50 protein-coding genes are annotated in these 57,671 nt (G+C 73.9%); 21 read left to right on the top strand and 29 right to left on the bottom strand.

Features of this window, described 5'->3' with window-relative positions:
- Positions 1-145 precede the first annotated feature (145 nt).
- Positions 146-1,585: an NADP-dependent phosphogluconate dehydrogenase gene (gene gnd / locus VGI02_RS17825; protein ID WP_331629241.1), complete on the top strand. Its 1,440-nt coding sequence runs from the start codon at positions 146-148 to the stop codon at positions 1,583-1,585.
- A gap of 70 nt (positions 1,586-1,655) precedes the next feature.
- Here the strand turns inward: gnd and VGI02_RS17820 are convergent, their stop codons facing one another.
- The gene (locus VGI02_RS17820; RefSeq protein ID WP_331629239.1) at positions 1,656-2,363 is read right to left on the bottom strand and encodes a hypothetical protein; all 708 of its coding nucleotides are present in this window, start codon (positions 2,361-2,363) and stop codon (positions 1,656-1,658) included.
- A 124-nt stretch (positions 2,364-2,487) separates the two neighbouring features.
- Between VGI02_RS17820 and VGI02_RS17815 the strand changes: the two genes are divergently transcribed.
- From VGI02_RS17815 to VGI02_RS17790, 6 genes are all read left to right on the top strand, one after another.
- The gene (locus VGI02_RS17815) at positions 2,488-3,399 is read left to right on the top strand and encodes a cation diffusion facilitator family transporter (protein ID WP_331629237.1); all 912 of its coding nucleotides are present in this window, start codon (positions 2,488-2,490) and stop codon (positions 3,397-3,399) included.
- Positions 3,396-3,971 carry a hypothetical protein gene (locus VGI02_RS17810; protein WP_331629235.1) on the top strand — a complete coding sequence of 192 codons (576 nt, stop codon included), beginning with the start codon at positions 3,396-3,398 and terminating at the stop codon, positions 3,969-3,971. The genes VGI02_RS17815 and VGI02_RS17810 overlap by 4 nt, the downstream gene beginning before the upstream one ends.
- 239 nt (positions 3,972-4,210) lie before the next feature.
- Positions 4,211-4,420 carry a hypothetical protein gene (locus tag VGI02_RS17805; protein ID WP_331629233.1) on the top strand — a complete coding sequence of 70 codons (210 nt, stop codon included), beginning with the start codon at positions 4,211-4,213 and terminating at the stop codon, positions 4,418-4,420.
- 65 nt (positions 4,421-4,485) lie between these two features.
- A complete protein-coding gene (locus VGI02_RS17800; RefSeq protein WP_331629231.1) occupies positions 4,486-5,688 on the top strand; it encodes an epoxide hydrolase family protein in 1,203 nt (400 codons plus the stop codon).
- Positions 5,685-6,671 carry a thioredoxin family protein gene (locus tag VGI02_RS17795; RefSeq protein WP_331629229.1) on the top strand — a complete coding sequence of 329 codons (987 nt, stop codon included), beginning with the start codon at positions 5,685-5,687 and terminating at the stop codon, positions 6,669-6,671. Before VGI02_RS17800 ends, VGI02_RS17795 begins: the two co-directional genes overlap by 4 nt.
- Before the next feature lie 260 nt (positions 6,672-6,931).
- Positions 6,932-8,032 carry a BamB-related PQQ repeat family beta-propellar protein gene (locus VGI02_RS17790; protein WP_331629227.1) on the top strand — a complete coding sequence of 367 codons (1,101 nt, stop codon included), beginning with the start codon at positions 6,932-6,934 and terminating at the stop codon, positions 8,030-8,032.
- Between the two features lie 69 nt (positions 8,033-8,101).
- Here the strand turns inward: VGI02_RS17790 and typA are convergent, their stop codons facing one another.
- Positions 8,102-10,021 carry a translational GTPase TypA gene (gene typA, locus VGI02_RS17785; RefSeq protein WP_331629225.1) on the bottom strand — a complete coding sequence of 640 codons (1,920 nt, stop codon included), beginning with the start codon at positions 10,019-10,021 and terminating at the stop codon, positions 8,102-8,104.
- 43 nt (positions 10,022-10,064) lie between these two features.
- A complete protein-coding gene (locus tag VGI02_RS17780; RefSeq protein ID WP_331629223.1) occupies positions 10,065-11,102 on the bottom strand; it encodes an NAD(P)/FAD-dependent oxidoreductase in 1,038 nt (345 codons plus the stop codon).
- A 72-nt stretch (positions 11,103-11,174) separates the two neighbouring features.
- Here VGI02_RS17780 and VGI02_RS17775 point away from each other — a divergent pair, with 72 nt between their 5' ends.
- Positions 11,175-11,378, top strand: a complete 204-nt coding sequence (locus VGI02_RS17775; protein ID WP_331629221.1) for a hypothetical protein — start codon at positions 11,175-11,177, stop codon at positions 11,376-11,378.
- A gap of 84 nt (positions 11,379-11,462) precedes the next feature.
- On the opposite strand, the gene VGI02_RS17770 is transcribed toward VGI02_RS17775, so the two are convergent.
- Positions 11,463-12,350, bottom strand: a complete 888-nt coding sequence (locus VGI02_RS17770; protein ID WP_414638310.1) for an SCO6745 family protein — start codon at positions 12,348-12,350, stop codon at positions 11,463-11,465.
- Positions 12,351-12,400: 50 nt separating this feature from the next.
- On the opposite strand from VGI02_RS17770, the gene VGI02_RS17765 reads away from it, so the two are divergent.
- A complete protein-coding gene (locus VGI02_RS17765; RefSeq protein ID WP_331629219.1) occupies positions 12,401-13,264 on the top strand; it encodes an esterase/lipase family protein in 864 nt (287 codons plus the stop codon).
- A 47-nt stretch (positions 13,265-13,311) separates the two neighbouring features.
- On the opposite strand, the gene VGI02_RS17760 is transcribed toward VGI02_RS17765, so the two are convergent.
- Positions 13,312-13,872 carry a hypothetical protein gene (locus VGI02_RS17760; protein ID WP_331629217.1) on the bottom strand — a complete coding sequence of 187 codons (561 nt, stop codon included), beginning with the start codon at positions 13,870-13,872 and terminating at the stop codon, positions 13,312-13,314.
- Positions 13,873-13,954: 82 nt separating this feature from the next.
- On the opposite strand from VGI02_RS17760, the gene VGI02_RS17755 reads away from it, so the two are divergent.
- Both VGI02_RS17755 and VGI02_RS17750 read left to right on the top strand, forming a co-directional pair.
- Positions 13,955-14,419, top strand: a complete 465-nt coding sequence (locus tag VGI02_RS17755) for a MarR family winged helix-turn-helix transcriptional regulator (protein WP_331629215.1) — start codon at positions 13,955-13,957, stop codon at positions 14,417-14,419.
- Positions 14,416-16,221, top strand: coding sequence for a chloride channel protein (locus VGI02_RS17750; RefSeq protein ID WP_331629213.1), 1,806 nt, complete (start codon positions 14,416-14,418; stop codon positions 16,219-16,221). Before VGI02_RS17755 ends, VGI02_RS17750 begins: the two co-directional genes overlap by 4 nt.
- Here the strand turns inward: VGI02_RS17750 and VGI02_RS17745 are convergent.
- The 5 genes from VGI02_RS17745 to VGI02_RS17725 form a co-directional block, all read right to left on the bottom strand.
- Complete coding sequence (locus VGI02_RS17745; protein ID WP_331629211.1) at positions 16,167-17,060, bottom strand: Dyp-type peroxidase; 894 nt, start codon at positions 17,058-17,060, stop codon at positions 16,167-16,169. The genes VGI02_RS17750 and VGI02_RS17745 overlap by 55 nt on opposite strands.
- A gap of 49 nt (positions 17,061-17,109) precedes the next feature.
- Positions 17,110-18,135: a DUF2705 family protein gene (locus tag VGI02_RS17740; protein WP_331629209.1), complete on the bottom strand. Its 1,026-nt coding sequence runs from the start codon at positions 18,133-18,135 to the stop codon at positions 17,110-17,112.
- Positions 18,132-19,199, bottom strand: a complete 1,068-nt coding sequence (locus tag VGI02_RS17735) for an ABC transporter ATP-binding protein (RefSeq protein ID WP_331629207.1) — start codon at positions 19,197-19,199, stop codon at positions 18,132-18,134. Before VGI02_RS17735 ends, VGI02_RS17740 begins: the two co-directional genes overlap by 4 nt.
- Positions 19,196-20,425 (bottom strand): hypothetical protein, encoded by a 1,230-nt coding sequence (locus VGI02_RS17730; RefSeq protein ID WP_331629205.1) that lies wholly within the window; start codon positions 20,423-20,425, stop codon positions 19,196-19,198. Before VGI02_RS17730 ends, VGI02_RS17735 begins: the two co-directional genes overlap by 4 nt.
- A gap of 99 nt (positions 20,426-20,524) precedes the next feature.
- Positions 20,525-21,643, bottom strand: coding sequence for a TerC family protein (locus tag VGI02_RS17725; protein WP_331629203.1), 1,119 nt, complete (start codon positions 21,641-21,643; stop codon positions 20,525-20,527).
- Between the two features lie 307 nt (positions 21,644-21,950).
- On the opposite strand from VGI02_RS17725, the gene VGI02_RS17720 reads away from it, so the two are divergent.
- Positions 21,951-24,905: an alpha/beta fold hydrolase gene (locus VGI02_RS17720; RefSeq protein WP_331629251.1), complete on the top strand. Its 2,955-nt coding sequence runs from the start codon at positions 21,951-21,953 to the stop codon at positions 24,903-24,905.
- Positions 24,902-25,765: an ABC transporter permease gene (locus VGI02_RS17715; RefSeq protein WP_331629201.1), complete on the top strand. Its 864-nt coding sequence runs from the start codon at positions 24,902-24,904 to the stop codon at positions 25,763-25,765. The genes VGI02_RS17720 and VGI02_RS17715 overlap by 4 nt, the downstream gene beginning before the upstream one ends.
- Here VGI02_RS17715 and VGI02_RS17710 read toward each other — a convergent pair.
- The gene (locus tag VGI02_RS17710) at positions 25,755-26,903 is read right to left on the bottom strand and encodes a citrate/2-methylcitrate synthase (protein WP_331629199.1); all 1,149 of its coding nucleotides are present in this window, start codon (positions 26,901-26,903) and stop codon (positions 25,755-25,757) included. The genes VGI02_RS17715 and VGI02_RS17710 overlap by 11 nt on opposite strands.
- Positions 26,904-26,959: 56 nt before the next feature.
- Here VGI02_RS17710 and VGI02_RS17705 point away from each other — a divergent pair, with 56 nt between their 5' ends.
- The 3 genes from VGI02_RS17705 (at position 26,960) to glmS (ending at position 30,308) form a co-directional block, all read left to right on the top strand.
- Entirely contained in the window at positions 26,960-28,129 is a 1,170-nt protein-coding gene (locus VGI02_RS17705; RefSeq protein WP_331629197.1) for a citrate/2-methylcitrate synthase, read from the top strand.
- A 79-nt stretch (positions 28,130-28,208) separates the two neighbouring features.
- Complete coding sequence (locus tag VGI02_RS17700) at positions 28,209-28,466, top strand: hypothetical protein (RefSeq protein ID WP_331629195.1); 258 nt, start codon at positions 28,209-28,211, stop codon at positions 28,464-28,466.
- Between the two features lie 27 nt (positions 28,467-28,493).
- Complete coding sequence (gene glmS / locus VGI02_RS17695; protein ID WP_331629193.1) at positions 28,494-30,308, top strand: glutamine--fructose-6-phosphate transaminase (isomerizing); 1,815 nt, start codon at positions 28,494-28,496, stop codon at positions 30,306-30,308.
- 51 nt (positions 30,309-30,359) lie between these two features.
- Here the strand turns inward: glmS and VGI02_RS17690 are convergent, their stop codons facing one another.
- From VGI02_RS17690 to uvrB, 8 genes are all read right to left on the bottom strand, one after another.
- Entirely contained in the window at positions 30,360-32,336 is a 1,977-nt protein-coding gene (locus VGI02_RS17690; protein WP_331629191.1) for an AAA family ATPase, read from the bottom strand.
- Between the two features lie 76 nt (positions 32,337-32,412).
- Positions 32,413-34,155 (bottom strand): ABC transporter ATP-binding protein, encoded by a 1,743-nt coding sequence (locus tag VGI02_RS17685; protein WP_331629189.1) that lies wholly within the window; start codon positions 34,153-34,155, stop codon positions 32,413-32,415.
- Complete coding sequence (locus VGI02_RS17680; protein ID WP_331629187.1) at positions 34,152-35,759, bottom strand: ABC transporter transmembrane domain-containing protein; 1,608 nt, start codon at positions 35,757-35,759, stop codon at positions 34,152-34,154. The genes VGI02_RS17685 and VGI02_RS17680 overlap by 4 nt, the downstream gene beginning before the upstream one ends.
- 119 nt (positions 35,760-35,878) lie before the next feature.
- Positions 35,879-36,190 carry a hypothetical protein gene (locus tag VGI02_RS17675; RefSeq protein WP_331629185.1) on the bottom strand — a complete coding sequence of 104 codons (312 nt, stop codon included), beginning with the start codon at positions 36,188-36,190 and terminating at the stop codon, positions 35,879-35,881.
- A gap of 272 nt (positions 36,191-36,462) precedes the next feature.
- Positions 36,463-37,245 (bottom strand): acetoin reductase, encoded by a 783-nt coding sequence (locus VGI02_RS17670; protein WP_331629183.1) that lies wholly within the window; start codon positions 37,243-37,245, stop codon positions 36,463-36,465.
- On the bottom strand, positions 37,242-38,297 hold the full coding sequence (locus VGI02_RS17665; RefSeq protein ID WP_331629181.1) for a 2,3-butanediol dehydrogenase: 1,056 nt from the start codon (positions 38,295-38,297) through the stop codon (positions 37,242-37,244). Before VGI02_RS17665 ends, VGI02_RS17670 begins: the two co-directional genes overlap by 4 nt.
- Positions 38,298-38,345: 48 nt before the next feature.
- On the bottom strand, positions 38,346-39,587 hold the full coding sequence (locus VGI02_RS17660; protein ID WP_331629179.1) for a GAF domain-containing protein: 1,242 nt from the start codon (positions 39,585-39,587) through the stop codon (positions 38,346-38,348).
- A 129-nt stretch (positions 39,588-39,716) separates the two neighbouring features.
- The gene (gene uvrB, locus VGI02_RS17655) at positions 39,717-41,963 is read right to left on the bottom strand and encodes an excinuclease ABC subunit UvrB (protein WP_331629177.1); all 2,247 of its coding nucleotides are present in this window, start codon (positions 41,961-41,963) and stop codon (positions 39,717-39,719) included.
- A gap of 126 nt (positions 41,964-42,089) precedes the next feature.
- Here uvrB and VGI02_RS17650 point away from each other — a divergent pair, with 126 nt between their 5' ends.
- Both VGI02_RS17650 and VGI02_RS17645 read left to right on the top strand, forming a co-directional pair.
- Positions 42,090-42,251: a VOC family protein gene (locus tag VGI02_RS17650; RefSeq protein ID WP_331629175.1), complete on the top strand. Its 162-nt coding sequence runs from the start codon at positions 42,090-42,092 to the stop codon at positions 42,249-42,251.
- A 67-nt stretch (positions 42,252-42,318) separates the two neighbouring features.
- A complete protein-coding gene (locus VGI02_RS17645) occupies positions 42,319-42,831 on the top strand; it encodes a ribonuclease FAU-1 family protein (protein ID WP_331629173.1) in 513 nt (170 codons plus the stop codon).
- A 3-nt stretch (positions 42,832-42,834) separates the two neighbouring features.
- On the opposite strand, the gene coaE is transcribed toward VGI02_RS17645, so the two are convergent.
- The 3 genes from coaE to rpsA all read right to left on the bottom strand — a co-directional run bounded on the left by coaE (position 42,835) and on the right by rpsA (position 45,841).
- Positions 42,835-43,872 (bottom strand): dephospho-CoA kinase, encoded by a 1,038-nt coding sequence (coaE, locus tag VGI02_RS17640; protein ID WP_331629171.1) that lies wholly within the window; start codon positions 43,870-43,872, stop codon positions 42,835-42,837.
- Between the two features lie 53 nt (positions 43,873-43,925).
- Positions 43,926-44,120 (bottom strand): hypothetical protein, encoded by a 195-nt coding sequence (locus VGI02_RS17635; RefSeq protein ID WP_331629169.1) that lies wholly within the window; start codon positions 44,118-44,120, stop codon positions 43,926-43,928.
- A gap of 167 nt (positions 44,121-44,287) precedes the next feature.
- Positions 44,288-45,841, bottom strand: coding sequence for a 30S ribosomal protein S1 (gene rpsA / locus VGI02_RS17630; RefSeq protein WP_331629167.1), 1,554 nt, complete (start codon positions 45,839-45,841; stop codon positions 44,288-44,290).
- Between the two features lie 280 nt (positions 45,842-46,121).
- On the opposite strand from rpsA, the gene VGI02_RS17625 reads away from it, so the two are divergent.
- Together VGI02_RS17625 and VGI02_RS17620 are read left to right on the top strand one after the other, a co-directional pair.
- Positions 46,122-47,009 carry a class I SAM-dependent methyltransferase gene (locus VGI02_RS17625; RefSeq protein ID WP_414638309.1) on the top strand — a complete coding sequence of 296 codons (888 nt, stop codon included), beginning with the start codon at positions 46,122-46,124 and terminating at the stop codon, positions 47,007-47,009.
- A complete protein-coding gene (locus VGI02_RS17620; protein ID WP_331629163.1) occupies positions 47,006-47,983 on the top strand; it encodes a GNAT family N-acetyltransferase in 978 nt (325 codons plus the stop codon). Before VGI02_RS17625 ends, VGI02_RS17620 begins: the two co-directional genes overlap by 4 nt.
- A 41-nt stretch (positions 47,984-48,024) precedes the next feature.
- On the opposite strand, the gene VGI02_RS17615 is transcribed toward VGI02_RS17620, so the two are convergent.
- From VGI02_RS17615 to polA, 7 genes are all read right to left on the bottom strand, one after another.
- Positions 48,025-48,618, bottom strand: coding sequence for a GTP-binding protein (locus VGI02_RS17615; RefSeq protein WP_331629161.1), 594 nt, complete (start codon positions 48,616-48,618; stop codon positions 48,025-48,027).
- Entirely contained in the window at positions 48,599-48,979 is a 381-nt protein-coding gene (locus VGI02_RS17610; protein ID WP_331629159.1) for a DUF742 domain-containing protein, read from the bottom strand. Before VGI02_RS17610 ends, VGI02_RS17615 begins: the two co-directional genes overlap by 20 nt.
- Positions 48,976-49,377, bottom strand: coding sequence for a roadblock/LC7 domain-containing protein (locus VGI02_RS17605; protein WP_331629157.1), 402 nt, complete (start codon positions 49,375-49,377; stop codon positions 48,976-48,978). The genes VGI02_RS17610 and VGI02_RS17605 overlap by 4 nt, the downstream gene beginning before the upstream one ends.
- Complete coding sequence (locus VGI02_RS17600; RefSeq protein ID WP_331629155.1) at positions 49,374-51,419, bottom strand: ATP-binding protein; 2,046 nt, start codon at positions 51,417-51,419, stop codon at positions 49,374-49,376. Before VGI02_RS17600 ends, VGI02_RS17605 begins: the two co-directional genes overlap by 4 nt.
- 358 nt (positions 51,420-51,777) lie before the next feature.
- A complete protein-coding gene (locus tag VGI02_RS17595) occupies positions 51,778-52,701 on the bottom strand; it encodes an NAD(P)-dependent oxidoreductase (RefSeq protein ID WP_331629153.1) in 924 nt (307 codons plus the stop codon).
- A 25-nt stretch (positions 52,702-52,726) separates the two neighbouring features.
- Positions 52,727-54,253, bottom strand: a complete 1,527-nt coding sequence (locus tag VGI02_RS17590; protein WP_331629151.1) for a flavin-containing monooxygenase — start codon at positions 54,251-54,253, stop codon at positions 52,727-52,729.
- A 52-nt stretch (positions 54,254-54,305) separates the two neighbouring features.
- Entirely contained in the window at positions 54,306-57,089 is a 2,784-nt protein-coding gene (gene polA, locus VGI02_RS17585) for a DNA polymerase I (RefSeq protein ID WP_414638308.1), read from the bottom strand.
- Positions 57,090-57,162: 73 nt separating this feature from the next.
- Between polA and VGI02_RS17580 the strand changes: the two genes are divergently transcribed.
- Positions 57,163-57,639 carry a hotdog fold thioesterase gene (locus VGI02_RS17580; protein WP_331629149.1) on the top strand — a complete coding sequence of 159 codons (477 nt, stop codon included), beginning with the start codon at positions 57,163-57,165 and terminating at the stop codon, positions 57,637-57,639.
- Positions 57,640-57,671 lie beyond the last annotated feature (32 nt).

Genomic DNA, 57,671 nt, shown 5'->3' with positions numbered 1-57,671 from the left:
TCGTTCCCCCCGTGACCTGCGCTGGGCCGGACGGCCGTGGCGCTTCGGTCCGTTACTCGCACAGCGTGGTCGTACTGTTAGCCGATCTCGGGAATGTCACTCGCCCGAGCGCATCAACGCCGTTCGGTCGGGCATCCTGGTCGGCGTGAGCCAGACAGCGGAGATCGGCGTCAGTGGCCTCGCCACGATGGGCCGCAACATCGCACGCAACCTCGCCCGGCACGGGCACACCGTCGCCGTGCACAACCGGACCGACCAGCGCACGAAGGAGCTCGTCGAGCACTTCTCCGACGAGGGGACCTTCGTCGCCGCCTATTCCGCCGAGGACTTCGTCCGGTCCCTGGAGCGCCCCCGCCGGATCGTGCTCATGGTCCCCGCCGGGAAGGCCACCGACGCGGTGATCGACGAGTTCACGCCCCTGCTCGACCAGGGCGACGTCATCATCGACGCGGGCAACGCGCACTTCGCCGACACCCGGCGTCGGGAGAAGGCCCTCTCGGATCAGGGCCTGAACTTCGTGGGGATGGGCGTCTCCGGCGGGGAGGAGGGCGCGCTCAACGGACCCTCGATCATGCCGGGCGGGCCGAAGGAGGCCTACGACTCGCTCGGGCCGCTGCTCGAGGACATCTCCGCGAAGGTCGACGGCACGCCCTGCTGCACCCACATCGGCGCCGACGGCGCGGGCCACTTCGTCAAGATGGTCCACAACGGCATCGAGTACGCCGACATGCAGCTCATCGCCGAGGCCTACGACCTGCTGCGCTCCGGGCTCGGGATGGAGCCGAAGGCGATCGCCGACGTCTTCACGACGTGGAACCGGGGCCGTCTGGACTCCTACCTCATCGAGATCACCTCCCAGGTGCTCGCGCACACCGACGCGGCGACGGGGAAGCCCTTCGTCGACGTCGTCGCCGACGAGGCCGAGCAGAAGGGCACCGGGCGCTGGACGGTGCAGGCCGCGCTCGATCTCGGCGTCCCGGTCACCGGCATCGCCGAGGCCACCTTCGCCCGGTCGCTCTCGGGCAACCGCACGCTGCGCGACGCCGCGCGGGGCCTGCCCGGGGTGTCGGGCGCGAAGCTGGAGGGCGCGGCCGCGGAGGGGTTCGCCGAGGACATCGAGCAGGCGCTCTACGCCTCGAAGATCGTCGCCTACGCGCAGGGCTTCAACGAGATCCAGGCCGGCGCGACCGAGTACGGCTGGTCGATCGACCTCGGTCAGGTCGCGAAGATCTGGCGCGGCGGCTGCATCATCCGGGCGAAGTTCCTCAACGAGATCACCGCGGCCTACGAGCGCGAGCCGAACCTGACGACGCTGCTCACCGACACCTCGTTCGCCGAGGCCCTCGGCGGCGCGCAGGACTCGTGGCGCCGGGTGGTGGCCGCCTCGGCGCAGCTGGGCATCCCGACGCCGGGGTTCTCCTCGGCGCTGGCCTACTACGACGGGATCCGGGCCGACCGCCTGCCCGCGGCCCTCGTCCAGGGCCAGCGCGACTTCTTCGGCGCCCACACCTACCGGCGCACGGACAAGCAGGGCACCTTCCACACCGCGTGGGCCACCGACGACCGGAGCGAGTCCGAGGCGTAGGTGGGCGGAGCCCTCGTGAGCACTTTCGGGTGCTATGGCACCCGAAAGTGCTCACGAGGCCGGAGGCCACCTATCGCGGTACCCCACCCACGGCGTCGACGACCGCGTCCCACCGGGTCCGCTTGCCCTCGGGGAACCGGGCCCGCGAGCGGACGTCCTTGCTCGACCCCTCCCGGTAGCGCCGCTTCGCCCAGGCCGACCCGGGCTTGGCGATCCGGATCGCCCCCACGATCGCGAACGGCAGCAGGATCACCCCGAGCACCGCGAAGATCGGCTTGCCCTTGAACACGGCCACCGCGGCGAACGCCAGCGTGATCACCGCCGCGCCGATCACCGTCGGGGCGTTGTCCTCGTTCGCCGCCCCGAACGGATTGACGCCCAGCACCAGCAGAGCACCCACCGCGGCCACCACGAGCACCGCGTCGACCGAGAGCCGGCCCTTGTCGCTCCAGTACACGTCCTCGAGGTGGAGCCACAGCGCGAACTCGTCGAGGGTCAGCGCCGCGCCCGCGCCGAAGGCGACGGCCAGGACGACCTGCCACGCGCCCTCGGGCCGGTAGAGGAACTCACCGGCCCCGGCGACCAGCATCAGCACGATGCCGTGCACCAGGTGGTGGATGTGCACGCCGCCGATGGAGGTATCCCGGAACGGCCCCCGCCCGGACCGGATGAGCCGGGTGATCCCGCGGGTCAGCAGGAAGACGACGAGGAACGACCCGAGCATCCACGCCGCGGTGATCCGCGTGTCGTCCAGGCCGAAGTCGAGCTGTACGTCCATCCGAGGTCCTTTCCCCACCGCCGACGACCAAGAGTGACCGACGCGGCGTCCGGACGCGAGATCGATGCTGGTCACGGATTGATCGCTCTCGACCTTCGCGGGTCGAACCGTCACGATCAGCCTTGTGCCGAAGGTCGAGGACACCGCGCGTGATCACCGTCTGCTGCTCGTCTCGGTGTGGGCGTCCGCCGGGTTCGCCGTCGTCTCCTGCGTGTGGGGCGTGCTGTCCGGCTCGTCCATGATCGTGTTCGACGGGCTGTACTCCTTCGCCTCGATCGGCCTCTCGCTGCTGGCCGTGGCCGCGCTGCGGGTGTCCCGACGCGGGCCGGACGCCACCCACCCGTGGGGTCGGGAGGAGTGGGAGCCCGTCGTCGTCGTGGTCAAGGCGCTCGCCCTCGGCGCGCTGTCGGTCTACGCCGTCGTCGGCGGGATCTCCGACCTGCTCGCCGGCGGGCGCGAGGTCGCCACCGGCTGGGCGCTGGCCTACGCCGTGCTCGCGACGGCGGGCGGCGTCGTCGTCACGCTCGTGCTGCGGCGGGGCGGGAGCGGCGGGCTCGTCCGGGCGGAGGCGGCCGAGTGGCAGGGCGACACGCTGCTCTCGGTCGGCGTCCTCGTGGGCTTCGGGATCGCCGCCGGGCTCGACCTCGCCGGTCGGCAGGACATCGCCGCCTACGTCGACCCGGGCATGGTCGTGCTGGTGTCCCTGCTGTTCCTGAAGGTGCCGGCCGGGCTCGTCGTGCGGGCGATGCGCGAGGTTCTCGCCATGTCACCGCCGGAGCCGACGATGCGCGAGCTGCAGACCGCGGTCGACGAGGTCCGGGACCGCTACCGGATGCGCCGCTCGTCCCTGCGGGCCTCGCAGGTGGGCGGGCGCGTCGACGTCGAGATCGACTACCTCGTCGACGACGGGTCCGCGGTGCGGACCGTCGCCGACTGCGACGAGGTCCGCGGCGACCTCCACGAGCGGCTCGCCGCTCTCGGTCACGAGCGCTCCGTCGTCGTGGCCTTCACGACCGAGGAGAGGTGGGCCGGATGAGCACGACCAGCTCGACGCGGGCACTGGAGGAGATCGTCGTGCATCTCGGCTCGCCCGAGGAGCTGCTCGCCGTCGACCCGCTCGCGCCGCTCTCGGCCCCCGAGGGCGCGCAGGTGCGCGCGACCCCCGGGGTCGAGGAGCTGCTCGCGGAGATCCTGGGGCGGCCCCGCATCGCCCGGTCGCGCCGGGCGGTGCTGACCCTCCCCGCCCCGGAGGCCGCGGACTCCGACCTCGCCGGGCGCCTCGAGGCCGCGGTGCGGCGCTGGTGCGCGGCCCGCACCTTCCGGATCGAGCGGGAGAGCCGGGCGCTGTGGCGGCAGGGCCTGTGGTCGCTGCGCAGCGGTCTGCTGCTCTTCGTCGTCGGCCTCTTCCTCTCCACAGGGTTCCTCGACCCCGACGTGCCCGAGATTTTCCAGGACCTCCTCGGCAACGGCGTCTTCTCCGTGATCGCCTGGATCGGGCTCTGGTACCCGCTCGACCTGCTGTTCTTCGCCCGCTCCCCCGCCAAGCGCGAGATGCGGGCCCTCGACGTGCTGGCGACGATGCCCGTCGAGGTCCGGCCCCGGGCGTGAGGCCCCCGGGCGACGGCTGACCGGACGGCCCATCCGGTCGTCGGCTGTTCAGCGGTAGGCCCTCGTGGTCGGCGGGGACTACCGTCCGTCACCAGGACACGGGGTGCAACCGTCACGGGCAGGGGGCGGCTCCCTTGTGTGGCGCCCGAGACCCCGGTGCACGGTTCCGGTCTCCCTGCGCGTCCCGCCCGGAGCGAACCATGACCTCAGACGCCGGCCCGACCGTTGCCGTGGCGTCCGTGACCAGCCGCGCGGAAGCCGACCTGATCGTCGGCTTCCTGAGCAGCCGCGGGCTGTGGGCGGTCGTGGCGGCCGACGACGCGGGCGGACAGGAACCCCAGCTGCAACTGCAGGGGGTCGACGTCCTGGTCGCCTCGGCCGACGAGGCGTCGGCACGGCGAATGCTGGCCGCGCCCGACGGCTCCATGGACCCGATCTCCGGCGGCTAGTCGCCGTCGACCCGTCGCGTGACCGGAGCACGAGCCTCCCGTCCCACACCCGCCAGGAGCGATCCATGGAAACGCAGACCCCGACCAGAGCGGCCGCCGAGCAGCGGGTTCGCCCGTTCACGATCGACGTCCCCGAAGCGCAGCTCACCGATCTGCGTCGTCGCATCAGCGCGACGCGCTGGCCCGACCGGGAGACGGACCCGTCGCAGGGTGTGCAGCTCGAGACGATCCAGGCGTTGGCCGACTACTGGGCGACCGACTACGACTGGCGTGCGTTCGAGCGGCGCTTCGCCGCGCTGCCGCACTTCGTCACCGAGATCGACGGCGTCGACATCCACTTCATCCACGTGCGCTCCGCGCATGAGGACGCGTTGCCGCTCCTCGTCACCCACGGATGGCCGGGCTCGACGATCGAGCAGCTGAAGATCATCGACCCGCTCACGCGGCCGACGGAGCACGGCGCGAGCGCCTCCGACGCCTTCGACCTCGTGATCCCCTCGCTCCCGGGCTACGGGTTCTCCGGGAAGCCGACCGAGACGGGCTGGGATCCCGTCCGCGTCGCGCGGGCGTGGGTGGAGCTGATGGACCGGCTCGGCTACACGAGATTCGTCGCGCAGGGCGGCGACTGGGGCAACGCCGTCACGGAGCAGATGGCGCTGCTGCAGCCCCCCGGACTGCTCGGCATCCACACGAACATGCCGGCGACGGTCCCCCCGGAGATCGCCAAGGCGCTCCAGGTCGGTGACCCGACGCCGGCCGGTCTCTCCGTCGAGGAGGCGACCGCGTACGAGGTCCTGGCCCACTTCTTCGCGACCGGTGTCGGCTACGCCGGCGAGATGGCCAACCGGCCGCAGACGCTCTACGGCGTCGCGGACTCCCCGGTCGGCCTGGCCGCGTGGATGCTCGACCACGACGTCCGCAGCTACGAGCTCATCGCGCGGGCCTTCGCCGGCCGGCCCGGCGGCCTCTCGCGCGACGACGTCCTCGACAACGTCACGCACTACTGGCTGACGAACACCGCGATCTCGTCCGGGCGCCTGTACTGGGAGAGCAAGCTGGCGTTCTTCGACGTCAAGGGCGTGGAGATCCCGGTCGGCGTCACCGTGTTCGCGGACGAGCTGTACCCCGCTCCGAGGAGCTGGGCGGAGCGGGCGTATCCGCGGCTCATCCACTTCGAGGAGATCGCCGAGGGCGGGCACTTCGCCGCCTGGGAGCAGCCGCAGGTCTTCTCGGAGCAGATGCGGACGACCTTCCGGTCCCTGCGGTGACCACGACGGCCGGGTTGCCCGTCGAGGGCGCTCTCCCGCCTCTCGACGGCGCGACCGCCTGGCTCAACACCGCGCCGCTGACGCCCGCGGGCCTGCGCGGGAAGGTCGTCGCGGTCCAGTTCTGCACCTTCTCCTGCATCAACTGGCTGCGCACGGTGCCCTTCGTGAAGGCCTGGGCCGAGAGGTACCGGGACGCCGGCCTGGTCGTCGTCGGTGCCCACTCGCCGGAGTTCGGGTTCGAGCACGACCTGGAGAACATCCGGGCCGCCCTCGACCCGATGGGGGTCGTCCATCCGATCGCCGTCGACAGCGACTTCAGGGTGTGGCGCGCCTTCGACAACCACTACTGGCCCGCCCTGTACCTCGTCGACGCGCAGGGACGGATCCGGTATCACCACTTCGGCGAGGAGGGCTATGCCGCCTCGGAGCGGGTCATCCGGGCCCTGCTCGCCGAGGCGGGCGCGGACGACGTCGGAGAGGACCCGGTGTCGGTCCGGGCGGACGGCGTCCACCTCCCCGCCGGCTGGGACGAACTGGGGTCGCCGGAGACGTACGTCGGCTTCGGGCGTGCCACCGGCTTCGCGTCACCGGGCGGTCTCGACCCCGGCCGGAGCCGGTCCTACGTCGAGCCGCGGCGCCTCGCCCTGAACCACTGGGCGTTCGCCGGGGACTGGACGGTGGGCGAGCAGGCCACGGTCCTCGACGAGCCCGGCGGCCGGATCGTGCACCGTTTCCGCGGACGGGACGTCAACCTCGTGGTCGGTGCCCGGCCGGGCGGAGGGGCGGTGCGCTTCCGGGTCCTCCTCGACGGCGAGCCACCGCGCGGGGCGCGGGGGCTCGACGTCGACGAGTCCGGCGACGGCACCGTCGCCGAGGAGCGGCTCTACCAGCTGATCCGCCAGCAGGGCCCGATCCACGACCGCACCGTCACGATCAGCTTCCGCGACCGCGGTGTCCGGGCCTACGTGTTCACCTTCGGCTAGGTAGGACACCACATGCACACCGAGCAGATCGACGCCGGACCTTGACGTCGTCGACCCGAGCTGGCCCGCCTGAGGGGCCATACCGGGCGCGAGCGATCGGGTCGGTCCTGGCCGGCATGATCCTGGTCGGCGGCCTGCTCTCGGGGTGCGGTGTCCCGCCGCCCACCGACGGCTCGCCCGTCTCCCTCCCGCCGAGCGCGTCTCCGACCGTCCCTCCCTCCGGAGCAGCCCCATCCCTTCTCGGGCGGGGGCTCGATCCGGTGCCCACGACGGCGGCGGGCGCACCGACGTGGTCGCCGTGGCCGTCCGCGCTGCACGACGCCCGGCACAGTGGCGCGACCGTGCACGAGGGCCCGACCGTCGGCGCGCTCCGATGGCGTCGCGGGCTGGAGGGCGCCGTCAGCTCGGGCCCGGTCGTGGCACGCGACGGAACCGTCTACGTCGGGTCGAACGGTGGGGTGCTGCATGCTCTGGACCCGGCCACGGGCGCGGATCGCTGGACGTTCGCCGCGGGCGGAGGTGGCGGGGACGACCTGTCCACGTCGGCGCTGGTCCTCCCCGACGGCACGGTTCTGTGGGGGCCACCGGGTCAGCGTCTCCTGGTCGCCCTGTCCCCGGCCGGAGTAGTCCTCTGGACCCAGCCCGTCCCTGGTGAGCCGACCTCGCCCGTCAGCGCGGACGGCCGTCGCATCTACGTCGGGGACACCACAGGCGGTGTCACCGCGCTCGACGTCGGCGCCGGAGACGCGCACCGGGTCGCCTGGAGCGTCGATCTCGGGGAGATCTCCTACGCCTCGGTGGTCACCACCGGGACGGGCCGGCTCTACAGCACCGTCGACTCGTCCCTGGTCGCCCTCGACGACCGTGGGCCCTCCGGGCAGGTCGCGTGGCGGGCCGATCCCGGTGACGACATCACCGAGGTCTCCCCGGGCCTCGCCCCGGACGGCACCGTCCTGCTGGGGACCAATGGGGGCCGCGAATGGGCGTACCGGCCCGACGGGTCGTTGCGGTGGACCTCACCGCGGGTGATCACCTATTCGTCGCCGTCCGTCTCGGCCGACGGGCTCGCCTACGTGGCCGACCACGCCGGGCAGGTCAGCGTGCTGCGCATCGCGGACGGCTCGCGGGCCGCGGTCCATCAGCTCGCGCCACCGCGCCAGATCTGGAGTTCCGTGGCGGTCGACGGAACGCACCGGTTCTACTTCGGCACCCAGGACGGGCATGTGCTCGGCGTCGCACCGACCGGCGCGGTCCTCTTCGACCTCGCCGTCGGTGGTCCCGTCGACTCCTACCCCGCGCTGACGGCTGACCGTGCCCTCGTCGTCGGTGATCGCCGGGGCGACGTCATCGCGATCGGCTAGCCGACGCGACACCCGGCCGCGCCGACACGCCCTCCTCCGGCAGTCCCGGGGCCGGCAGTCCCCGGGGTCTCAGGCGCGGCCCTGCTTGGCGCGGGAGCGCTGCCGGTTCCGCAGGTGCGAGTCGAGCTCGACCTTGCGGATGCGCACCGCGGCCGGGGTGACCTCGACGCACTCGTCCTCGGAGCAGAACTCCAGGGCCTGCTCCAACGAGAGGAGCCGCGGCGGGGTGAGCCGCTCGAGGACGTCCTGGCTGGACTGGCGCATGTTGGTCAGTTTCTTCTCGCGGACGATGTTGACCTCCATGTCCTCGGAGCGGGTGTTCTCTCCGATGACCATGCCCGTGTAGACGGTGGTGGTCGGTCCGACGAACAGGTCGCCGCGGTCGGCCAGCAGCCCGACGGCGTGGCCGGTCACCGCACCCCCGCGATCGGCGATCAGCGAACCGGACAGGCGTGCGCGCAGCTCGCCCACCCACGGCCCGTACCCGTCGAAGAGCTGGTTCGCGATGCCGGTGCCGCGGGTCTCGGTGAGGAACTCGGTCCGGAAACCGATGAGCCCTCGGGACGGGACCCGGTACTCCATGCGGACGTGGGTCGACGACCCGGAGTGGGTCATCTCGAGCATCTCGCCCTTGCGGGAGGCGAGGAGCTGCGTGACCGCACCCAGGTAGTCGTCGGGAACGTCCACCGAGAGCCGCTCGAACGGCTCGTGGAGCTTGCCGTCGACCGTGCGCGTGACGACCTCGGGCTTGCCGACGGTCAGCTCGAAGCCCTCGCGTCGCATCGTCTCGACCAGGATCGCGAGCGCGAGCTCGCCACGACCCTGGACCTCCCAGGTGTCGGGGCGCTCGGTGGGCAGCACCCGCATCGACACGTTGCCGACCAGCTCGGAGTCCAGCCGGTTCTTGAGCAGGCGCGCGGTGAGCTTGGTGCCCGGCTTGGGGTCCCGGCCGGCGAGCGGCGAGGTGTTGATACCGATCGTCATCGAGATCGCCGGCTCGTCGACCGTGATCCGCGGCAGCGGTCGCGGGTCGTCCGGGTCGGCGAGGGTGTCGCCGATGGTGACCTCGGAGATGCCTGCGACGGCGACGATGTCGCCGGCGTCGGCGTACTCGGCCGACACGCGCTCCAGACCCTCGGTGCGCAGGAGCTCGGTGACCTTCACGCGGGTGACGGCGCCGTTCTCGCGGCACCAGCCGACCTGCTGGCCGCGCCGGATCCGCCCGGACCGCACGCGGCACAGCGCGATGCGGCCGAGGTAGGCCGACGCGTCGAGGTTCGTGACGTGCGCCTGCAGCGGCCCGTTCACGTCGTCCGTGGGGGCCGGGACCTCGGAGAGGAGCAGCTCGAACAGCGGGTCGAGGTTCTCCGTGTCCGGCACGGTGCCGTCCGCCGGGCGCTCGAGGGACGCCTTGCCCGCCCGCGCCGAGGCGTAGACGACGGGCAGCTCCAGGAGCTGGGTGACGACGTCGTCGTCCATCTCGAGGTCGGTGGCGAGCTCCAGCAGCAGATCGAGCGACTCGTCGACGACCTCGGCGCAGCGTGCGTCGGCGCGGTCGGTCTTGTTGACGGCGAGGATGACCGGCAGCCGCGCGGCGAGGGCCTTGCGCAGCACGAACCGGGTCTGCGGCAGCGGCCCCTCGGAGGCGTCGACCAGCAGCACGACCCCGTCCACCATCGAGAGCCCGCGCTCGACCTCGCCGCCGAAGTCGGCGTGACCGGGAGTGTCGATGATGTTGAAGGTGACACCGTCGCGCTGCACGGCGGTGTTCTTCGCGAGGATCGTGATGCCCTTCTCGCGCTCCAGGTCGCCCGAGTCCATCACCCGGTCGACGAGCTCGGCGCGCGCGGAGAAGGCTCCGGACTGACGGAGCATGGCGTCGACGAGAGTGGTCTTGCCATGGTCGACGTGGGCGACGATCGCGATGTTGCGCAGGTCGGTGCGCAGGGCGCGACCGGAGTCGGGTCGCGACAGTGCGGTCGTGGTCACGAGGGGGTACTTCCTGCCGGAGGGGCGTGCTGTCCCCTACAGGTTACCGACCGTGATCCGCCAGGTCCGGAGGTATCCCGATGGCGTGCGCCACGCCGTCCGTGTGGACCGCCTCGGCGAGCTGTTCCCCGAGCAGCGGTGCGAGCTTCGCGAGGTTCTCGCCCCACAGCACGTGCACGTTCCCGACGCGGGCCGTGTGGACACTGCCAGGATCGCCGTCCGGGACGGCCTCGCCCGCCGTCGGGAGGCAGGCCAGCTCACCGACCGGCTCGGGCTCGAGCTCCGGGATCCGGGCGGTGACGTGGGCGGTGACGGCCTCGTAGGACCGGCGGCGGACCTTGTCGATCCCCTGGTCGGTGCTCGTGACCTGGTCCGGGAGGTGACCGCCGATCGCCCAGTGCCCCTCGGGGGTGCGGTGCTGGTAGGTGGACGCGAGCTCCGGGCCGGGGGTGCCGTCGAGGTGGGTGGGCGGCACGGCGGGCAGCGGCCCGGCCGGCCGGAACGAGAAGCGCACGTGGTGGCAGAGCCGGTGCGGCACCTCGATCCCGAGCGGCGCGACCAGCTCCGCGGTGCCCGCCCCGGCCGTCACGACGATCGCGTCGCCGACCAGCTCGTCGAGGTCGACGACCCGGCCGGGCCGCATCATCGGCTTGCACGCGTCGACGAGCAGGTGGCCGGCTCCGGCGAGGTCGAGCGCCCCGCCCGCCGGGTCGGTCAGCACCGGCCCCTCGGCCCGTCCGAGCAGGGTCGACGGCGGGTCGCCGAGCGTGTGCTCCGCGCCCGCGGCGTCCATCGCCCGCGCCCACTGCGCCACGCGCGGCCCGGAGACGACGGTGCCCTCGGTGCCGATCAGGGGACGTCCGGCGCGCTGCGAGTACTGCTCCCAGAGGCCGCGGGCCCGCTGGGCGGCCTCGACGAGGGCGGGCTCCCCGTGGGCCACCCGGAAGATCCGGGAGGCACCGGCGCTGCGCGCGCCCATCGGGCGGTCGGCCTCCAGCACGGTGACGACGTGGCCGCGGCGGACGAGCGCGTCCGCCGTCGCCAGCCCGACGATCCCGGCCCCGACGACGGTGATCTTCATGGGCACCCCCTGACTGGGAGTTCAGGGTCCACCCCGAGGCGGTGGGGCGCACGGCGGCGGAGCATCGGTGTCATGAAGATCGTGGTGTGGGTCCTGGTCGGAATCGGCGCGCTCGTCCTGCTCGGTGGGGTGGTCCTCCCCCTCGTGCACTGGCTGCTCGGCGCCCTCGGCTGGCTGATCGCGGGTGCGCTCGTGATCGGCGGCGGCATCTGGCTCGCCAAGCGGGCCGGAGGGAGCAAGGAGGTGGACGCCTCCGAGGCGCAGCGGCTGCCGTGACCGGGGCCCGGCCCCGCCGAGTGGACCCTCACGGCTGTTCCGGAAGCCGTCACGGTCCACTCGGCGCGCTGAGGCCACGCCCCCTCAGCGCGCCGCCGTGGCCCGCTCCGAACCGGTGGCGAACACGCCGTCCGGGAACGCGCCCGCGGCCAGGATCGTGCGGGTCAGGCCGCCGGCCAGCTCCCCCAGCTCGGCCGCGTCGGCACCCAGGGACGCCGACGGCGCCGACGAGAGCCGGGAGGTCTCGGCCTCGATCGACTCCCGCAGCGCGGTGCCCTCGTCGGTGATCGACCCGGACGCGTCGACCAGCCCGCGGGAGCGCAGACCCGCGGACGCCTCGCCCCACTGCTCGGCCGACCACCCGCGGCTCGCCTGGGCGAACTCGGGGAGGAACCCGCGCCCGGTGGAGACGTGCAGGATCAGCGCCTCGAGGCCCGGAAGACCGGCGCCGAGCAGGGCGTGCAGGTGGCCGTCGCCGCGGTACTCGCGCAGCAGCGTGGCCGCGTGCCAGAGCACGAGGTGCGGCTCGTCGGGCCAGGGCAGGTCGGCGTGGGCGGCGTAGAGCACCCGGTCCTCGGGCCGGCACGCCTCGGTCGCCCGCCGCGCCAGCACCGACGCCCGCTCGCACTCGCGGGACGACACCGCGTCGCCGAGGAGCCGGCGCAGTGCCCCGTCGACGGCCCGCATCCGGGCGTTCAGCACGTCGGCGGGTGACGCCGCGCTCCAGATGCCCGGCACGAAGCGGGCGATCAGCGCGGGGTTGAAGTTGAAGTAGGTCGCGGCCACGACCCCCGGCCCGACGGCGCCCATCGCCGCCGAGCGCTGCGCGAAGTACTGGGCGCGCGGGTGGGTGATCCCGAGCTCGGCGAGCTCGGACCCGACCTCGGGCGCGAAGTAGATCATCGAGTGCAGCGGTTCGAGGCGGCGGGCGAGGCGGGTCACGGCCTGGGGGTCGGTCACAGCGGGCTCCACGCCGCGCACGCTAACGCCTCCCCGAGGCCCCCGCGGGCACACTGGAGCGCGTGACCCGCCGGCCCGCTTGGCCCGACCGCGCCCCGCTCGGCGGCCTCGCTCCTCGCCGCCGGCTGTTCGTGCTGGTCGTGGCCTCGGTGGTCCTCGCCGTGTCGGTGCTCGTCGCGGTGTCCGTGGCCCGCGAGTACGCCGTGCCGCCGCAGGCCGACCCCGCCGTCATGGGCCCCGTCGTCCTCGTCCCCGGCTTCGGGGGGAACGAGGACGCCCTGCAGGCCCTCGCGCTGCGCCTGCGGGTGGTCGGCCGCCCCGCCGTCGTCGTCGACCTCCCCGACGGCGGCACCGGGGACTTCTCGGGCCAGGCCGCCGCCATCGACGACGCGGTCCGTGACCTCATCCGCCACGACGGGGCCCGTAGCGTCGACCTCATCGGCTACTCGGCGGGTGGGGTGGCCTCGTGGCTCTACCTGCAGACCGGGACGACCGCGCCCGCGATCCGCCGCCTGGTGACCATGGGCTCGCCGCTGCAAGGAGCGGACATCGCGGCGGCGGGCGGGGCGCTCGTCCCCGGAGCCTGTCCCCGGGCCTGTCAGGAGCTGGCCCCGGGCAGTTCGCTGCTGACCAGGCTCGACGCCGGCCCGCGCCCGGACATCCCGTGGCTGTCGCTGTGGACCGACCAGGACGACGTCGTCACCCCGCCGCAGTCGGCCGCCCTGCCCGGCGTGCGCTCGCTGCGGCTCCAGTCGGTCTGCGACGGCATCCTCATCGACCACGGCCAGCTCCCGACGGCGGGCCTGACCGACGGGCTGGTGCTCCGGGCGCTGGGTACGAAGCCGCTCCCGGTCCCGGTGCCGGGCGACTGCTCGAAGCTGCAGGCCGAGGGGGTCGGGCGCCCGGTGCTCGTCGGGACGTCGTAGGAGGTGGCCTGCGGCCTCGTGAGCACTCAGTGTCGCTTTAGCCGCATTCAGTGCTCACGAGCGCGGAGCGCACCCAGCACCGTCCACGCCCCCGCGCCGAGCAGCACGACGGCGCTGACCAGCCCGGTGACCACCAGGACGGCGTCGTCCCCGCCCCCGACGACGCCGAAGAGCACCCCGAGCGCCGCCCCGGCGATCATGAGCGCGCCGATCGCGGCGAAGACGCGGTCGAAGGCCCGGCCGAAGGCGAGGAAGTGCACGCCGACGACGAACGCCGTCCACGCGATCACGTAGGCGCCGAGCCCGGCGCGGCCCAGCAGCACGTTCCCGACGACGATCGCGACGACCTCCGCCGCGACGACGACCCGGTAGGAGCGGCTCGCGAACATCGAGCCGTCCCCGCCCGCCCCGTCGGTACGGGCGCGCAGCGCGAGCACGACGGCGACCCCCGCCACCGCCACCCCGAGCACGACGCCGAGGGCCACGAGCACCCAGTGCCCGGCCCCGCGGACCCCGCTCGCGCCCCACACCGCCCACAGCCCGCCGAAGGCGCCGGAGATCGCCGCGCCGATCAGTGCCCCTCGGTGCGGAGATCCCTCCGTGTCCACCCGCGCAGTATGACGCGGGCCACCGTGGCCCGTGCCACGCCGCTGATGACCTCGGCCCTTGCGCGATGCAAGGCTTGCGTATGTGAACGATGACGATGACGCCGTCGAGGCGTTGATGACAGCGACACGGGTGCTCGTCGGCGTCGCGACCGGCGCGATGGAGGAGCTCGGGGGTGCGGTCACCCTTCCCGGGTTCCGGCTGCTCCTCGTGCTCGGCGAGCTCGGCCCCTCCCCCGGCGGCGTGGCCGCCGGACGGCTCGGGATCGCGGCCTCGTCGGTCACCCGTCTCGGCGACCAGCTCGAGGCTTCCGGTCACCTCAGCCGACGTCGGGATCCGGCCAACCGCAGCGTCGTCGTGCTGGAGCCGACGGACGCCGGGGCCGAGGTGGTCCGCGGCGTGCTGCGACGGCGCCGGGAGGCCCTGCGCGCCGTCGTCGCGCGGGTCCCCGCCGACGAGCGCGCCACCCTGGCCTCCGCCCTGCACGCCCTCCGTGACGCCGCTGGGTCCGACTTCGGAGCGGGCCCCGTGGAGCTGACCGCCCTGTGAGCACCGAGATCGACGCCGACAACGGCTCCGGCCCCAGCCCCGACTCCGACAACGACGTCAAGACCGACACCGACGGCCCCCGCCGCCGCACCGGACCGCTGGGCGACTTCACGGTCACCCCGCGGGTGCTGGTGATCGTCGCGTGGGCCGTCCCGGTGGGCGTGCTCGGCGCGGTCGCGGCGTGGCTGCTGCTGCGGCTCATCGGGCTGATCACGAACATGGTCTTCGCCGACCGGATCTCGACGACGGTGGTCAACCCCGGCACCGTCGGCGCGCCCTGGTGGGTGATCCTCGGCGCACCGGTCGTGGGCGGCCTCGTGGTCGGGCTGATGGCCCGGTACGGCTCGGAGAAGATCCGCGGGCACGGGATGCCGGAGGCCATCGAGGGGGTGCTGTTCCGCCGCGCCGTCGTCGAGCCGAAGGTCGCGCTGCTCAAGCCGACCTCCGCCGCGGTCAGCATCGGCACCGGGGGCCCGTTCGGCGCCGAGGGCCCGATCATCATGACCGGCGGCGCGATCGGCTCGGTGCTCGCCCAGCGCCTCGACGTCACCGACGACGAGCGTCGGGCCCTCATGGTCGCCGGCGCGGCAGCGGGCATGGCGGCGACGTTCAACGCCCCGCTCGCCTCGGTCCTGCTCGCCGTGGAGCTGCTGCTGTTCGAGTGGCGCCCGCGCAGCTTCCTGCCGGTGACCGCGGCGGTCGTCGTCGCGACCCTGCTGCGCGGTCCCCTGCTGGGCTACGAGCCGATCTTCGGGCTGGACACCTCGACGTGGCACATCACTGCGACCTCGGACGCGCTCTGCCTCCTCGCCGGAGCGCTCGGCGGACTGCTCGCGGTGGCCGTCACCGCGCTGGTCTACGCCTCCGAGGACGGCTTCCTGCGCTTCGGCCGCAGGCTCCACTGGATGTGGTGGCCCGCGATCGGTGGATTGATCATCGGGCTGGGCGGGCTGGTGGTGCCGCGCGCTCTCGGCGTGGGCTACGACGTCATCGGCGACCTGCTCTCCGGTCGGGCGGCGCTCTCGCTCGTCGTCGGGATCCTCGTCGTCAAGAGCCTGATCTGGGGCCTCTCGCTGGGCTCCGGGACCTCCGGGGGCGTGCTCGCGCCGACCTTCATGATCGGCGCCGCCCTCGGGGCCCTCGAGGGGTTCGTGCTGCCGAGCGCGGGCCCCGGCTTCTGGGCGCTCGTCGGGCTGGCCGCCACGGTCGGCGGGGTGATGCGTTCCCCGCTGACCGGGGTGGTGTTCTCCCTGGAGCTCACGCACGCCTGGCCGGCGCTGCTGCCGCTGCTCATCGCCTCTGCTGCCGCGTACGGGGTGTCGGTGCTGGTGCTCGGCCGCTCGGTGCTCACCGAGAAGATCGCGCGGCGCGGCAGGCACCTCTCGCGGGAGTACGCCGTCGACCCGCTCGAGTACGGGTTCGCCGACGAGGTGATGGACCCCGCGCCCGTCGTCGTGCGGGTGGGGGATCCGGTTCCGGAGCTGCGCGACGGGGGGCTCGGGAGGCAGCGGCTGTTCCCGGTCCTCGACGGCGGGGACCTGGTCGGTGTGGTGGGCCGCGGCGTGCTGCGCCGGGACCCGGCCGACTGGGTGGCGCACGTCGTCACCGACCCGGTCGCCGTGGGCCCGGACGACACCCTCGCGGTGGTGCGCGACCGCCTGGCCGCCGCCGGGGTCACCGTCGCGCCCGTGGTCGACGGCGACCGCCTGCTCGGGCTCGTGAGCGTCGAGGACCTCCTCGAGCGCCGTCAGTCGGTCGCGGGGGCCAACCGCGCGAGGGCGTCCGCGGGCGGCACGACGTAGTAGGCCCCCGTCAGCGCGCGGGTGTAGCGGGTGAGGGCGTCGCGGGGGCCGTCCTTGCCCGCCATCGCGTCGAGCATCGCGGCGAGGGGCCGCTGCTCGGCGCAGAACCCGACGAACATCGTCCCGTGGGTGCCCGTGGTGCCGTAGGCGGTGTTGCGGCGGAAGACGTGGCCGTAGGTGTCCTGGTCGGTGCGGGCGGCGTGCGCGTCCGCGGCCTTCGGGTCGAGCTCGACGCTGTCGGGGCGGGTGCGCCCGATGACCGCCTCCTGGGCCGTGCGCTCCAGCGCGAACCACGCGGACGCGTCGTGCTCCCACTTCTGCAGCAGCCACACCGAGCCGCCCGCCCCCGGTGAGCCGCCGGGCACGGTGACCACCTCCGGCGCCGCGATCGTCGCCGGGTTCTCGGTGCCGTCTTCGAAGCCGGTGAGGTCGCGGTCGTGGTGATGGGACCAGCCGACGGTCTCGTCGGCCAGCACGGCGACCTCACCCAGCGTGGACAGCGCGTGGGTCGCGGCGTCGAACACCACCGAGCGGTCGCCCGCGGCGATCCACAGCGCCGCGTCGTGCTGGGTGGCGGGCATCGTGAACCCGTCCGGGCCGACCACCGGCTCGTCGTAGCCGTGCACGCCCTCGGGAGCCTCGCCGGGCGCGACCCCGGCCCACAGCTCGGGGCGGACCCCGACGACGAGGCTCGCCGCTCCGGTCGTCTTCACCGTCGCCGCGAGGCCCGCGACGGCGGCGACGAGAGCGGCGTCGCCGGTGCCGGGCACGCGGTCGAACTCCAGGTACGCGTGCGACGAGGTCCCGAGAGCGAGGATGCCGGATTGGGCGACGGCCACGAGGTGCTCCTTCGGCGACGGCCGGTGGTGGTGGATCCGGCACGCTAGCTCAGGCGGCCACGTCCTTCGTCGTGAAGTTCGCCCACGCGGCGACCATCAGCACCAGGACGTAGGCGAGCTGGACGAGAACGCCCGCCCGGATGTCGCGCAGGAAGATCGGGTCGCGGAAGAAGTCGATCCACGCGAGCCAGTAGCGGGTCGGCAGGTACGGGGTCACCGAGGCGGCGGCGTCGAGGGTCACCAGCACCTGTGAGGTGATCAGCGCGGCGAGCGCCCCGAGGGTGGCGCCCAGGGCGGACGCCGTCACCGTGGAGAGGAAGAACGCGATCGCGCCCACGCCGAGCATGGAGATCGTGATGTACCCCATCGCGCCGAGCAGCCGCAGCGCGAGATCGCCCGGCGAGAGCGGGTCCCCGGAGAGCGAGGACACCGAGTCGGCGGCGCGGTCGCGGGCCTCGGTGGGGTCGAGGGCCGTCGTCGAGCCGGTACCCGGCGTTCCCGACGCGGGCGGGGACGCACCGGGGGCCGCAGGCGCCGCGGCCGCCGGACCGTTCGCGGAGCCCGAGGAGCCCGAGGAGCCGGTCGCCCCCGAGGACGACCCGCCCCCGCCGGGCCCGCCGATCTGCGGGATGGCGTTGACGACGGCGACCGGGTCGCCCGCGCCGAAGAGCGTCACCCCGACGACATAGGACGTCCCGGCGACGGCGGCGACGGTGACCACCACGAACACGATCACCGAGACGAGCTTCGCGCCCAGCAGGGCGGTGCGCCGGACCGGCCGGACCAGCAGGTAGCGCAGCGTCCCGGTCGTCGACTCCCCCGCCACCGCGTCACCGGCCACGACGGCGACCGCGACCGGAAGGAAGATCGGCAGCACCAGCGCGAGCGCCGCCGCGGGGTAGAGCGACCCGGACTCCAGCACCGCCGAGAGGAACGCCGCACCCTGCCCGGGCGGCGGCGTGATCCGGGTCGAGGCCAGGAAGCCGGCGACGATCGCGGGGAGCAGGCACAGCAGCCCGATCGTCACCCAGGTCCGCGGGCGCCGGAAGAGCTTGCGGAGCTCGACGACGATCACCAGGCGTTCCCCTTCGCCCGGTCGTCCCCGGGAGCCCGGTCGTCACCCGGCCCGGTGAGGTCCACGACGACGTCCTCCAGGCTCACCCGCTCGGGGGCCAGCGCGTCGAGGCGCACGTCGTGGGCGACGAGGTGGCGGGCCAGCCCGTGGGAGCCGTCGCCGTCGGCGGGGGCGACGACGAGCCCGCCGTCCTCGGTGCGGTCGACCACGGCCCGCCCGAGCACGGCGAGCGCGCGGTCGACGTCGGGCGTGGTGACGACGATGCGGCCGGTGGCGCGCCGGACCGCGTCCATCGGCTCCTCGAGCACCAGGCGGCCGTGGTCCACGACGCCGACCCGCGTGCACAGCGCCTCGATCTCGGCCAGCAGGTGGCTGGAGAGGAACACCGTCGTGCCCTCCCCGTTCAGCTCGATCAGCAGCTCGCGGATCTCCCGGATGCCGTGCGGGTCGAGTCCGTTGGTGGGCTCGTCGAGGATCAGCAGGTCGGGGCGCGTGAGCAGCGCGCCCGCGAGCCCGAGGCGCTGGCGCATGCCGAGGGAGTAGGTGCGCACCGGGCGGCGGTCGATCCGGGCCAGGCCGACGCGCTCGAGGGCCTCCTCCACGCGGCGCTTGCGCCCCGAGCGGCCGCCGGGCCCGGACGCGTCGAGCAGGTCGAGGTTCGCCCGCCCGGAGAGGTGGCCGTAGGCGGCGGGGCCCTCGACCATCGCCCCGATCGCGGGCAGCACCTCGTGCACCTGGTGCGGGATCTCCCGGCCGAGCACCCGGATCTCCCCGCGGGTGGCGTAGACGAGCCCGAGCAGCATCCGCACGAGGGTCGTCTTGCCCGAACCGTTGGGGCCGAGGAAGCCGTAGCGGTCACCGCGCGCGACGTGGAGGTCGACGTCGTCGACCGCGGTCCGCGAGCCGTACCGCTTGGTCAGCCCGCGGGTCTCGATCACCAGCGGCGCGTCGATCGCCGTGGGGCCGGGCAGTGCGGTGGCCTGCCGGGCGCGGCGCCGCTGGGCGGGCAGCGGGTCGGGCTCCGTCGCGGTCGGGCTGCCCCGGACCTCACGGTCGGCGCTCACGAGGCACTCCCGGCGACGTCGGAGACGGCGCGGTCGAGGACGGTGTCGGGGACGAGGCCGCCGATCGCCCAGGCGCGGTCGCCCACGCGGACGACGGCCAGCTGCAGCAGCGGCGAGGCGAGCGCACCCGCCTGGGTGCTGCTCGACTGGCCCCGGGCGCCCGGCTGCGGCTCGACCGCCACGGTGCGGCCCGCCGTCCCGCCACGGCTGATGTTGGACAGCAACGAGGTCGCCAGGGCCGTGGGGAGCGGCACCACGACCAGCTGCGACAGCGAGGTGCCGTACTGCCCGATCGCGGCGAACCCGCGCTGCGGTCGCTCGCGGGCGACGCCGTCCACGCGGGCGGGCACCGCGGCCGGGCTGCCGCGGCCGAGGACGCCGAAGAGGTCCGAGGTGGGGCTGCGGGTGGTACCGGCGCCGGGGCCGGCGTGCGGTTCGAGGACCGCCGGGTCGGGCGGCGACTGGTCGAGGTCGAGCATCGTGCTCACGACGACGGGTCCGGCGGCGAGCCGCCCGGCGGCGTCCTTCGTGCGGACCTCGACGGCGACGGGCAGGCCGCTGTCCGGGTCGGCCCACACGTCGACGGCGCCCACGGTGGTGCGGGGATCGGCGACGGCGACCCGGAACCCGGCGGCGTCCACCCCGGCGAGGCGGCGGGCGGGCAGCGGGGACACCGCGTCGTCGCGGGCGGTCCCGGAGAGCAGCCGGCGGGCGAGCTGCGGTGGGGGCAGGTCGTCGGGGCGGGGCAGGCGCACCACCGGGTCGCGGCGCACGAGGGTGAGCAGTTGGGCGCCGTAGTCCCAGACGGCCTGGCCGGTGGGTGTGGTGTAGCGGCTGCGCTCGCCGGTCGGGTAGAGCTGGTCGACCCGGGAGTCGTCGGGCGCGGCGTACCAGACCCGCAGGCGGGAGGTGCCCGAGAGCAGCGTCGTGACGTCGGAGAACTGGGCGACGTCGGGGAGGTTCAGCCCGCCGGAGCTCTCGGCGTAGCCGCTCCAGGGCACGTCGGACGAGGCGGTGACACGGTCACGCAGCTGGGTGGGGGTCAGCGTCGTCGCCGGGTCCACCGGCCACGAGGCGACGACGGCCGGGATCGCGACGACCAGCGCCAGCACGCCCACGACGATCGCCCAGCGCCTGCGCCGGACGGCCGCGATCGGCGGGGACCCGCCGGGGGACGTCGATCCGGCCGGCCCGCCGTCGCGGCGCCGGTCGAGAAGTGCTGCCACCCGCGCTCCGTCCGGTGCCGTCGGGCCCGCCTGCTCGCGAGCTCCCCCGTCGAGAGTGCCAGCGCAGAGGCGGGGGCGCCGTGAGGACGCGTCCCGGGCTCAGACGGTCGCGCGCTCGCGCAGGCGTGTGCGCAGCAGGCTCGCGACGGTGGTGACGGCGAGCACACCGACGATGACGCCGAGGGAGACCTCGATGCCGATGAGGACGACCGGTACCGGGCGGCCGCCGTTGATGAACGGCAGGGTGTTCGTGTGCAGGGCCTCGAGCACCAGCTTGACGCCGATGAAGCCGAGGATGAGGCCCAGGCCGTACTTGAGGTAGACCAGCCGCGAGAGCAGCCCGTCGAGCAGGAAGTAGAGCTGCCGCAGCCCCAGTAGGGCGAAGGCGTTCGCGGTGAAGACGATGTAGGCGTCCTTGGTGAGCCCGAAGATCGCCGGGATCGAGTCGAGCGCGAACAGCAGGTCGGTGAGCCCGATCGCGATCATCACCATGAGCATCGGGGTCACCCAGCGCTTGCCGTGCTCGACGACGGTCAACCGGCCCTCCCGGTAGGAGTCGGTGACCGGAAGGACCCGGCGGACCGTCCGGACGAGGACGTTCTCCCGGTACTCCTCGTCCTCGTCGTCCCCCCGCATCACCTTGATCGCGGTCAGCAGGAGGAAGGCCCCGAAGAGGTAGAAGACCCACGAGAAGGCGGAGAGCACCGCGGCCCCGGCGACGATGAACCCGCCGCGCATCACCAGCGCGATGAGGATGCCGACCAGCAGCACCCGGTGCTGGAACGCCCTCGGCACCGCGAACGCCGTCATGATCAGCAGGAACACGAAGAGGTTGTCCACCGAGAGCGAGTACTCGGTGACGTAGCCCGCGATGAACGCGGTCGCGGTGTGCCGCCCCCCGAACAGCACCAGTCCCGCCGCGAAGAGCACCGCGAGCCCGACGTAGATCGCCACACCGCGCCCGGCGTCGCGCATCGTCACCGCGTGCGCGCGCCTACCCGCCCACAGGTCGATCGCGAAGATCGCGAGCAGGCCCGCGATGGTCGCGGCCCAGACCCAGAACGGCTCACCGCCGGGAGGCGGGAGCGAGGGGGTGAACGCGGGGAGGGGGTCGGCGGGCGGGGGCAGCACAGCGCCGGCGGGCAGGGGCAGCATGGGGCCGGCGGGCGGGGGCAGCACCGCGTCGGTGTCGGGCAGGGGTGGCGCTGTGGGGAGCACGAGGCGCACTTCTCCTCCGGTGGGTGTCGCTGATCCACACCGGAGGTCTCTCCCGTCGCCGCCTGCCCGGGTCCGGGCCGCGGCGCTGAACGCACCGGACATCTTTCCGCTGCCGTGCTGACGAGGCGTTCGCAGGCCGTCTGGGGATACTCCCCTCCTGCGCACAGCATTGCACGGAGTCCTCAGGGGTTCACTCCGGGTGTCTCACGCCACGCACAGGGTGGTCGGGGCGGTGCTCCGCACGCCGAGCACACCGCCCGCACCTAGGGTTTCGCGGGTGAAGCGCCCTCCCAGGTTTCCGCGGGTGATGGGCTCCCGCGCCCTCGCGGGCGCCGTCGTGCTGCCCCTCGTGGCGCTGCTGGTGGCGCTCGGGGCTCCCGTGGCGCTCGCCCAGGACGCCGGCACACCGGGCTCGGCGGGCACGCGGGAGCAGGCGTTGCGCATCGACGTGCGCGACGGGCCAGGGCGCACCCAGCCGCAGTCGCTCGACGCCACCCTCTACCTGCCCGCGACGACCCCCGCGCCCGCCGTCCTGCTCGCCCACGGCTTCGGGCAGACCAAGGACTCGGTGGCGGGCGAGGCACGGTCCCTGGCGGCCCGCGGCTACGTGGTGCTCGCGTGGTCGGCCCGCGGGTTCGGGGCGAGCACCGGCCAGATCGCGCTGAACAACCCCGACTACGAGGTGGCCGACGCCTCGCAGCTCGTGGACTGGCTCGCCGCACGCCCCGAGGTCCGTCTCGACGGCCCGGGCGACCCCCGGGTCGGGGTCACCGGGGGCTCCTACGGCGGCGCGCTGGCGCTGCTGCTGGCCGCCTACGACCGCCGCGTCGACGTCACCGTCCCGCTGATCACCTGGAACGACCTCGGGCAGGCGCTCTTCCCGAACAAGGGCTCCGCGGCACCGGTGACGGCGGGGACGCCCGCTCCCGGGGCGGACGGCGCCGACGGGGTCTTCAAGCGGTCCTGGGCGTCGCTCTTCTTCGGGATCGGCCAGCGCTCGCCCGGTCAGGCCGCTCCCGACGTCTGCGGTCGGTTCGCGCCCGAGGTGTGCGCCGGCTACGTCGACGCCGTGCGGACCGGGCGGGAGCCGCCGGCGCTCGCCGCGTACCTCGCGCGCTCCTCCCCCGCCTCGGTGGCCTCCCGGATCGCGGCGCCGACGCTGTTGGTCCAGGGCGAGAACGACACGCTGTTCGGCCTCGACCAGGCCGACGCCACGGCCCGCGGGATCGCCGCCGGGGGCGGCACCGTCGCCGTCGCCTGGTTCAACGGCGGGCACGACGGCGGGTCCCCGGACGACCGCACCGACGCGCGGATCGCCGGGTGGCTCGACCACTACCTGCTCGGCGTCGGGTCCGCCCCGCCGACGAGCTTCACCTACGTGCTGCCCTCCGGGGTGCGGAGCCGGTCGATCCCGACCCAACGGGTGGTCACGGCGCCCGCCTACCCCGGTCTGGCGGGCGCGGCACCCGTCGGGAGGCAGGACCTGCCGTTGTCCGGGGCGGCGCAGACGGTCGTCTCGCCCGCCGGCGGCGTGCCGGGCTCGATCTCCAGCGTGCCGGGGCTGGCCGCCCTGGCCGGGGGCGCGGCGGGCGGGTCGTCGAGCGGTTCGGGGTCGGGCGGCTCGGGGTCCGGTGGCGGTGGCGGTTCGGGCTCCGGTGGGGCGGGCGCCCTGCTCGGTCGGCTCGCGTCCGACCTCCCCGGCCAGGCCGCCTCGTTCAGCACCGCACCGCTGCCCGCACGCGCCGTGATCTCCGGGTCGTCCCAGGTGCGGGTGACCGTGGCCGCACCGCCCGCCGCCGCGAGGCCCGGGGTGACGAGCCCCGCGACCGGCCCGGTGCTCTTCGGCAAGGTCTACGACGTGGCGCCCGGCACGAACGGCGGCCCACCGACCCGGACCCTGCTGGGCTCCGCCGTCGCCCCGGTGCGCCTGCCCGCACTGCCCGCCGACGGGAGCGCGGTTCCGGTGACGGTGACCCTGCCCGGCATCGTCGCGACCGTGGCGGCCGGGCACCGCCTGGAGGTCGCGCTCGCGACCACCGACCAGGGCTTCGCCTCCCCTCCCGACCCGGCCGTCTACCGCATCGACCTCGACCGCTCCGCTCCCGCGGCGCTCTCCGTCCCGAGCGTGCCCGGCACCGAGGCGAGCGGGACGAGCGTGCCGCTCGGGCCCGTCGTCGCCATCGGGGTGCTGCTCGCGGGGGTGCTGCTCGCGGTCGTCGTCGGGCGCGTGGTGGCCGCGCGCCGCCGTCGTCGGGACCTCGAGCCCGGCGGGGACCTCGCCGTCGACCCGGACCTCGTCGGCGTCCCGCTCGTGGTGCGCGGGCTCGCGAAGACCTTCCGGAACGGGTTCGTGGCGGTCCGGAACGTCGGCTTCCGTGTGGAGCGCGGGCAGGTGCTCGGGCTGCTCGGCCCCAACGGCGCGGGAAAGACGACGACGCTCCGCATGCTCATGGGCCTCATCCGGCCCACCGCCGGCGAGCTGCGCGTGTTCGGGGTGCGCGTGGTGCCCGGCGCGCCGGTGCTCGGGCGGCTCGGCTCGTTCGTCGAGGGCCCGGGGTTCCTGCCGCACCTGTCCGGGCGGTCCAACCTCGAGCTCTACTGGGCGGCGACCGGCCGTCCGCTGCCCGAGGCCCGCATGGCGGAGGCGCTGGCGATCGCCGGGCTCGGCACCGCGCTCGACCGCACCGTGAAGACCTACTCGCAGGGCATGCGCCAGCGCCTGGCGATCGCGCAGGCGATGCTCGGGCTGCCCGACCTGCTCGTGCTCGACGAGCCCACCAACGGCCTCGACCCGCCCCAGATCCACGCCATGCGCGAGGTGCTGCGGGGCTATGCCGCGGGACGAGCCGCGGACGGCACGCCGCTCGGCGACGGCAGCCCCCGCACGGTGCTCGTCTCGAGCCACCTGCTGGCCGAGGTCGAGCAGACGTGCAGCCACGTCGTCGTCATGCACCGCGGCGAGGTGGTGGCCTCGGGTGAGGTCGCGGAGCTGGTCGCGGGCGGGCAGCTGGCGATCACGGTCCCGGCGGACGAGCGGGACCGCGCCGTCGCGCTGGTCGCCGCGGGCGAGAACGCGGCCGAGGCGGACCGGGACCGGGACGACGTCGTCGTGGTCGACGTGGGCCGCGACGCCGGGCCGTCGCAGCGGGCGGCGGTGGTGCGGCTGCTCGTGGACGCCGGGATCGACGTGGTCGGGGTCGGGCCACGGCGCCGGCTCGAGGACGCGTTCCTGGCCCTGATCGGGGAGGAGGGGCCGTCATGACCGGGCTCGAGGACCATCGGCTGGGGCCACGGCAGGCCTCGACCGGCACGACGCTGCCGGTGCGGATCGAACTGCTGCGCCAGCTCCGGCGCAGGCGGACCCAGATCACCCTCGCGCTGGCCGTGGTGCTGCCGGTGGTGCTCTGGATCGCGTTCTCGGTCGGCAACTCCTCACCGCCCGGTGCGGCCGGGGTGTCACTGACTGACCTCGCGCAGACCTCCGGGCCGAACTTCACGGTGTTCGCGCTGTTCTCCTCGGCGAGCTTCCTGTTCGTGGTGGTCGTGGCGCTGTTCTTCGGCGACACCGTCGCGAGCGAGGCGTCGTGGTCGTCGCTGCGCTACCTGCTCGCGATCCCGGTGCCCCGCGTGCGGCTGCTGCGCCAGAAGGTGATCGTCGCGGGGATCCTCTCGGCGTCCGTGCTCGTGCTGCTCCCCGTGGTCGCGCTGGCGCTGGGCACGCTGGTCTACGGCGACGGCGCCTACTCCTCGCCGACCGGGGAGTCGCTGCCCTACGGCACCGCGGTGCTGCGCCTGGCGCTCGTCGTCGTCTACCTCGCGCTGTACCTGGGCTGGGTCGGAGGCGTCGCGACGCTGCTCTCGGTGGCCACCGACGCGCCGCTCGGGGCGGTCGGCGGCGCGGTGATGGTCTCGATCCTGTCCCAGATCCTCGACACCATTGACGCGCTCGGCTCGATCCGCGACGCCCTCCCCACCCACTACGACTTCGCGTGGTCGGACCTGCTGACCCTCGACGTCGACGCCGGTGAGGTCGTGCGCGGGGCGCTCTCGGGCCTGGTGTGGGCGACGGCGTTCGGGGCGACGGCGGTCTGGTGGTTCCGGCGCAAGGACATCACGTCGTAGGTGGCCTCCGGCCCACATACGCCCCCTCCACCCGGAACCGCAGGCCCGGGTCGGCGTACTGCTCGAGCGCGTGGGCGATCCACCCGACGGTTCGCGCCACCGCGAAGATCGCCTCCCCGGCCTCGGGCCGCATCCCGTGGACGTGCTGCACGGCCGCGAGCGCCAGGTCGACGTTCGGGAACACCCCCGGCCGGCCCGCCACCGCCGCCGTCAGCCGCTCGACGAGCACCGCCGCCTCGGTCCCGGGGATGAGGTCCAGCAGCACCGCCGCCCGCGGATCACGCTCGCGGTAGATCGAGTGCCCGAACCCGGGGAGCCGCTCCCCCGCGCGCAGCCGCTCGGCCACGGCGGCCTCCGGGTCGGCGAGCGCCTCGGCCAGGAAGCGGAACGCCGCCGTGCTCGCCGTGCCGTGCACCGGGCCGTCCAGCGCCCCCAGGCCCGCCGAGACCACCGCGTACGGATGCGCCCGCGCGCTCGCCGCCACCCGCGCGGCCATCGTGGAGGCGGCGAGACCGTGGTCGGCGAGCAGGACGAGCGCGGTGCGCAGCACCTCGGGCGGCTCCGGCGCGGGCTCGGAGACGAGAGCCGGCCACAGCCCGCCCTCGCCCAGGGCGGCGATCATCCCGCGACGGCACCGCATCGCCGTCGCGACGACGGCCGCGGGCGCCAGGTCGAACCGCCACGGGTCGAGCGCGGCCAGGGTCGCGACGGCGACCCGGAGCCGGTCGGTCGGCCGGGGCCGCCCGGGCATCGCGGCCACCAGGTCCCGCACCGGCCCGACGACGTCGTCGACCTCCGGCTCCGGCAGTTCGGCGTCGAGGTCGCCGAGCCAGAGCAGCGCCGCGACGCGCTCCGGGGTCTCGGTGCGGGCGAGGTCGGTGGCGGACAGGCCGCAGAAGTAGACCTCGTCGTCGGCGAGGAGCGTCAGCCGCGTCGTGATCGTCTCCGCGACCCCGGTGGGGCGGCGGGCGGCGCCCCGGCGGGCGGCGAGCGCATCGACCTCGGCGGCGTCGAACGTGCTGGCCCGCCCGCCCGTGCCCCGGGTGGACGTGAGCAGGCCACGGCTCACGTACGCGTAGAGCGTGTCGGGCTTCACGCCGAGCCGGACCGCCGCCTCCGCCGTCGTCAGGGTCGTCACGAGGGTTGACCGTATCAAGATTGACTGCCTTGATCGGGCGAGCGCATCGTCGCGCCATGACCACGATCGAGACCGTCCCCGCCGGGCTGCGCGGGGTGGCGGTCAGTGACACCGCGATCGGCGACGTCCGCGGCGCCGAGGGCTATTACCACTACCGGGGCCGCTCGGCGGTCGAGCTCGCGCGCACGCGGACCTTCGACGACGTCGCGGCGCTGGTCCTCGACGGGGAGCTCCCCGACGGGGATCCGGGACGGCACGCCGAGGCGGACGGGCGCGCGCGGTTCCGCGCCGAGCTCGCCGAGCGCCGGGAGCTGCCCGACGCCGTCCGCGCGGTGCTCCCGACCCTCGCCGCGGCGGGACGGGGGTTCCAGCCACTGGCCGGGCTGCGCGCCGCCCTCGCGACCCTCGGCGCGGCCGACGACCTGGCCCCCGTCTGGGGTGCCACCCCGCGGGCGCGCCGGGCCGACGCGCTGCGCGTCGTCGCCGCCACCCCGACGATCCTCGCCGCCCTGTACCGCCTGCGCCGCGGTCTCGAGCCCGTCGTCCCGCGCGACGACCTGCACGATGGCGCCGCCTGGCTGTACCTGCTGCACGGCACCGAGCCCGACCCGCGGGCCGCGGCCGCCGTCGAGCGCTACCTCGTCGCGACCATCGATCACGGCTTCAACGCGTCGACGTTCACCGCGCGGGTGGCGGCCTCGGCGGGCACCGACGTGGCCTCCGCGGTCGTCGCCGCCCTCGGGACCTTCGCGGGCCCGCTGCACGGCGGCGCCCCGGACCGCGCGCTCGAGGCGGTGGACGAGATCGGTTCCCCCGATCGCATCGATGCCTACGTGCGGGCCAAGCTCGCGACCGGCGACCGGATCATGGGGTTCGGCCACGCCGTGTACCGCACCGCCGACCCGCGCGCGGTCATGCTGCGCGAGGTGGCCCGCGACCTCGCCGATCTCCCGGGCGGCGAGATCGTCGCGCTGGCCGAGACCGTCCAGGACCGCACCGAGGCCCTGCTCGCCGAGCACCGGCCGGGACGGGACCTGCGGGCGAACGTGGAGTTCTGGGCCGGCGTGGTCATGGCGCTCGCCGGCGTGCCCCGGGAGATGTTCACGCCGACGTTCGCGGTCAGCCGGGTCGTGGGATGGTGCGCCCACGTCCTCGAGCAGGCGGAGTCGTCGACGATCATCCGGCCTTCGGCCCGCTACGTGGGGCCGACCCCGGCCGCCTCTTAGCGTCACGATCGCGGCTTTCCTGCCCGCCACCGGGCAGGAAAGTGGCGCTGCGGTGGCCGTTGCGGGCAAGCTCGGCGTCATGGACCCCGAGCTCGTCCGCCACGTCGCGGAGTCGACGGGTCTTCCCGGGCCGGTCGCCGCGCGCGTGGTGGCCGACGTCGTCGCCTACTACTCGGAGACCGCCGAGGAGTACGTGCGCCGACGTCACCGGGAGCTGCAGGCCCGCGAGAAGCGCAACGCGGAGATCTGGACCGTGATCGCCGACGAGCTCACCCGTCGGCCGGTCGCGCCCGGATCCCTGTCCGAGCGGCGCCTGCGACGCATCGTCTACGGCTGAGACGCCGAAGAAAGAGGAGCACTGCGTATGTGCGGCATCGTGGGGTACGTCGGCACCCGACCCGCGGCGAGGATCCTCGTCGAGGGACTCGCCCGCCTGGAGTACCGCGGGTACGACTCGGCCGGGCTCGCCGTCGCCTACCGGAAGTCCCTGCGGACGACGAAGGCCGTCGGACGCGTCGACGACCTCCGCGCCGCCATCGGCGACGAGCCCAGCCCCGGCAAGGTCGGCATCGCCCACACCCGCTGGGCGACCCACGGCGAGCCGAGCGAGCGCAACGCCCACCCGCACACCGACGCCGCCGGCCGGATCGCCGTCGTCCACAACGGCATCGTCGAGAACGCCGACGAGCTGCGCGCCAAGCTTGCCGCGGATGGCGTGAGCTTCGCGAGCGACACCGACACCGAGGTCCTCCCCCACCTCATCGCGAAGGAGGTGGCCGCCGACGAGTCGCGCACCCTCGAGGAGGCGGTTCGCGAGGCGCTGCGCGTGGTGGAGGGGACCTACGGTCTCGTCGTCCTCGACGCGAAGCGTCCCGACGAGCTCGTCGTCGCCCGCAACGGCAGCCCCATCGTGCTGGGGCTCGGCGACGGCGAGATGTTCGTCGCCTCCGACGTCGCGGCCCTCGTCCGGCACACCCGCCAGGTCGTGTTCCTCGCCGACGGCGAGCTCGCCACCGTCACCGCCGGCGGCTACGAGGGCTCCCGGCTCGGGCCGCCCACCACGGTCGACGTGAACGACGACGACTACGACCTCGACGGCCACGTCGACTTCCTCTCCAAGGAGATCCACGAGCAGCCGGCCGCGCTGCGCCGGGTCCTGGCCGGCCGGCTCGACACCCGGTTCGCGACGGCGAGGCTGGACGGGCTCCGGCTCGACCCCCGCGAGCTGCGCGGGATCCGCCGGGTGACCTTCCTCGGCTGCGGGTCCGCGCTCTACGCCGGGCAGATGGGCGCCGCCCTCGTCGAGGAGCTGGCCCGCGTGCCCGCCGACGCCGAGCAGGCCAGCGAGTTCCGCTACCGGAACCCGATGGTCGACCCCGACACGCTCTACGTCGCGGTGAGCCAGTCGGGCGAGACCATCGACACCCTGGCCGCCGTCGAGGAGCTGCAGCGCAAGGGCGGGCGAGTCGTCGGGTGCGTCAACGTGATCGGCTCGGCGATCGCCCGGCAGTGCGGGGCGGGCATGTTCATCCACGCCGGTCCCGAGGTCTCGGTGGCCTCGACCAAGGCGTTCAGCTCGATGACGACGTCGTTCGCGCTGCTCGCGCTGCTGCTGGGGCGGGTGCGCGACCTCTCGGCGGCCCACGGCGGGCGCCTGGTCGAGGGCCTGCGGCGGCTCCCGGACGCCGTCGAGACCGCGCTGCTCGCGGAGCAGGAGGTGGCGGCCGTCGCGCGGAAGTACGCCCACGCGCGGTCGATGTTCTACCTGGGCCGCGTGCGGGGGTCGGCGGTCGCGCGGGAGGGCGCCCAGAAGCTCAAGGAGATCTCCTACGTGCACGCCGAGGCCTATGCCGCCTCGGAGCTCAAGCACGGCCCGCTGGCGCTGGTGGACGCGTCGATGCCGTGCGTGGTGGTGGTCCCCGACGACGAGGTGGTCGCCAAGAACATCTCGACGATCGAGCAGGTCAAGGCCCGCGGCGGCCCGGTGATCGCGGTGACGAACGCCGACCTGCCCGACGGGCTCGCGGACGCCGTGCTGCGGGTCCCGCGCCTGGAGCCGGAGCTCGACCCGATCCTGCTCGGCGTGCCGCTGCAGCTGCTCGCGTACCACTGCGCCGCCGAGCTCGGACGCGACATCGACAAGCCGCGCAACCTCGCGAAGTCGGTGACGGTGGAGTAGGTGGCCTTCGGCCTCGTGAGCACTTTCGGGTGCTATGACACCAGAAAGTGCTCACATGCCGGAGGCACCTACCTCCAACGTCACCGCCGTCCCCGCGGCGTCCGTGTCCACCACGACCTCCGCCCCGGGCGGCGCCGCCCCCGCCATGATCCGCCGCGCGATCGGGCGCTCCACCTCGCGGGCCACCACCTGGCGCAGTCCGCGCGCCCCGGCGCGCCGGTCGGCCCGGCCGGCCAGCAGGGTGAGCGCGGCCGGGGTGACGGTCAGCGTCACGTCCTGCGCCGCGAGCCGCTCCCGGGTCGCGGTCAGCGCCAGCTCGACCACCTGAGCGAGGAGCTCGTCGGAGAGCGGCCGGAACAGCACGACGTCGTCGATCCGCCCCAGCAGCTCCGGGCGCAGCGACCGCCGCAGCACCGTCATCACCGGGTCCCGCGCCGCCTCGACGGCCGCGCCCGCGACCGCCAGCTCCGCCGCGGCCAGGTTCGACGTCATGATCACGACGGTGTCGGTGAACGACGCCGTCCGCCCGTGGGTGTCGGTGAGGCGGCCCGCGTCGAGGATCCCGAGCAGCACGGCGACGACGTCGGGGTGCGCCTTCTCGATCTCGTCGAACAGCACCACCGACGACGGCCGGCGGCGCACCGCCTCGGTGAGCTCGCCCGGCCGGTCGTGCCCGACGTAGCCGGGCGGGGCACCGGTGAGCCGGGAGACGGTGTGCTTCTCGGCGAACTCGGCCATGTCGAACCGGACCAGCGCGTCACCCGTGCCGTGCAGCGTCGCCGCCAGTGCCCGCGCGAGCTCGGTCTTCCCGACGCCGGTCGGGCCGACGAACAGCAGCGACGCGACGGGCCGGGACGGGTCGGCGAGCCCCGCGCGCCCGGCGAGGACCGCGTCGACCACGGTGTCCACCGCGGGGTCCTGCCCGACGACCCTCGAGGACAGCCTCGCGTCGAGGTCGAGCAGACGGGTGCGCTCGTCGTCGGTGAGGTCGGCGACCGGCAGGCCGGTGGTGTCCGCGACGACCTGCGCGACGTCGGCCGGGGTCACCGTCGGGGTGCCGGGCGTGCCGTCCTCCGACGCGCGGGTGCGGACCCGGGCGGCGGCGCGGTCGAGCGCGTCGAGCGCCTTGTCGGGCAGCCGGCGCTCGTGGACGTGCTTCGTCGTCAGGTCGACGGCCGTCCGGCGGGTCGCGGGCGGCAGGATGACGCGGTGGTGCGCCTCGTAGCGCGCGACGGTCCCGTCCAGGACGGCCAGCGCCTGCTCCGGGGTCGGTTCCTCGACGGTGATCGTCGCGAGCCTGCGGGCGAGCGCGGCGTCGGGCTCGACGTGGCGGCGGTACTCGGCGGTCGTCGTCGCCCCGATCAGCCGCAGCGCGCCCCGGGCGAGGGCGGGCTTGAGCATCGACGCGGCGTCCATGGTGCCCTCGTGGCCGGCGCCCGCCCCGACGAGCAGGTGCATCTCGTCCACGAAGAGCACGACGTCCGGGTGGGAGGCCTCCGCCAGCACCGCGGTCAGCCGCTCCTCGAACTCGCCGCGGTACTTCGTCCCGGCGACCATCCCGCCCAGGTCCACCGTGACGACCCGGACCCCGCGCAGCGCCTCCGGTACGCGTCCCTCGACGATCCGCGACGCGATCCCCTCGACGATCGCCGTCTTCCCGACGCCGGGCTCCCCCAGCAGCACCGGGTTGTTCTTGCTGCGTCGGGCGAGCACCTCCACGACCTGCGCGACCTCGGTGTCCCGCCCGATGACGGGGTCGAGCCGTCCCGCCCGCGCGTCGGCGGTGAGGTCGTGACCGTGCCGGTCCAGGGCGGGCGTCCGCCGCGGGGGCCGACCGGATCCGGGTCCCGACGACGGGTCGGTGCGGGTCCGGTCGTCGGGTGCCGACGACGGATCCTGCCGGTCCCGCTCGGCGTCGGGGTCGCCGAACAGCACGCCGAGGTCGAGGTCGACGAGCCGACCGAACAGATCGTCGAACAGGGAGCCACCCCCGGGCTGGGAGCGGCCCCCGTCGGGGGTGTCGGGCACGGAGGTCCTCCTCGCCGGCGGTGACGACTCCAGAGTGCCCCCGCGCCGCGACTCGCGCCGCACGGCCCCACGTCGGTCAGTCCGACGCCGCCGCCACCAGCCGCGCGTACGGCCCGTCCGCGTCGCGCAGCACCCCGGGCGGACCGAGCTCGACGATCATGCCGTCCTCCATCACCGCGACCCGGTCCGCGGCGGCCGCGGTGTGCAGCCGGTGCGCGATCGCGATGACCGTGCGCCCGGCGAGCACCCGGTCGAGCGCGCCCTCGGCCCGGCGCGCGGCGGCGGTGTCGAGCAGGGAGGTGGCCTCGTCGAGCACGACGGTGCCGGGGTCGGCGAGGACCACCCGTGCGAGCGCGAGCTGCTGGGCGACCGGCGCGGGCACGGACACGGCCCCGGACCCGACGGCGGTGGCGAGCCCGTCGGGCAGCGTCGCGAACCAGTCGCCGAGCCCGACGAGCTCCAGGGCGGCGCGCAGGTCGTCGTCGGCGTGGTCCCCGGCGGGCAGCGCGAGGTTGTCGCGCACCGAGCCGGTGAAGACGTGGTGCTCCTGGGTCAGCAGCAGCACCTCGCCGCGCAGCGTGTCGTCGTCGAGGGTGGTGACCTCGCGGCCGTCGAGTCGGACCGCGCCCGACGTCGGGGCCGAGATGCCCGCGACCAGGCGTGCCAGCGTCGACTTGCCCGCCCCCGAGCCGCCGACCACCGCGAGCCGCTCGCCGGGCGGGACGTGCAGGTCGATCCCGCGCAGCACCGGGCGGTGCTCCCGGTAGGCGAACCGGACGGCCTCGAGGTGCAGCCCGCGCTCGCCGTCGTGCCGGGCGACGCCCACGACGGCGCTCGGCTCGGGCACCCGCACGCCGAGCACCCGGCGCAGCGCCACCACCGCGACCATGAGGTCCTCCACCCACCACAGCGACTCGTCGAGGGGGAGGGCGAGAGCCTGGACGTAGAGGACCATCGTGGTCACCTCGCCCAGCGAGGCCAGCCCGGCGCCGTACGCCCACGCCCCCAGGACCAGCGTCGCGGCCACCGGGAGCACGTGGGAGAGCTCCAGCCACGGTGTCCAGCGCACGTGCAGCGCGCGCACGTCCCGCTCCCGGTCGATGCTCGCGACGAGCGCGTCGTCGTCGCCCGCCACCCGGCGCTCGACGAGTCCGTGCGCGTCGAGGGTGCGCGCGCCGGCCGTCGACTCGTGCGCCCGCGAGGCGAGCCCGGCCCACGCGTCGAGCATCCGCAGCATCGCTGCGGGCAGGCGGCGCCACAGCCACCGCGTCGGGAGCACCACCGTCGGGACGGCCACGAGCAGCGCGAGGGCGAGCAGCGGCGACGTCACGACCATCGCGGCGACGGTCAGCACGACCGTGACGACCGCGGTCAGGACCTCCGGGACCCCCTGGCGCAGCGCGGAGTCCACGCGGTCGAGGTCGGTGGTCGCCCGCGAGAGCAGCGCCCCGGTGCCGACCGACTCGACCGTCGCCAACGGGAGGGCCAGCGCCCGGTCGACGAGCTGGGTGCGGTTGGCCGCGAGCAGCTCCTCACCCAGGACCCCGGCCCGCCACCGCGCCGAGCGCCGCAGCACCGCCGCCACCACCAGCGCCGCGAGGAACGCCGCCGCGAGCAGGTCGATGCGCGCGGTGGAGCGCCCTCCGGTGGCCACCTCGTCGACGAGCGCGCCGAGCAGCTGCGGCCCGACCAGCCCGGCCGCGGCCGCGGCGAGGAAGCACCCGGCCGTCGCGGCGGCCCGGCTGCGGTGGGCGCGCAGCACCCCGCGCGCCCAGGCCCACGCCTCGCGGGGGGTCGCGTAGCCCAGGACGGCGGTCATCGGATGCTCCTCTCCAGGGTGCGGGTGAGGTCGACGACGTGGTCGGCGACGTGGCGCCACGGCGAGCCCTGGGTGAGCACGACCGTGGTCCGGCCGCGGCGCAGCACCGCGACCCGGGCCGCGATCCACGCCTCGGTGTGGGCGTCGACCGCGGAGGTGGGTTCTTCGAGGACGAGGACGTCCGCGTCGGTGAGCAGCGACCTCGTCAGGGCCAAGCGCTGCCGCTGACCGCCCGAGACCTCCCGGCCGCGCTCGCCCAGGGCCTCGTCGAGGCCGCCGGGGAAGCCGTCGACGATCTCGGTCGCGGCGGCCGCGTCCAGGGCCGTGTCCACGTCGAGGGCTCCGTGGACGACCAGCTCGTCGCGCAGCCGTCCCGAGAACCACAGGTCCTCGGGGTGGGCGTGCACCACCCGCCGTCGCAGGGCCGCGAGGTCGGCGCGGTCGACCGGCACGCCCGCGACGCGCGCGGGCTCGGTGTGGTCGGCGAAGCGAGCCAGCCGGGCGGCCAGCGCGGACGCCCCAGGCCCGGCGTCGACCACCGTGAGCGCCCCGGCGGGGGCGTGCAGGCCGGTGACCGGGTCGTCGAGGGACACCGAGCCGGGCGGGATGGGTACCGGGTCGGGCGTCGCCACCAGCAGCGGTCGCAGCCCGAGCAGCCGCACCACCGTGCGCGCGCCCGCCCGGGCCGAGGCCAGCGATCCGGCGGCCTCGGTCGCGGTGGTGACCGGGATGACGAGGAACGCCGACGCGCCGTAGACCGCCACGAGCTCGCCGGGGCTGATCGTGCCGGCCACGGCGAGCCGGGCGCCCAGCCAGGTGATCACGACGAGGACCGCTCCCGGGAGCAGCACCTCGGCCGCGGCGAGCCAGGCGGTGCTGCGGGCGACGAGCACCCCGGCGTCGCGGACGCGCGCGGTGGCGTCGCCGACCCGCGCCGCGAACCGGGACTCGCCCCCGACCCCGCGGAGGATCCGCAGGCCCGAGACGATGTCGCCGGCCAGCGCGTTCACCGCGGACAGCTCGTCGCGCTGGGCGTCGCGCCGTCGTTGCAGGGGCCCGAGCAGGGGCCCGATGCCGATGACGGCCAGGGGGACGCCGACGACCGCCACCGCTCCCAGGACCGGCGAGCGCGCGAACAGCCCGACGCCGACCACCGCGAACGCCACCACCGAGCCCGTGAACCGTCCGAACGTCTCGAACAGGTTCCCGATCTTGGCGGCGTCCGAGGTGGTGACCGCGGTGACCTCACCGCTGGAGGCCTGCGGCGCCAGGGAGGCGCCGAGCCGCAGGACGTGCGCGTTGACCGTGCGCTGGGTGGCGGACGCGCCGTGCAGCCACATGCCGTGGTCGAGGAAGTCCAGCGCTCCCCCGCTCACCATCTGGGCGAGCCCGAGGGCGACGACGACCGCGACGTCACGGACGAGGGCCCCGGTGTCACCCCGGGCGACCCCGGCGTCCACGGCCGACCCCGCGACGAGCGGGATCACCGCACCGGGCACCAGCCAGAGGGTGCCGACGACGACCGTGCCCACCGCGAGCCAGGGCCGCGACCGCAGGATCGCGAGCAGGAAGCGGCCCGGGGTCAGCGGTTCGGGCAGCGTCAACGACGGTGCCGGGTGAGGGCGCCGTCGTCGGGGGACTCAAGAGTCGGGGCGCGGGATCATGTCCGGAGACGCTAGGGCGCCGACGGCCCGGACCGCGACCGATTTGCCGCGCCCGGTGTCTAGAAGGGCTCGACGCTGAGCACGCCGGGAAGGCGGCGGACGCCGTCGGCGAACGCGTCCTGCTCGTCGGTGGTGAGCGCGACGGTGCACGAGATGCTGGAGCAGGAGACGCCCTCGTGGACGTCGACGGAGAAGTCCGGGACCCGGTAGCCGAGCTCGCAGAGCCGCGAGGCGAGGGACATGACGCCCGGCATGCCACCGGTGGTGACGATGGTCCACGGGCGGGGCAGGCGGGAGGGCCGACGGCCCGGGCCGTTGACGGCGCGCTCGACGTCGGCGGCGGCGATGCGGGCGGGTTCGAGGGTGGTCACGACAAGCTCCTGGAGAAACTGGATCCGCTGGATGGAATCCGAGCCAGGTTCTCGGGGATCGTGCGTGGCCCACGGTCGCGCACGATGGCACTGCGCGCCGGGAGCCTGGCTCACCCGACGCGCCGGAGTACTACCTCTCCCCGTCGCGCGATCATGACGGTGATGTTACCCAGATCATCTCGACCGCCGCCACTCGGGGTAGGTGGGCGAAGCCCTCGTGAGCACTTTCCGGTGTCATGGCACCGGAAAGTGCTCACGAGCGCGGAGCGCACCTACACCATCACGATCCCGCCGTCGATCATCGGCGCCTGCCCGGTCATGTAGTCCGCGTCCGGGCTCGCCAGGTACGAGACGAACGAGGCCACGTCCTCCGGGGTCTGCACCCGGCCCAGCGGGATGAGCTTCGCGTACTGCGCGAGCGCCTCGCCCTTGCCCGTCCCGAGGTAGCGCCCGAGCCCGACGTCGATCTCGTCCCACATCGTCGTCCCGACGATCCCCGGGCAGTACGCGTTCACCGTGATCCCGTGGGGCGCCAGCTCCTTCGCCGCGGCCTGGGTGAGCGCCCGGACGGCGAACTTCGAGGCCGAGTAGTGGCCCAGGTGGTCGAAGCCCTGGTGACCGGCGATGGACGACGCGGAGATGATCTTCCCGCCGCGCCCCATCTCGATCATCGCTTCGGCCGCCGCCTGGAGGCACCACAGCACGCCGCCCACGTTCACCCCGAGCATGTGCTCCAGGTCGCCGGGCGTGACCTCGAGCAGCGTCTTGACCTGGGCGATCCCGGCGTTGGAGATCATGACGTCGAGGCCGCCGAGCTCCTCGCGGGCAGCGGCGACCAGCGCGAAGCAGGCGTCGCGGTCGGATACGTCCGCGACCTGCGCCACCGCCCGCCCGCCGTCCGCGACGATGGCCTTCGCGGTGTCGGCGGCGGACCCGCCGTCCACGTCGGAGACCATGACCGCGAGCCCGTCCGAGGCGAGCCGCCGGGCGATCGCGGCCCCGATCCCGCGGCCGGCCCCGGTGACGACCGCGACGCGTCCCTGCGCCGCGCTCACGGCTGCACCAGGATCTTGACGTTGGACTCCTTGTGGTCGATCAGCTCCCGGAAGCCCTGATCGACGATGTCGTCGAGCCCGATGCGCCCGGTGATGAACTGGTCGACGTCGACCGTGCCGGAGCGGATCAGGTCGATCACCTCCTCGTGCCGGTTCGCGTAGGCCAGCGAGCCGATGAGGTGGATCTCGGAGAACACCAGCGAGTTCATGTCCAACGACGCCGGGTGGCCCCAGATGGAGACGTTGACGCAGGTCCCGCCGGGCCGGGTGCTCGCGATCGCCGCGGTCAGCACCTCGTCGACCCCCGCGCACTCGAAGGTCACGTCGGCGCCGCGGCCGTCGGTGAGCTCGCGGATCGCCTCGGGGACGTCGACCTCGGTCGGGTCGAGCACGTGGTCGGCGCCCGCGCCGGGGGCCTTGGCCTTCCGGGCGTCGGCCGGCTCCACGACGATCACCTGTCCCGCACCGGTCGCGCGCAGTGCTGCGGCGGTGACCAGGCCGATCGGGCCCGAGCCGAAGACCGCCGCGCTCCCGCCGCGGGGCAGGCCGGACAGCTTGGTGGCGTGGTAACCGACGGCGAGGGGTTCCACCAGGGCGCCCTGCTCCGGGGTGAGGCCGTCGATGCGGTGGACCCAGCGGGTGTCCACGGTCATCTTCTCGGCGAAGCCGCCCTGGTCGCCGTCGAGGCCGATGAATCCGAGCTGACGGCAGATGTTGTAGCGGCCGTCCTTGCAGGCGCTGCACTTCCCGCAGACGTCGTAGGGCTCGACGACGACGCGGTCGCCCTCGGACAGACCGGTCACGCCGCTGCCCAGCTCGGCGACCACCCCGGAGAACTCGTGCCCGAGCGTGATGGGAACGCCGCCACCGGTCAGCGGGTGGGGGTTCGCGGGGGTCGGGGCGAAGATCGGCCCGTCGAGGAACTCGTGCAGATCGGTGCCGCAGATCCCGCACCACTCGACGGCGATCTGAACCTGGCCCGGGCCCGGGTGGGGCTCGGTGACCTCCTCGACGCGGACGTCTCCGCGTCCGTGGAAGCGCGCAGCCTTCATGGGTCCTCCCTCGTTGGCTTGGACCTCATCCCACGGCGGTGACCCCCGTCACGGCCAGAGTTGCAGCGGTGTTGCAGGTCCCAGCAGACGGGCCAGTACCTCGCGGCCGGGCGGGACGATCTCGACGCCGGGCGCGATCCGGTACGGGCGCGCCGCGATCAGTCCGCCGAGCACGCGCCGGAGCCGGGACAGCTCCGCGCGGACCGTGACGAGGTGGTCGGCGTCGTCGTAGAGCGCGCGGCTCAGCGCCGCGGCGTCCAGTCCTGCGGTCCCGGCGCACATGAGCAGGGCGAGGATCTGCTGGTGACGCCGGGAGAGCGCGTGCCGCCACTGCTCCCGGCCCTCGACGACCGCCCCGGGCGGATCGCCGCCCGGGTCGAGGCGCAGCCGGGTGGCCCCCTCCCCCGCCGCGCTCGGACGCAGCATCCAACCGCCGGGCACCCGCTCGGGCAGGCAGGCCCCGAGCCCGTGCACGAGCATCGCCTCCCCGGCGCCGGGGACCGCCACCCGGTCGCGCGGCGCCAGGCCGGTGGACGCGGCGACCCAGCCGTGGTCGTCGATCACGAGGGCGGGGCCGTGCTCGCGGGCCAGCAGCGGGGCGGCGACGGCGCGCAGCCCGTCGAGGCGGGCCTCGTGCTGGGTCCACAGCCCGGACTCGGCGAGCCGGACGGCGGTGTGGACCAGCGCGACCGTGGTGGGGTGCACCGTGGGGGCGGGCCCCGAGAGGTCGACGACGCCGAGCATCTCGCCGGTGCGCGGGTCGTGGATCGGGCTCGCGGTGCAGGTCCACGGGTGCTGGGCACGCACGAAGTGCTCGGCGGAGAACAGCTGGACCGACGCGTGCTCGGCCAGCGCGGTCCCGATGGCGTTCGTCCCGACCGACGCCTCGGTCCAGTCGGCGCCCGGGAGGAACCCGAGGTCGTCGGCGAGGCGCCCGACCCGCGTCGCGCCCTCGCGCCAGAGCACGAACCCGTCGGCCGCGGTGACGACCATGATGTGCTCGGCGTCCTCGGCCACCGCGGTGAGGCTGGCACGCAGCTGCGGGAGGACCTTCGCGATCGGCGAGGCGGCCCGTCGGCGCTCGACGGTGGCCGGCCCGGCGGGATCGTCGAGCGTGCGGCCGTCGGGGGCGACGCCGTAGGACAGGACGCGGTCCCAGGAGCGGCTGACCACCCGGCGCACCGTCTGGGAGCCGGCGCCGGACAGCCGAGCGTCGTGGGCCTGGTGGAGCAGGCGGGCGTGTCGGCGCAGATCCGTGCTCCGCGTCACCGCGCAGACGCCGTCGTCCACCACGCGCACCTCCGGCCAGGGACGCCCTATCCCTGTGACCCGCAGCATAACCGCGACGCCCGCGGCGCAGGCCGAAGTCGTCGTCCTCGGGCCGGGCCGCGCGGGCACGCACGCCCGTCGTCAGCCGGGTCAGCTGACGCCGGCCGCGTCCATCCCGCGCATCTCCTTCTTGAGGTCGGCGATCTCGTCGCGCAGCCGCCCCGCGAGCTCGAACTGCAGGTCCCGGGCCGCCGCCATCATCTGGTCGGTGAGCTGCTGGATGAGGTCCGCCAGGTCGGCGCGGGCCATCCCCGCGGTGTCGCGGTGCTCGACGACGCCCGAGTGGCCCCGGGTGCCGCCCGCCTCGCCCGCCGCGCGCCGGCCGCGGGAGGCGTTGCGGCCCGACCCGCCGATCTCGACCTCGGTGTCCTCGGCCTCGCGGTAGACGCGGTCGAGGATGTCGTTGATGTTCTTGCGCAGCGGCTGCGGGTCGACACCCCGCTCGGTGTTGTAGGCGATCTGCTTCTCGCGGCGCCGGTTGGTCTCGTCGATGGCGTACTGCATCGACTCGGTGACCTTGTCCGCGTACATGTGGACCTGGCCCGACACGTTGCGGGCGGCGCGGCCGATCGTCTGGATGAGGGAGCGCTCGCTGCGGAGGAACCCCTCCTTGTCGGCGTCGAGGATCGCGACCAGCGACACCTCGGGCAGGTCGAGACCCTCTCGGAGCAGGTTGATGCCGACGAGCACGTCGTACTCCCCCGACCGCAGCTCGCGCAGCAGCTCCACGCGGCGCAGGGTGTCGACCTCCGAGTGCAGGTAACGGACCTTGATCCCGAGCTCGAGCAGGTAGTCGGTGAGGTCCTCGGCCATCTTCTTGGTCAGCGTGGTGACCAGCGTGCGCTCGTTCTCCTCGACACGGGACCGGATCTCGGCGACGAGGTCGTCGATCTGGCCCTTCGTCGGCTTGACGACCACCTCGGGGTCGAGCAGACCCGTCGGCCGGATGACCTGCTCGACGAACTCCCCGCCGGCCTGGCGCATCTCGTAGTCGCCCGGGGTCGCCGACAGGTACACCGTCTGCCCGATGCGGTCGGCGAACTCCTCCCAGGTCAGTGGGCGGTTGTCGGTGGCGCTCGGGAGCCGGAAGCCGTACTCGACGAGGTTGCGCTTGCGGGACATGTCGCCCTCGTACATGCCGCCGATCTGCGGCACGGTCACGTGGGACTCGTCGATGACCAGCAGGAAGTCGTTCGGGAAGTAGTCGATCAGCGTCGCCGGCGCGGTGCCAGGACCGCGGCCGTCGATATGGCGCGAGTAGTTCTCGATGCCCGAGCAGAAGCCGACCTGGCGCATCATCTCGATGTCGTAGCTGGTGCGCATGCGCAGTCGCTGGGCCTCGAGGAGCTTGCCCTGGTTCTCCAGCTCGGCGAGGCGCTCCTCCAGCTCCTTCTCGATCGCCCCGATGGCCCGCTCCATGCGCTCCGGGCCCGCGACGTAGTGGGTGGCCGGGAAGATGCGGACGTCCTGGACCTGGTTGACCACGTCGCCGGTCAACGGGTTCAGGTAGTACAGCGACTCGATCTCGTCGCCGAAGAACTCGATCCGGATCGCGAGCTCCTCGTACGCCGGGATGATCTCGACGGTGTCCCCGCGCACCCGGAACGTGCCGCGGGCGAAGGACATGTCGTTCCGCTGGTACTGGACGTCGACCAGGGCGCGCAGCAGCTGGTCCCGGTCGATCTCGTCGCCGACCTCGAGCTTGACCGACCGGTCGAGGTAGGACTGCGGCGTGCCCAGGCCGTAGATGCACGACACCGACGCGACCACGACGACGTCGCGGCGCAGCAGCAGGTTCGAGGTCGCCGAGTGCCGCAGCCGCTCGACGTCCTCGTTGATCGAGGAGTCCTTCTCGATGTAGGTGTCGGTCTGCGCGATGTACGCCTCGGGCTGGTAGTAGTCGTAGTACGAGACGAAGTACTCGACGGAGTTGTTCGGCAGCAGCTCACGCAGCTCGTTGGCCAGCTGCGCGGCCAGCGTCTTGTTGGGCGCCATCACCAGCGTCGGCCGCTGGACCCGCTCGATCAGCCACGCCGTGGTGGCCGACTTGCCGGTACCGGTGGCGCCGAGCAGGACGACGTCGTGCTCGCCGCCCCGGACCCGCCGCTCGAGATCGTCGATCGCCGCCGGCTGGTCACCCGCGGGCGAGTACGGGCTGACGACCTCGAAGGGCGCCCCGGTGCGCTCGATCTCCCCGATCGGCCGGAACTCCGACTCGGCGAGCGCGTCATCGGGCAGACCCTCGGGGTTGTCGAGCAGCGTGCCGGTGTCTCCGTCGTCGGAATCGCCGTGGTGGGAATCCCGCGCGGCCCCGGGGACCTCGGTCGCGAACGCCATGTCATCGAGGCTAACCGCACCCCCCGACAGTCTCGTCGGCTCGGCGGCCGGGGACCCGCCATGAGCAGTCGCAGCGGCAACACCCGTCACCGAACGGCACGAACGACTCGTTCATCACCATCATGGGTGACGAACGAGTCGTTCGTCCGAGCGGCGGCGCTCGCGCACGGCGGCAGCGAGTGGAAGCCCGACCAGGACCACGGCTTCATGTACGGCGCCGGCTTCGCCGACCCGGACGGCCACGTCCGGGAGGTCGTCTGGATGGACCCCGCCGCCGTCGCGGGCTGATCCCGTTCGCGCCGCGCCGTCCCGGACCGCTCGTCCGGGGCGGCGCTGATCGTTAGGGTCCCGGGCCGTGGCGCTGCACCCCCCGAAGGTCGAGACCTTCGCCGTGGACGAGGGCACGAACACCGACCCGAAGGGCTTCGTCCGGACCGTCGACCTCTATCGCGAGGCGCCGTTCGGGCTCTACCTCAGCCGCCCGATGCCGAACCATCCCTCGCTGGACCACATGCGGTCGTGGCTGCTGCCCGACCTCGGCATCCGGGTCACCGACTTCCGGTTCCTGCCGGGACACGAGCGCAACCAGGACTTCTACGTCGACATCGCCGACGTGGCCAGGGACGGCTCGGTGTGGACGACGACGGACCACTACCTCGACCTGGTGGTGCACACCGGGGAGCGCACCGACCTGCTCGACGTCGACGAGTACGTGGAGGCGATCGCGGCGGGCCTGCTCGCCCCGGACGCCGCCGAACGCGCGCTGACGACGGCGTCGACGGTGCACGTCGGGGTCGCGGAGCACGGCCACGACCTCGACGCGTGGCTCGCGACCCGGGGCGTGGTGCTGGACTGGCCCTGGGAGTAGGCGCTACACGGCGAAGCCACCGACCTCGGAGCGCACCGCCTCGGGCTCCCGCGCCACGCGCCGGGTGTCCGCCCGCGCGGCGTCCCGTGCGCCCAGCACCCGGGACGCCTCCGCGGAACCGGCGGGCGCGAGCAGCAGGCGCGCGGGCCGGGCCGGGTCGGCGCTGCCGTGACGTCCCGCGCCCACCGCCGGGAACCCCGCACCGGCCAGCGCCGCTCCGAGCTCCCCCGTCCGCTTCCCGCCGGTGGTCAGCACCAGGAGGTCGACGACGTCGGGAGCCGCGAGCCCGGGCACGGCGGTCGGCCCGACGTGCTCGACGCCCTCGACGTGATCGGGACCCGCGACCCCGATCCGCGCGGCGAGCCGGGCGGCCTGCTCCGGCCACGACGGGTCGGCGTCGACGACGGCGTCCGGCCACGGCGCCGCGTGCTGGGCGCGCGTCCCGGCCTCGAACGGCACGATGCGCCCGGACCACAGTTCGCGCACGTGGTCGCGCACCGCGTCGACGTCGCCGACGTTGTCGATCCACACGTCCGCCGCCGCCCGGCGGGCCTCCTCGGTCGCCTGGGCGCGGATGCGGGCGCGCGCGTCGTCCTCGGGCATGTCGCGGGTCTCGGCGAGTCGCGCCACGCGGAGGTCCTCCGGGGCGTCCACCACGACGACCAGCGCGAACGCGGGCCCCATGCCGTTCTCGACGAGCAGCGGGACGTCGTGCACGACGACGGCGTCGTCCGGGGCGCTCGCCACCAGTTCCGCGGTCCGGGCCCCGATGCGGGGGTGCAGGATGCGGTTCAGCCGCGTCCGCGCGTCGTCGTCGGCGAACACGACCCGGCCCAGGGCGGGCCGGTCCAGGCGGCCCTCGGCGTCGAGCACGTCGTCACCGAAGGCGTCCACGACCGCCGCCAGACCGTCCGTCCCGGGCTCGACGACCTCGCGGGCGATCCGGTCCGAGTCGACGACCACGGCCCCGAGCGCGGAGAGCTCGGCCGCCACCGTCGACTTACCCGCCCCGATCCCACCGGTCAGACCCACGCGCAGCACGGCGCGCAGTCTGCCCGATCGACCGGCACGGCGCCGTGGGTCGGGCGCGTTCCTCAGGCGAGAGCGGCGACCGAGTGACGTGCGGTGGCGAACAGCGTCTCGAACAGGCCGCGCCGCGACAGGGCCGGACCGGCGAACGCGGCGGCCACGCCCATGTACTCGCGGCACCAGGTGAGCCCCGAGGAACCGAGGCGGTGCCGGGCGGCGCGCCGGGACGGGAGTTCGGTGCGACGACGTCCCCAGGCCATGCCACTCCCCCTGCGTTCGTGATGCTGTTGTGACGCAGGATAACGATGTGGCGCATGTGGTCAATTGCGACGCGCCCCGGCACGATCCGGGCGGGCGCCGACACGACGACGGGCCCCCACCCCGGTCAAGGGGTGAGGGCCCGTCGGTCGTGCGTGCTACCGGGTGATCAGTTGCCCGAGAGCTTCTCCCGCAGCGCGGCGAGCTGCGCGTCGCTGGCGAGCGCGCCGCCACCGGAGGCCGACGGCGGGCCCTGGCCCGGGTCGTCGTCGGCGGCGGCCGGAGCCGCCGGGGCCTCGTCGTCGGCGGCCTCGTCCTCGTCGCCGTCGTCGGAGGCCGGGCCACCCGAGGAGTAGTTGGCCGGTGCCGCCTCGGCGGCCTCCGCCTCCTGCTCCGCGGTGCGCTGCAGCTGCGCGATGTGCTGCTGGTAGCGGTTGTAGGCCGCCTGGTACTGGCGCTCCCACTCCTCGCGCTGGGACTCGAAGCCCTCGCGCCAGTCCCCGGAGTCGGGGTCGAAGCCCTCCGGGTAGATGTAGTTGCCTGCGTCGTCGTACTCGGCGCCCATGCCGTACAGAGCCGGGTCGAACTCGGTCTCCGTCGTCATGCCCTCGTTCGCCTGCTTGAGCGAGAGCGAGATGCGGCGACGGTCGAGGTCGATGTCGATGACCTTGACCATGACGTCGTTGCCGACCTGCACGACCTGCTCCGGCACCTCGACGTGGCGCTCGGCCAGCTCGGAGATGTGGACCAGGCCCTCGATGCCCTCGTCGACGCGGACGAACGCACCGAACGGCACCAGCTTGGTGACCTTGCCGGGCACGATCTGGCCGATCTGGTGGGTCCGGGCGAACTGGCGCCAGGGGTCCTCCTGCGTCGCCTTGAGCGACAGCGAGACCCGCTCGCGGTCCAGGTCGACGTCGAGGACCTCGACCGTGACCTCCTGGCCGACCTCGACGACCTCGGACGGGTGGTCGATGTGCTTCCAGGACAGCTCGGAGACGTGGACCAGACCGTCGACGCCGCCGAGGTCGACGAAGGCGCCGAAGTTGACGATCGACGAGACCTGACCCTTGCGGATCTGGCCCTTGGCGAGCTGGTTGAGGAACTCGCTGCGGACCGCCGACTGGGTCTGCTCCAGCCAGGCGCGGCGGGACAGGACCACGTTGTTGCGGTTCTTGTCCAGCTCGATGATCTTGGCCTCGATCTCCTTGCCGACGTACGGCTGGAGATCGCGGACGCGGCGCATCTCGACCAGCGAGGCGGGGAGGAAGCCGCGGAGGCCGATGTCGAGGATGAGTCCACCCTTGACGACCTCGATGACGGTGCCCTTGACCGGCTCGTCGTTCTCCTTGAGCTGCTCGATCGTGCCCCAGGCGCGCTCGTACTGCGCGCGCTTCTTGGACAGGATCAGCCGACCCTCCTTGTCCTCCTTCTGGAGGACGAGGGCTTCGACCTCGTCGCCGACGGCGACGACCTCGTGGGGGTCGACATCGTGCTTGATGGACAGCTCGCGCGAGGGGATGACCCCCTCGGTCTTGTAGCCGATGTCGAGCAGGACCTCGTCGCGGTCGACCTTGACGATGGTGCCTTCGACGATGTCGCCATCGTTGAAGTACTTGATCGTCTTATCGATGGCAGCGAGGAAGTCCTCTTCCGACCCGATGTCGTTCACAGCCACCTGAGGGCTGGTCGTGTTCGGGGCGGTGTGGGTGTCGATGGACATATAGGGGACGGCTCCGGGATGGGCAGGTCTCGGTCGGGTGGACTGTTCCCACGAGGCGGACGTCGGCCTGACGCTGATCGGCACCCGAGGGGACCGAGGGGATCGCTACCCAGCCGGAAGGAACCCGACAGTGCGGATCCGGACAGGGCGAGACCACTGACGTGGACCTCCATCGTATCCACCCTGTGAAGCGCCCGGCAAACGGGTCAGACCTCGCCCCGTTCCCGCGTGTCGCCAACCGTGTCGCCTGGTCCGGGCAGGCCCGGGGCGGCGTGCCAGGATGCCCCCCATGAGCGCCGGCTCCGCGACACCTCCCCCGGGGTCGCAGGTCCCGGCGGGCCTGGTCACACGGGCCGTCGGACCGCGGGAGTCGGCGTCGGCGTCCCGGAGCTGGTGGGACGACGACGCCGCCGACTACCAGGCCGAGCACGGCGCGTTCCTCGGCGACGTCGACTTCGTGTGGTGCCCGGAGCGGCTCCGCGAGGCCGACGCCGCCCTCCTCGGGGACCCGGCGGCGCTGATCGGGACCCGGGTGCTCGAGGTCGGCTGCGGGGCCGCGTCGTGCGCACGCTGGCTCGTCGACCGCGGCGCGGAGGCCGTGGGTCTCGACCTCTCCGCCGGGATGCTGCGTGAGGCCCGCGCGGCCGACGCGCGCTCCGGGATCGCGGTCCCGCTGGTCCAGGCCGACGCGGCGCACCTGCCCTTCGGCGACGCCTCGTTCGACCTCGCCTGCTCCGCCTTCGGCGCCGTGCCCTTCGTCGCCGACACGGCCGCGCTCATGGCCGAGGTCGCCCGCGTGCTGCGGCCCGGCGGGCGCTGGGTGTTCGCGGTGAACCACCCGATGCGCTGGATCTTCCCGGACGACCCCGGCGAGGACGGGCTGACCGTCTCCCAGTCCTACTTCGACCGCACGCCCTACGCCGAGGCCGACGACGACGGCCGGATCACCTACGTCGAGCACCACCGCACGATCGGCGACCGGGTCGCCGACGTCGTGGGAGCCGGCCTGGTCCTCGAGGGGATCGTCGAGCCGGAATGGCCCGCCGATCTCCACGAGGTGTGGGGCCAGTGGTCGCCGCTGCGCGGCGCGCTGTTCCCCGGCACCGCGATCTTCACCTGCCGGGTGCCCGGAGGACCCGACGACCGGTCGTCCGGGCGGACCCGATGACCGGCGGGGCGCGCGCCGCCGTCCCGGACTCCCCGGCCCAGGTCCTCACCGACCTCCTCGGGGCGCAGCGTCGCCGCTTCGCCGCCCTCGACCCGCGGCTGCCCGAGGCCGCGGCTCCCCCGCCCGGCGACATCCTCGTCGTGGGCACACCACCGCACCGGGTGGCCGGGGTCGTCACCCACCACTCGTGGCCCGCGGGCAGTGGGCCGCTGCTGTGGTCGGCGGCGCAGGTCTCCGAGCTGCACCCGGTGATCGGCGGAGCCGGGCACGGACCCCTGCACACGCTCGTCGACGCCTGGCGGGGACACCTGCCGCCCGACGTGCTCCGTGACCACGACTCCGCGGCGACCGTCATCTGGCCCAGCCGCGACGTCGTCGCCACCCGGGTGTTCCTCGACCACGGACTGATGCCGCTCGCGGTTCTCGCCGTGCGCGCCCGCGGCCCGTTCGCCGACCCGGCGCCGGACCCGACGCTGGTCGTCCGGCGGGCCGAGCCCGACGACCTCGAGGTGTGCGTCCGGCTCTCCCTCGAGGAGCTCGCGTACTCCAGTCAGGTCGGCGGCTCGCTGATGCGCCCCGACGCCGAGGGCGTCAAGCGGACGATGATCCGTGACCGGCTGGGCCGCGGCGAGCCGACGTGGCTCGCCGAGCGGCGCGGGGTCGCCGTCGGGATGATCGAGTGCGGCCACGCGGAGGCCGCGCCCGGTGCGTGGCTGGCGAACCTGCTCCCCGTCGGGATGTGGGGGTACGTGAACTGCGCGTCGGTGACCCCGTCGGAGCGCGGCAGCGGCGTGGGCGCCCACCTCGTCGCGACGGCGGTGGCCACCCTCGAGGACGCGGGCCGGCGCGCGGTGCGCGGCACCTATCTCTACTACAACCCGCCGAACCCGATCTCGTCGGTGTTCTGGCCGCGCGCCGGCTACTCGCCGCTGTGGACGCTCTGGGAGGTCCGGCCCGCCTCGGGTCTGCGCTGACGTGCCGAGCCGCCGCGTCGCGGGAGTGCGGGGCCGGCACCTCAGGCGCTGCGGGACAGGGCGTGCTCCACCAGGGTCACCAGCGCCGACGTGCACGACCCGTCGTCGCGGGCGTCGACCCGCACCAGCGGCGAGCCCTGCGGCAGCGCCAGCGCGTCGCGCACCGTCTCGTCGTCGAAGCCCGCGGTGCCCGGGAAGCCGTTGACGGCGACGACGAAGGGCACGCCGCGGTTCTCGAAGTAGTCGACGGCGGCGAAGCAGTCGTCGACCCGGCGCAGGTCGACCAGGATCACCGCGCCGACGGCGCCGCGCGCCAGCTCGTCCCACATGAACCAGAATCGGGACTGGCCGGGCGTGCCGAACAGGTAGAGCACGAGCTTGTCGTCGACGGTGAGGCGCCCGAAGTCCATCGCGACCGTGGTCGTCGTCTTGTCGGGCACCACGCTCGCGTCGTCGACGCCGTCGGAGAGGCTCGTCATCTCCTGCTCGGTCGAGAGCGGCGGGACCTCCGACAACGAGCGGACCAGGGTCGTCTTCCCGACGCCGAACCCGCCGGCGATGAGGATCTTGAGCGGGAGCAGCCCGTCGCGGGCGGCGGCAGGCACGGGCGCACGCTCAGCGGGCGCGTAGTCCATCGAGCAGCCTCTCCAGGAGTTCGCGTCGGGGTCGGCCGTCCGCGCCGACGAGCGGGAGGTGGACGGCGAGGTGGTCGTCGGCGGCGAGGTCGCTGACCAGCACACGGGCCACGCCGATGGGGACGCCGAGCAGGCTGCCGATCTCGGCCAGCGACAGCGGCTCCACCGCCGCCTCGAGGATCGACCGCTGCTCGGGCGTGAGCCCCGCGCGCTTGGCCAGGCCGAGGTCGGTGGCCGTCACCAGCGCCTCCATCGGCATGTCCAACTTCGTGGAGCGGGTGCGGCCGGCGGTGAACGCGTAGTTGGGGACCACCCGTCCGCCGTCCCGCGGGGGCGGACCGGCCCGTCGGTCCACGGTCATCCCTCGACCCGTGCCCGGGAGCTCGGGGTGAGGGCGTGGCCGACCCGGGCGGCCAGCATCGTCATCTCGTACCCGACCAGCCCCATGTCGGCGGAGCGGTCGGTCAGCACGGCCAGCGTCGACCCCATGCTGATCGAGGTGGCGAACAGGTAGCAGCCGGTCATCTCGACGATGGTCTGGGTCACCGGCTCCGCGTCGAGCAGGGCCGCGGTACCCCGGGCCAGGCTGACCAGCCCGGAGGTCGCCGCGCAGAGCTGGTCGGCGAGCTGCGGCCCGACACCGGGGCTGACCGCCAGGCGCAGGCCGTCGGCGGAGACCACCAGGACGTGGCGCACCCCCGGCGTCCCGGACGCGAAGTCGGAGAGCAGCCAGTCGAGGCCCCCGGTCGGTGCGGTCACGAGCGTCCTCCGTCGTGGGAGTCGGTGGAGCCGGCGCCGCGCGCGGCGCTCAGGTCGGCGCCCTGGGCGGGGTCCTCGGACAGGGCGTCGCGGGCCGCCCGGCGGCTCGCCTGGTACTGCGAGAGCGCGCTCAAGGCTCCGGACGGGCCCGGACCGGCATGGTCGTCGCCCGGGTGGCCGTTGCCCGCCCGGGTGTGGTCGCCGTTGCCGCCGCCGTCGCGGCCACCGGGGAGGTGGCCGTTGCCGTTCCCCGGGCCGGCGTGGGCGTCGGCGGCGGGGTCCGGGCGGGGGCGGATGAGCTCGGGCGCGAGGTGGGTCTGCGGGACGCGGCGCTTCAGCACCGGCTGCTCCGACTCGTGCGGGGTGCGCGGCGCGGGCGCGGCGACTCCGGCACGGGGGCCCGCCGGGCGCGACGGCATCGCCGAGGGCACCCCTTCCGCGGGGGGTGGGACGACGGTCGGGTGGATGAGGCCCGTCGACCGGGGCGGGGTGGTGTGGGCGCCCGGGCGCACCGGGGTCGGGTCCGGTGCCGCGAGGCCGCCCGGCAGCGTGTCGGTCCCGGGCGGGCTCTCCGGAAGGACGTGGCCGACGACGACCGGCTCCTCGGCGCCGGTCTCCGGGCCGCGCACCACGTCGGCCGGCGAGCGCCCGGGCCAGGAATGGCGGCCGTCCGACGCGTGGCCCACCGCGGCCGGCCGGTCGATCCCGTCGGACGCCGGGGAGTCGGCGTGGTGCGCGCGGGTGGGAGCCGTCGCCGGAGCCGCGACGGGTTCGGCCGGGTCGGCGAACAGGGCCGCCGGGATGACGATGACCGCGGTGAGACCGCAGCCGGGTGTCGGGGTCAGCGTCACCTCGATGCCGTGGCGCGAGGCGAGCCGGGACACCACGTGGAAGCCGAGGCGTCGGGAGGTCGAGACGTCGACCTCCTGGGGGCCGGCCAGCAACCTGATCGCGGCGCCGAGATCCTCGGAGGGCATCCCGACGCCGATGTCCTCGATGATCACGAGGTGGGCGCCCGGGGCGGGGTGGTACACGCGGCTCTGGATGTTGACCGTGGTGGTGGGCGGCGAGAACCGCACCGCGTTCTCGGTGAGCTCCGCGATCATGTGCGTGAGGTCGGCCACCGCGGCGCCGATGACCCTCGGGCGCTCGTCGACGGTGAAGGCGACCCGCTCGAGGTCCTCGGTCTCGGCGATACCGGCACGGACCACGTCGCGCAGCGGCACCGGCGCCGACCACACGCGCGCCGGCTGCTCGCCGGAGAGCACCAGGAGGCTCTCCGCGTTCCGCCGGACCCGCGTGGCCAGGTGGTCGAGCCGGAAGAGCTCGGCGAGGGCGTCGGGATCGCGCTCGCGCTCCTCGAGATCGTTGATGATGTCGAGCTGCCGGTGGAACATGCTCTGGTTGCGGCGGGCCAGGTTCAGGAGCAGTTCCGAGGTGAATTCCTGCTGCTTGATCTCCGCGTTCGCGAGATCGCCGGCCAGTGCGGCCCGCATGCGCTGTTCGTCCTCGGTGATGCGGCAGAAGATCGACACACCGACGCACGCGAGGAGCACGGCGATGCCGTGGATGACCGACCACAGCCACGGGTCCATCTGCCCCATGTGGTGGTTGAACATCAGCGTCGGCACGAGCAGCGACCCGAGGCCGTGGCTCAGCGTCGTGAACGCGATGTCGAAGACGAACGGCACCCAGTTCTGGTACAGCGCGAGGAAGCCGATGATCACGAAGAACGCGAAATGCGCCTCGATGTAGCCGCCGGAGAGGATCACCAGGCCGGCGCTGGAGGCCGAGAGGCCTGCGGTGACGAACAGCGATCCCGCGGTCCGGTGGTGGCGGGTGAGCCAGCCCCCGAGCGCTGTGACCACCGGGATCAGCGCGACCCCGATGGTCAGCGCGGGCCCGTTGCCCACCGCGAACCCGAAGATCGCGAGCGCGGGGCACAGCGAGGCGAGCACCCAGAGGAGGAACCGGTGGCGCCGTCCCCATTGCTCGTCGCTGATGAGATCGCCGTGCGGCAGGTAGTCGAGAACCCGGTCCATCGGGGGATCACACCGTCCTCTACGTCGTTCTACCCCGAACGCGAACACCGCACGGGAAACCGCGGAAACCGGCGGAATCCCCCACGCCGGAATGGCAGGGCGTGACGGTACACCCCGTCCGAGGGACGCCGTGCACGCCCACTCGTCACGACGGGCGCAATGATCGCCATTCTGCGTGACGCCATTCGTCAAGCCGATGTTCGGTGGTCCCCACTCACCCGGAATGGTGCAGCTGTCCGGACGGTCCGTGGTCGGAGCGGTTGCAGCGAATGGCGGTGACACCACGCCCGCAATAGGCCGTCCGGACGCGAACGGTAGCCACTCGGAGCATTCGCCCGGTGGTCCGCGCCGTGGCGGGTCAGGAGCCGTCCGGGCGCGGGCGCAGCCCCGCGGGCGAGGTGAGCCGGGCGGGCACGTCCTCCGGGCGCCGCGCTCCCCAGTCCGACGTCGCGAGGTGGCGGTAGACCGTCGCCATCGCCGCGAACAGGTCCGGGGTCAGGCCGGCCCCGGCCTGCGTGGCCGCGATCTCGTCCATCTCGTCGACGAAGCGCCACGCCTTGGTCGCGGCCGCGGCCGCGGCCGGGACGTCGTCGAGGGGGAAGTCGAGGTGGAGGTCCGCCAGCACGGTGTCGAGGACGCCGTGGTGCTCGGCGGTCAGCAGGGCGTGGGCGAGCAGGGCCTGGTGGCCCTTGCGCACCGACGCGGTGCACATCTTCGCGGCGCTGGCGGCGCCGATCCCGCCGTCGAGCCCGACCCAGCGCACGCCGGGTACGTCGAGCGAAGCGATCTCCGGTGCCCGGGGCCCGGCGAGGAAGATCCGCGTGGGGTGCTCGGCGTCGGGCCTCGGTGGCGGGCCCGAGATCGCGGCATCGACGACCTCGAGGCCCGCGCCGCCCGCGGTCTCGAGGACCTCGGCCACCGTGGCCGGCGCGACCGCGTTGGCCTCGACCAGGAGCGGACGCGCCCCGGTGCGCCGGGCGCTCGCGGCGATCTCGTCGGCCGCGGCGCGGGCCCGGGCGGGCGGGACGACGCTGATCACCGCGGCTGCGGCGCCCACGACGGCGTCGGTCGACCCGGCGTCCTCGATCCCCGCGTCGGCGAGGCGGCGGGCCGTCTCCGCCGAGCGCCCGGCCGCCGTCATGAGCACCCGGTGCCCGCCCGCCGCGAGGCAGCGCCCGAGCGCGATCCCCATCGCCCCGGGCGCGACGACGCCGACGGCCACGTCGCCCGCGGCCGGGTCGCCGGAGCCCCTGGTGTCCGCGCCCTCGGCGGCCGTGCTCACCCCGCGGTCCTCATCCGGGACGCGCTCACGCCCGGACCGGAGCGCGGGCCGGCTCGAAACGCATGCCGTCGTCGACGCGGGCGCGGCGCAGGGTGACCGCGTCGATCGCGTAGTTCATGGCGAGCGTCCACGGTGCGCGGTCACCGCCGCTGGGCAGTTCGTGGAGAGAACGCTTCACGTAGCCCGCCTCGAAGTCGAGCAGCGGGCGCTCCTGCACCTCGGGGTCGCGCTCCGGGACCGCGACGGCCTGGCCGTGGGCGTCCATCCAGCCCAGGAGGCGGCAGAAGTACTCGGCGACGAGGTCGACCTTCAGCGTCCAGGAGGCGTTGGTGTAGCCGATCATGAACACGAGGTTCGGCACCCCGGAGAGCATCATGCCCCGGTAGGCCATGGTGTCGGGCAGGTGCACCGGCTCGTCGTCGACCTCGAGCTCCGCGCCACCGAAGAGCTGCAGGTTGAGCCCGGTCGCCGTGATGACGATGTCCGCCTCGAGCTGCTGACCCGATTGCAGGCGGATCCCGGTCTCGGTGAAGGTCTCGATCCGGTCGGTGACGATGTCGGCGTCGCCGCGGCGGATGGCCTTGAACAGGTCGCCGTCGGGGACCATGCACATCCGCTGGTCCCACGGGTCGTACGGCGGGTTGAAGTGGGTGTCGACCGCGTAGCCCTCGGGGAGCTGGGCCGCCACCCCCTTGCGCAGCAGGCCCCTCACGAAGCCCGGGAACCGCTGCGAGATCTGGTAGAGCGCGATGATCTGCGTGATGTTCTTCGTCCGCACGATCGGGTCCGCGATCCACGACGGCACCCAGCGGCTGAGGAACTCCGCCACCGGGTCGGTCCGGCCGATGGAGAGCACGTAACTGGGCGTGCGCTGGAGCTGGGTGACGTGGGCGGCGCGGCCCTCGCCCTGTGTCATCGCCGGGACCAGGGTGACCGCGGTGGCACCGGAGCCGATGACGACGACCCGCTTGCCCGCGTAGTCCAGCTCCGGGTCCCAGTGCTGCGGGTGGACGACCGTCCCGCCGTAGTTCTCGATCCCCGGCAGCTCGGGGGTGTACCCGGCGTCGTAGCGGTAGTAGCCGGAGCACCAGAGCAGGAACGAGCAGGTGAGGTGCTTCTCGCCGGTCGCCGTGGTGAGCGTGAGCGTCCAGCGCTGGTCGCGGCTCGACCAGGCGGCGTGGGTCACGCGGGTGCCGTAGCGGACGCGCCGGTCGACGCCGTACTCCTGCGCGGTCTCCCGCACGTACTCCAGGATCGACGACCCGTCCGCCAGCGCCACCGTGTCCGGCCACGGCCGGAAGCGGAACCCGAGGGTGTGCATGTCCGAGTCCGAGCGGATCCCCGGGTACTGGAACAGGCTCCACGTGCCACCGAGGTCGTCGCGGGCCTCGAGGATCGCGTAGTCGCGACCCGGCCGCTCCCGCTCGAGGTGGCAGGCGGTGCCGATGCCGGAGAGCCCGGCGCCGACGATGACGACGTCGAGGTGCTCCGGCTCGCCGCCGCCCTCGCGTGCCCCGGTGGTGTCGACGGGCGCATCCACATCGGTACTCATACGTACCAGCCTACCTCTCGGTACCGAGGCGTACCAGTCCCTGCGCGACGACCTAGTGCGCCGCCTGGTCCCACGAACGGCCGAAGCCGACCGAGACCTCGAGCGGGACGTCCAGGTCGAACGCCGCGCCCATCTCCCGGCGCACCAGCTCGGTGACCTGGTCCCGCTCCCCCGGCGCGAGCTCGAGCACGAGCTCGTCGTGCACCTGGAGCAGCATCCGGCTGCGGAGTCCCTCGTCGCGCAGCGCGGCGTGCACCCCGAGCATCGCGACCTTGACGATGTCCGCGGCGCTGCCCTGGATCGGGGCGTTCAGCGCCATCCGCTCGGCCATCTCGCGCCGCTGCCGGTTGTCACTGGTGAGGTCGGGCAGGTAGCGCCTGCGCCCGAGGATCGAGCTGGTGTAGCCGTCCTTGCGGGCCTGGTCGACCACCTGTCGCAGGTAGTCGCGCACGCCGCCGAACCGGGCGAAGTAGTCCTCCATCAGGTCTTTGGCCTCGTCGGTCGAGGTGCGCAGCTGGGCGGACAGCCCGTAGGCGGACAGGCCGTAGGCCAGCCCGTAGTTCATCGCCTTGATCTTGGCGCGCTGACCCTGGCTGACGTCGTTCTCGGGCACCCCGAACACCTTGGCCGCCGTGATCGAGTGGAAGTCCTCCCCGGACTTGAACGACTCGATGAGCTCGGCGTCGACCGAGAGGTGCGCCATGATCCGCATCTCGATCTGCGCGTAGTCCGCGGTCATCAGCTCGGCGTAGGCGCCGTCGGCGGAGTCGGCGCCCACGACGAACGTGTCCCGGATCCGGCGGCCGGCCTCGGTGCGGACCGGGATGTTCTGCAGGTTCGGCTCCGTCGAGGAGAGCCGCCCGGTGCGCGCGATCGTCTGGTTGAACGTGGTGTGGATGCGGCCGTCGTCGGTCACGCTGTCGAGCAGGCCCTTGACGGTCACCCGCAGCCGCGTGGCGTCGCGGTGCTCGAGCAGGTGCTCCAGGAACGGGTGCGGGTTGGTCTCGTTCAGCGTCTGGAGCGCATCGGCGTCGGTGGTGTAGCCGGTCTTGGTCCGCTTGGTCTTCGGCATCTCCAGCTCGTCGAACAGCACCACCTGCAGCTGCTTCGGCGACCCGAGATTGATCTCCTTGCCGATGACGTCGTACGCGGACTGCGCCGCCGCCTGGACCCGCGCCCCGAACTGGGACTCCAGCTCCTGCAGCGCGCTGACGTCGACCGCCACCCCCGCCGCCTCGAGGTCGGCCAGTACCCGCAGCAGGGGCAGTTCGAGGTCGGTGAGCAGCGCGGTGCCGCCGAGGTCGGCGAGGTCGGTGTCGAGCGCGACGGCGAGGTCGGCCACCGCCCGGGCCCGCAGCATCTCGGTCTGGGCCGCCGTCTCGTCGGCCTCCTCCTCGCCGCCGTCGAGGGTGAGCTGTTCGCCGCTGGGGGCGTCGGACTCCTCGGCGCGCAGCTCGCGCCGCAGGTAGCGCAGCACCAGGTCGGCGAGGTCGAAGCTGCGCTCCCCCGGGCGGGCCAGGTAGGCGGCGAGCGCGGTGTCGCTGGTGACGCCCTCGAGCTGCCAGCCGCGGGCCCGCACGGCGTGGCTGGGGCCCTTGATCTCGTGCCCGGCCTTCGGCCGCTCCGGGTCGGCCAGCCAGTCCGCGAGCGCGGTCTCGTCCTCGGGACTCAGGGCGCGGACGTCGACCGAGGCGGCCTCGCCGTCGGCCGCTGCCAGCGCCACGCCGTGCAGGTCCCCGGTGCCCTGGCCCCAGGTCCCCCGGAACGAGATGCCGACCCGGCCGCCGTCGCGGGCGTGCTCGTCGAGCCAATCCCCCACGGCTCCCGGCTCCAGCACGACCCCGTGGAGCTCGAAGCCCTCCTCCGCCTCGGGCTCCGCGGCGGTGAGCGTGGAGAACAGCCGCTCGCGCAGGACCCGGAACTCGAGCTCGTCGAAGAGCTGGTGCACCTTGTCCCGGTCCCAGGAGCGGACCTCGAGCTGGTCGGGCGTCACCTCGAGCTCGACGTCGCGGACCAGCTCGGTGAGCTGACGGTTCAGCACCACCGAGGACAGGTGCTCGCGCAGCGCGTCGCCCGCCTTGCCCCGGACCTCGTCGACCCGCTCCACCAGCGCGTCGAGCGACCCGAACTCCCGGATCCACTTCTGTGCGGTCTTCTCGCCGACCCCCGGGACGCTCGGCAGGTTGTCGCTCGGATCGCCCCGCAGCGCGGCGAAGTCCGGGTACTGCTCCGGGGTGAGGGTGTAGCGCTCCTCGACGGCCTCCGGGGTGTACCGCGCGAGGTCCGAGACGCCCTTGCGCGGGTAGAGCACCGTCACCTGGTCGGTGACCAGCTGGAAGGCGTCCCGGTCGCCGGTGCAGATGGAGACGTGCATCCCCTCGGCGGTGGCCTGGGTGGTGAGGGTGGCGATGACGTCGTCCGCCTCGTACCCCTCGCGGGCCACCACCGTGATGTTCAGCGTCGCCAGGATGTCCTTGATCAGGTCGATCTGACCGCGGAACTCGTCCGGGGTGGCGCTGCGGTTGGCCTTGTACGCCGCGAAGGTCTCGGAGCGGAAGCTCTGCCGCGAGACGTCGAACGCCACGCACACGTGGGTCGGCGCCTCGTCGCGCAGCAGGTTGATCAGCATCGACGTGAAGCCGTACACCGCGTTCGTGGTCTGGCCCGACGTCGTCGAGAAGTTCTCGGAAGGCAGCGCGAAGAACGCCCGGTAGGCCAGGGAGTGGCCGTCGAGCAGCAGCAGCCGGGCACCACCCGCCTGCTCCCCCGCGGCGCCCTCGGTGCCGCTCGCGGACTTGCTGCTCGCAGCCTTCGCCGGCGTCGTCGTCGCAACCACGGACCCGAGTCTGCCAGGGGGGTCCGACAGCCTCCGTCGGCCTCGTCGCGGCCCCCGTCCTAGCATGATCGGCGTGTCAGGAGACGAAGCGGAGCGGAGCACGACCCATCGACCGGACGCACCGCTCACGCCCGAACAACAGGCCGCCCCGGAGCTCCGGGTCGCCTACCCGGACGAGCAGCTCGCCGTCCGGATGGGCATCGAGATCACCGAGTGGGCCCCGGAGCGTCTGGTCGCGACGATGCCGGTCGCGGGCAACCGGCAGCCGTTCGGGCTCCTGCACGGTGGCGCGAACGGGGTGCTCGCCGAGACGCTCGGATCGACCGGCGCGTACGTCAACCGCCTGGGTGACCGGCGCCCTGTCGGCCTCGAGCTCTCCTGCACCCACCACCGCTCGGCCACCTCGGGCCACGTCACCGCGGTGTGCACGCCGCTGTCGGTGGGCCGCACCGTCGGCACCTTCGAGATCGTGATCTCCGACGACGAGGGCCGGCGGGTCTGCACCGCGAAGCTCACCTGCCTCTACCGCGCGAGCACGCCGCCCACCTGATCGGCGGCGCCGAGTGGACCCGGAGGGCTCCC

The organism is Actinomycetospora sp. (assembly GCF_036497245.1).
Lineage (GTDB): Bacteria > Actinomycetota > Actinomycetes > Mycobacteriales > Pseudonocardiaceae > Actinomycetospora.
The sequence above is the reverse complement of the archived record's forward strand: the minus strand, read 5'-3'. Positions and strand labels throughout refer to the sequence as shown.

Bases quoted from the DNA above. Each gene is read 5' to 3' on its own strand.
- VGI02_RS17615 (WP_331629161.1), bottom strand. From the start codon at position 48,618: ATGGACTACGCGCCCGCTGAGCGTGCGCCCGTGCCTGCCGCCGCCCGC.
- VGI02_RS17775 (WP_331629221.1), top strand. From the start codon at position 11,175: ATGAAGATCGTGGTGTGGGTCCTGGTCGGAATCGGCGCGCTCGTCCTG.
- VGI02_RS17700 (WP_331629195.1), top strand. From the start codon at position 28,209: ATGGACCCCGAGCTCGTCCGCCACGTCGCGGAGTCGACGGGTCTTCCC.
- VGI02_RS17620 (WP_331629163.1), top strand. From the start codon at position 47,006: ATGACCGGCGGGGCGCGCGCCGCCGTCCCGGACTCCCCGGCCCAGGTC.
- uvrB (WP_331629177.1), bottom strand. From the start codon at position 41,963: ATGGCGTTCGCGACCGAGGTCCCCGGGGCCGCGCGGGATTCCCACCAC.
- VGI02_RS17800 (WP_331629231.1), top strand. From the start codon at position 4,486: ATGGAAACGCAGACCCCGACCAGAGCGGCCGCCGAGCAGCGGGTTCGC.
- VGI02_RS17665 (WP_331629181.1), bottom strand. From the start codon at position 38,297: ATGAAGGCTGCGCGCTTCCACGGACGCGGAGACGTCCGCGTCGAGGAG.
- VGI02_RS17625 (WP_414638309.1), top strand. From the start codon at position 46,122: ATGCCCCCCATGAGCGCCGGCTCCGCGACACCTCCCCCGGGGTCGCAG.
- VGI02_RS17610 (WP_331629159.1), bottom strand. From the start codon at position 48,979: ATGACCGTGGACCGACGGGCCGGTCCGCCCCCGCGGGACGGCGGACGG.
- VGI02_RS17635 (WP_331629169.1), bottom strand. From the start codon at position 44,120: ATGGCCTGGGGACGTCGTCGCACCGAACTCCCGTCCCGGCGCGCCGCC.
- VGI02_RS17590 (WP_331629151.1), bottom strand. From the start codon at position 54,253: ATGAGTACCGATGTGGATGCGCCCGTCGACACCACCGGGGCACGCGAG.
- VGI02_RS17705 (WP_331629197.1), top strand. From the start codon at position 26,960: ATGACCACGATCGAGACCGTCCCCGCCGGGCTGCGCGGGGTGGCGGTC.
- VGI02_RS17715 (WP_331629201.1), top strand. From the start codon at position 24,902: ATGACCGGGCTCGAGGACCATCGGCTGGGGCCACGGCAGGCCTCGACC.
- VGI02_RS17685 (WP_331629189.1), bottom strand. From the start codon at position 34,155: ATGACCGCCGTCCTGGGCTACGCGACCCCCCGCGAGGCGTGGGCCTGG.
- VGI02_RS17810 (WP_331629235.1), top strand. From the start codon at position 3,396: ATGAGCACGACCAGCTCGACGCGGGCACTGGAGGAGATCGTCGTGCAT.
- rpsA (WP_331629167.1), bottom strand. From the start codon at position 45,841: ATGTCCATCGACACCCACACCGCCCCGAACACGACCAGCCCTCAGGTG.
- glmS (WP_331629193.1), top strand. From the start codon at position 28,494: ATGTGCGGCATCGTGGGGTACGTCGGCACCCGACCCGCGGCGAGGATC.
- VGI02_RS17600 (WP_331629155.1), bottom strand. From the start codon at position 51,419: ATGGACCGGGTTCTCGACTACCTGCCGCACGGCGATCTCATCAGCGAC.
- VGI02_RS17820 (WP_331629239.1), bottom strand. From the start codon at position 2,363: ATGGACGTACAGCTCGACTTCGGCCTGGACGACACGCGGATCACCGCG.
- VGI02_RS17780 (WP_331629223.1), bottom strand. From the start codon at position 11,102: ATGAAGATCACCGTCGTCGGGGCCGGGATCGTCGGGCTGGCGACGGCG.
- VGI02_RS17720 (WP_331629251.1), top strand. From the start codon at position 21,951: ATGGGCTCCCGCGCCCTCGCGGGCGCCGTCGTGCTGCCCCTCGTGGCG.